Here is a 57,671-nt window from a genome sequence, read left to right on the forward strand (position 1 = left end):
GCCTGGTACTCGCCGATGGGATGGCCGAAGGCCACCCGCTGCCGGGCGTAGTCGATGCCCATCTGCAGCAGCCGCTCGGCCTGTCCCACCGCCCGGGCGGGGATCAGGATCCGGCCGTTGCCGATCCACTGCATGGCCAGCTCGAAGCCGCGGCCCACTTCACCGAGGACGTTCTCTTCCGGCACCCGCACGTCGTTGAACACCAGTCGCGCCGGGCTCCACCCGCCCATGGTGGCGATGGGGTATGACTTCCACCCCATCTCCCGGTCGACCAGAAAGCAGGTGATGCCGCCGCGGGCACCCTTCTCCTTGTCGGTGACGGCGAAGACGATGGCGAAGTCCGCCTCCAAGCCCCCGGTGATGAAAATCTTCTCGCCGTTCAAGACCCACTCGCGCCCGTCCTTGACCGCCGTCATGCGGATGTTGGTGGCGTCGGACCCGGCGGTGGGCTCCGTCAGGGCGAAGCACGAGCGGCGCTCGCCGTTGATGGTGGGGATGAGGTAGCGCTGCTTCTGCTCCTCGTTGCAGGCGAAGAGGATGTTGTCGGCCGAGCCGCCGTAGGAAAAGGGGACGAAGCTCTTGGCCGTCTCCATCAGGATCAGGCAGGTGGTCACGTAGTCGAACCCGGCCCCGCCGTATTCCGGAGGGGTCATCAGGCCCCACAGGCCGATCTCCTTCGCCTTGAGCTGCAGCTGGCGGTGGGTCTCGGGGTCGGGGAACCGGCGCCCCTCCAGCTCGGCCCGCTGCATCTCCCGCTCCAGGGGCATGAGCTCGCGCCTGACGAACTCCCGCACCGTCTCGACGATCATCTTCTGCTCCGGTGTGAGGGAAAAATCCATGCGGGAGACACCTCCAGCCTCCTGATTTCCATGTTCCTCCGGGCCGTCCTGCCGGAATCCGGACGATTCAGGCCCGCAGGCCCGTGTAGGCGCTCCAAACCTCCTCCCGGGACCTGAGCTCGCGGGCCGGAGCGGACAGGACGACGCGGCCGTTTCCCAGCACGTAGGCCCGGCCGGCCACCTGCAGGGCGATATGGGCGTTCTGCTCGACCAGCAGGATGGAGACCCCCTCCCGGTGCAGGTCGCCGATGATGGTGAACACCTCCTCCACCAGGCGGGGCGAGAGGCCCATGGAGGGCTCATCCAGCAGCAGCAAGCGGGGCCGGGCCATGAGGGCCCGGCCGATGGCCAGCATCTGCTGCTCGCCGCCCGAGAGGGTGCCGCCCAGCTGGTGGCGCCGTTCCTTGAGGCGAGGAAACCGCTGGTACACGGCCTCCAGGTCCCGCCGGATCTCGGCCCGGTGGCGCCGGGTGAAGGCGCCGGTCCAGAGGTTCTCCTCACCGGCTGAACACCTGCAGCAGGGCCACCAGGGCCGCCGTGCCGAGCATGGAGCCGGGGACCGACGCCAGGCCGCCGAAGACGATCATGGCCACCAGGGCGATGGACGAGGTCAGGTTGAAGTCGAAGGGGCTGATGAAGCCCACCAGGTAGGCGTACAGGCCCCCGGCGATCCCGGCGTAGACGGCACTGAGGGTGAAGGCCAGGGTCTTGTAGGTCACCAGGTTGATGCCCAGGGACTGGGCCAGCACGTCGCTTTCCCGCAGGACCATCAGGGCCCGCCCCGGCCGGGTGCGGAGCAGGTTGCTGGCGACGGCCATCAGCACGAAGGCGGCGCCCCAGGCCAGGTAGTACACCTGCCGTTCCCCGGTCAGCTCCCAGGGACCCAGGGCCGGCCCGGGCACCAGTACCCCCGCATGGCCACCCGTCAGCGTGTCCCACTGCAGGATGATCTCCGGCACCGCCGCGCCGAAGCTGATGCTGGCCAGGGCCAGGTAGTGGCCGTGCAGGCGCAGGGCCGGGAGCCCCATGAGAAACCCCACGGCACCGGTCACCGCGGCGGCACCCAGCAGGGCCACGGGAAAGCTGGCTCCGGCCCGGGTGGCCAGCAGGGCCGTGGCATAGGAACCGATGGCCATGAACCCCGCGTGTCCCAGGGAGATCTGGCCCGCTACGCCGATCAGCAGGTTGAGGCCCAGGGCCGCGATGCCCCAGATGGCCATCAGGGCCGCCAGGTAATGAAGGTAGGTGCTGCCTGGGACCAGAAAGGGCAGAAGGAGAATCAGGACCGCGGTCGCCAGGGTGGCAGCGGTCCCGGAGTTCAGGCGGGACGCCAGCGGCCTGGCGCCCCGGCCCCGCCCGGCGGCAGGCGCCGCTCCCGCCTCCGCCGCCGGCGTGGCGGCGGGCCCGGCCTGGCGTTCCGATCCGCGGAAGACCCTGGCCATGCCTAGACCCTCCTTGCCGCGGGCTGGCCCAGGATGCCGTGGGGCCGCAGGATCAGGACCAGCAGGATCAGGGTGAAGGAGAAGACGTTCTTCAGGTCGGTGGAGATGAACCCCGCTACCGCCGTTTCCAGGACCCCCAGCACCAGCCCCCCGGCCACGGCCCCCGGCAGGCTGGTGATGCCTCCCAGGATGGCTGCCGCGAAACCCTTGATCAGGACCTCCGCCATGAAGTTGGGGTCCAGGGAGGTGGCGGGGGCGACGAGCATCCCCGCGATGCCCCCCAGCCCCGCGGCCACCGCCCAGCTGACGGCAAAGACCCGGCCCGCCGGGATGCCCATGAGCTGTGCCGCCGGCAGGTTCTGGGCCACCGCCCGCACGGCGACCCCCAGGCGCGTGTACCGGTAGAAGGCGAAGAGGGACGCCATCACCACCAGGGCCACGGCCAGGACGGCCAGATGATCGGCGCTGATGGCCACCCCACCCGCCACGATGGGCGCTCCGCCGACCGGCGCCGGAAAGGCCCGCGGTTCGTAGCCCCATTGCAGGCCGGCCAGGCCGTTGAGCATCATCCCCAGGCCGATGGTCACCATGATCTGGCTGACCGCCGACACGTGGAGCAGGGGCCGGAGGAACAAGCGCTCCAGCAGCATCCCCAGAAGGGCCGCCGCCGCCGCGCCCAAGACGAAGGCCTCCCAGTAGCCCAGGCCCAGCTGCTGCAGGCCGGCCAGGGCGAGGAAGGTGGCCACCATGGCGATCTCGCCCTGGGCGAAGTTGATGATGCCCGTCGCCTTGAACACGGTGACCAGCCCGACGGCCACCAGGGCGTAGAGGCTGCCCGTCGAAAGGCCCGCCACCAGGTTCTGCAGCACCGTGATCATGGGCCGGCCTCCCGGGTTGCAGAAGCGCCACCGGCCGTCCCCGGTTCCCTTCCTGGCGAGGGGGAGGCAGCTTCCCTCAAGGCCCGCCGCAGGATCTTGCCCACCATGGTCTTGGGCAGCTCGGCCCGGAACTCCACGGAACGCGGGACCTTGTAAGGGGCCAGGTGCTGCCGGCAGTAGGCGATCAGCTCCTCCTCCGTCACCTGGTGGCCGGGCTTGCAGGCCACGTATGCCTTGGGCACCTCCCCCTTGTAGGGGCCCGGTACGCCGATCACCGCCGCCTCCAGCACCGCCGGGTGGGTGTAGAGGACCTCCTCCACCTCCCGCGGATAGACGTTGTAACCGGAGACGATGATCATGTCCTTCTTGCGGTCGACGATGTAGAAGAACCCGTCCTCGTCCATGCGGGCGATGTCCCCGGTGTAGAGCCAGCCGTCCCGCAGCGCCTGCCGGGTCTCCTCGGGGCGGTTCCAGTAGCCCTTCATCACCTGGGGGCCGCGGATCACCAGCTCCCCCTCTTCCCCGGGTCCCAGCACCCGCTCCCCCGTGGCCGCGTCGACGATGCGGGCGTCGGTGTCGGGCAGGGGGATGCCGATGGACCCGCGGCGCTGCAGCCCCGGGGCCCAGTTGGGGTTGACGTGGGTCACCGGCGACGCTTCCGACAGCCCGTAGCCCTCGCCGATCTTGGCCCCGAACTTGCGCTCGAAGGTGTCGGCCACCTCCACGGGCAGGGCGCTGCCTCCCGAGCCGATGGTCTTGATGTTCTGGATGCCGTAGGCTTCGGCATCGGGGTAGTTCAGCACCGCCACGTACATGGTGGGGACGCCGGGGAAGGCGGTGATCTGGTGCTCCTTGATGGCCTGCATCACCTGGTCGATGTCGAAGCGGGGCAGCAGCACCAGGCGGGAGCCGTGGTAGATGCCCAGGTTCATGCAGGTGGTCATGCCGTAGGAGTGGAAGAGAGGCAGGATGGTCAGGATCCGCGTCTCCCCCGGCGCGGTGGGGTCGCCCATCTCCGCCAGCTGCAGGACGTTGGCCACCAGGTTGAAGTGGGTCAGCATGGCCCCCTTGGGTGTCCCCGTGGTGCCGCCGGTATACTGCAGAACCGCCACGTCATGGGCGTTCACGGCCACGCCCGGTTCCTCCCCGGGCGCCGTGGCCAGGAGCTGGTCGAAGCGCACGGCTTCGGGGCCGGGTTCCACCAGCGCCGCCAGGGGCACCAGCACGACGTGCTCCAGGCTCGTCTGGTCGAGCACGGCCTGCACCCGCGGGTAGAACTCGCCCGCCGTGACGATCCACCGCGCCCCGGTGTCCCGGGCGACGAAGGCGATCTCCCGCTCCACGTAGAGCGGGTTCACCCCCACGGCGATGCCCCCGGCGCGGAGGACACCGTAGTAGCTGATGACGTAGGCCGGGCAGTTGGGCAGCATCAGCAGGACCCGCTCCCCCGGCTCGAAGCCGCGGGCCAGCAGGGCGGCGGCCAGCCGGCGGGTCATGGCGGCCAGCTGGGCGTAGGTCAACTGCTGGTGGTAGAAGGCCAGCGCAACCAGATCGGGGTTCTGCTCCGCCCGCTGGTCCAGCAGGCGGTACAGCGGGACCTCCGGGTAGTCCAGGGACACCCGCGCCCCGGGACGGTAGAACCTGTGCCAAACCCGTTCCTCCATGCCGGTTGGGAAGGAGGCCCCCTCCTCCTTCCCGCACCCCCTCTCGCAACAACCGGCCGCTGGCGGGCCAGTTTAGAGCCGCTCGATCAGGGCGGCAATCCCCTGTCCCCCGCCGATGCAGGCGGTCACCAGACCCAGCCGCCCGCCCCGCCGCTGCAGGGCACTGAGCAGCTTGGTCACCAGGATCGCCCCCGTTGCCCCCAGGGGATGCCCCAGGGCGATGGCCCCGCCGTCGGGGTTGACCCGCTCCGGATCAAGACCCAGCTCCCGGATGCAGGCCAGCGCCTGGGCGGCGAAGGCCTCGTTCAGCTCCACCACCTCCACCGCATCCAGCCGGGTCCCCGTCCGCTCCAGCACCTGGCGGGTGGCCGGCACGGGGCCGATGCCCATGTAGTTCGGGTCGACCCCGGCCACCGCCCAGCCGGTGATCCGGCCCAGGGGACGACTTCCCCGGCGCTCCGCTTCGGCGGCGTCCATCACCACCACCGCCGCGGCGCCGTCGTTGATGCCGCAGGCGTTTCCTGCGGTGACCGTGCCCCCCGGCTTGAACACGGGGGGCAGGGCCGCCAGCTTCTCCAGGGAGGTGTCGGGACGCGGGTGCTCGTCCCGGTCGAAGGAGGCCACCTGGCCCTTGCCCGCGGGAACCGGCACCGGCACGATCTGCTCCGCGAAGTGGCCCGCTGCCTGGGCCCGGACGGCCCGCCGGTGGCTCTCCAGGGCGAAGGCGTCCTGCTCCTCCCGGGAGATGCCATAGCGTTCCGCCACATTCTCGGCGGTGATGCCCATGGGCGGGTTGCCGACGGCTTCCGGTGCCAGCTGGAACCGGAGAAAGCGGGGAGGGGTCCGCGGGAAGGGCTGGGCCGGCCGTTCCAACAGGAAGGGAGCCCGGGTCATGCTCTCGGTCCCTCCCGCCAGGTAGATCCGGCCCTCGCCGGCACGGATCAGGGACGCCGCCAGGACGATGGCCTGAAGCCCGCTCCCGCACTGGCGATCCACGGTCATGCCGGGAACGGTCACGGGCAGCCCCGCTTCCAGGGCCGTGAGGCGGGCGATGTTGCCGCCCCCCAAGAGGACGTTGCCCAGGATCACATCGTCCACCTCGGACCCGTCGAGACCGGCCCGCTCAAGGGCGGCCCGCAACACCACCGCCCCGAACTGGTGGGCTTCGAGGGCCGCCAGCCCCCCGCCCACCCGGGCCACCGCCGTCCGCACCGCGCTGACGATCACCGGTTCGCCCACGGACCCGTCCCTCCCCCAGTTCGGGGCCGGCCGGCGCCGTCACCGGCCGGCCGTTGCCATGCCCGTCATTCGGCAGGGATCCAGTCGCTGACCCGGACGAACTGCTGGCCCTGCAGCTGGCGGATGAAGCCCTGCTTATAGCCCGAATGGTCGTCCTTGGTATACGTGACGGGCCCGAGACTCTGGAAATCCTGCATGCTCTCCAGGGCCGCGATCAGGCTTTCCCGGGTCAGGTCCGGACCCGCCCGGCGCACGGGCTCGACGAACAGCCGTGCCGCCGCCCAGCCGGTCAGGTTGGTGGGGGTGATGGGCGTCTTTTCGTACTTGGGATACAGCTCCAGGAATTCCTTGACCACGGGGTGGTCGGTGTCGGTCACCGTCGCCGAGTAGGCCGCAAAGTAGGCGCCCTGGGCGGCATCTCCGGCCAGCTCGATCAGGGACGGGCTGGTCACCACGGCGCTTGCCAGCCACTTGGGCTTGTAACCGATTTTCTGAGCTTCCTGCATCAGCAGGGCCGCATGCTTGACGGTCGACCAGATCAGCACGCCCTCGGCTCCCGCTTCCTTGAGCCGCAGCGCCTGGGCGGCCACGCTGACGTCGGCCGGGGCGTAGCTGACTTCGGCCACGATCTGGGCGCCCATGGCCGCAGCCGCCGCCTTGGCCCCTTCCAGCCCGTCGCGGCCGAAGTCGTCGTTCTGGTAGAACACGCCGAGCTTGGTGATCTTGAGGGCCTCGACGGCGTACCGGACCAGCAGGTTGGCTCCCCGCTTGTAGGACATGAGACCGGCGAACAGCAGCGGGTCGACGGGCTCGGAGAACTTGGTGGCCCCATTCATGTAGGCTACCACGGGCACCCCGTGCTGCTTCAGGTAATCCCGCACCGCCGTGAGGTTGGAGGTCCCCACGGGGGCCACCAGGGCGAAGACCTGGTCCTGTTCGACCAGCTTCTTCACCGCCGCCACGCTGCGGGAGGGCTGGTACTGGTCATCCTCCACGATGAACTTGAACTTGCGGCCGTTGACGCCGCCCTGCTCGTTGACGGGCGTGAAGTAGGCGTTGAGCCCTTTGGCCAGCTCGCCCCAGGCCGCCGCCGGTCCGGAAAGGGGCATGAAGGTCCCCACCACCACCGTGTCGGCGGTCACGCCGGGCACGGCCTAGCCTGCCCCCTGGCCCGGCCCCTCCTGGGACGGCCCGCCGCCCGCACCGCCTGCCGGCTGGCCGCCTCCCCCACAACCGGCCAGCACGATCATCAGCACCGTCAGCAGCCAGGCCAGGGGAGCCCACCGCCGGGTATCGGTTCCACCCATGTCTGCCGGTACCCCCTATCGTGACGCCTTGCCACCAGGCGTGGCGCCTTCAGGCGTGACGCATCCCCAAGCGCCGGCCCATTCCCCGGGGAACCCCCGGCCGCTTCCGCAGGAAATGGCGGAAGGGCAGGCTCGGAACATACCCCCTGGTGCGCCCCGCCGCCGCACAGCGGGGCGGCCCCTGGGATGGACCTCGCGCTACCACCTGCAATGGAACACCCACAAAACGGGGCAAGAGGGATCCGACGGTTGTGCTCCGGCCCGGCAACCTCACCTCCCGGTGGAGGCCGTACCGGCACGACGGCTGCGGATCGCGGGCCGCCGCAGCGGCCCTGATGGGGCGACGACTGGGTGGGATGAACCTGCCCGCCGGGGTGCGGCCGGCTCTACGGTGGCCCGGCCGCGCCCAGCGCGCCCGGCAGGACGGCCCGGTTCTCTTGGGTCCCGTAGTTTCCACCTCCGGGTGGCCCGCTCCTCCCGGCCGATCCCGCCGTTTACCGGCCGAAAACCACGTCCCACCCCCCGCCACTGCCCACTGGCCGGCAGGAGGAGGGGTAGAAGCGCAACCACTGCACCGGGAATGGTACAGGCTTCCTCTGTACCGGGGCATCCCGCTGGCCCAACGGTCGATGGCACCCCCGGGCCCCTGGCTCGCGGGGCCCCGGGGTGCTCGCCGGGCCGTGCCGGGCGACCACACCCGCCCCTTACTCGCCCGGTTTCCCTTTCTGGCGACTCAGGTCGCCCTCCGCAGGACCAGCTTCCCGTAGGAGCGGCGTCCCGCCAGATCATCCAGTGCCTCTACCAGCCGGTCAAAGCCGTACTCCCGGAACACCACCGGCCGGATGGTACCCCGGCGGTACAGATCGAGCAGGTGCAGGTGGTCGTCCCGCACGGCGGCGGGCTGCAACCGGGCCCGGTAGCCCCAGTGAATCCCCACCACGCTGTAGTTCTTCACCAGCACGTGGTTGGCGGGCACCTGGGGAATGCCGCCCCCCGCAAAGCCGATGACCAGAATCCGCCCCTCCGGCGCCACGCACCGCCGGGACCGGTCGAACGCGTCGCCCCCCACCGGGTCGAAGATCACGTCGGCGCCCCGCCCGCCGGTGGCCTCCTTCACCGCCTCGACGAAGTCCTGCTGGCGGTAGTCGACGGCCAGCTCGGCCCCCAGCCGGCGGCACAGGTCCACCTTCTCGGCGCCGCCCGCGGTGGCCAGCACCCGGGCGCCCATGGCCACCCCCAGCTGGATCGCCGCCGACCCCACACCGCCGGCCCCCGCATGGACCAGCAGCACTTCGCCCGGCTGCAACCGGGCGCGGTGGCGTAGGGCATAATCGGCCGTATGAAAGGCGATCAGGAAGGCTGCAGCGTCCGTGGCCGGCATGCCCGGGGCCACGGGATAGACCCGGTCCTCCGGGACCACCACCCGCTCGGCCAGTCCGCCCCGGGGCAGGACGGGCAGGGCCATCACCCGCTCCCCCACCTTAAAGGTCGCACCCGGCCCCGCTTCGATCACGGTACCCGCCACCTCGGCCCCGGGGGTAAAGGGCAGGGGCGGGCGTTCCTGGTACTGGCCCAGGCAGAGCAGGATGTCGAGGAAGTTCAACGCCGCCGCTTCCACCCGGATCTTCACGGTGCCGGCTTCCACCGCCGGTTCGGGCACGTCCGCCAGGCGCAGGACCTCCGGCGGCGGCCCCAGCCGCTCGACCTGCCAAGCAAGCATGACCTGACCCCCCGGCGCCGCGGCCGTCACGGCGTCACCGGCCGGTAGAACTGGCGCTCCCTCTGCTCCAGCATGGGCACGATGGTCTCTTCGACGATGCGGCGAAAGTGGGGCGCCTGCCGGTGGGCCTCCAAAGCCGCCTCATCACGGTACACCTCGTAGAGCAGAAACTCGTTCTCCCGCTCCACCGAGCGGTTCACCTCGTACCGCAGGCAGCCCTCTTCCTGGCGGGAGAGGGTGATCATCTCCCGCAGGGCGGCCTCGACCCGGTCCGTCATGCCGGGCCGGGTGACGTAACGGGCCACCAGGACGATCATGCCGGCCACCTCCCGCCGGTTCTTTCCCTGCGGGTGGGGCAAGAACCTCCAGGCCCTGGGGCCAGCCGCTCGCTGTCCACACCGTACGGGTCCCGGCTTTCGGCGACGGGGTCGGTAGAGTTCGGCCCCAGGCCGATTCGCTGCCGGGGCTCGACCGCCTTCAGGACCGCCGGCCCCTGTCAGCGGCTCCTCCGGCACCCCGCGAGGACAGGCGGCACGGTCCGCGACAGCACATACTACGCCTGCTATGGCCAACCGCAACCTGCTGGATCGGCTCACGCACGAGATCCATACGGCCAGCAGCCGCCTTGGCGCGTACCTGGACGGCTGGGCCGCCGATCGGGCCGCGGTGGAACCCCTTCCCCACCGGCTCGATGAGGCCACCCGCCGCCTGGCTGCGCTGCTCGGCCATGCCAGCGACCTGCACATCCGCCACCTGCGGCTGCGGGGCCAGGTCCGGGTGGCCGTGGCGGTGATCGACGGGCTGGCCGTCGACGAACTGATCCATCGCTTCGTGCTGGTCCCGCTGGGAAGCATCCCGGCCGGTGTGAACACCCCGGACGAGGTGGTGCGGTGGCTCGTCCGCCGCGGGCTCCAAGGAACCCGGCTGCAGCAGGCCCGCCGCTTCGACGACGTCGTGCGGGAGCTGCACCGCGGCAGTGCCGTGGTGCTGGTGGATTCGGTCGACCGCGCCCTCATCGTCGACTTCAGCGGCTTCGAACACCGCCTGCCTGAGGAACCGGCCACGGAGGTGGTGACCCGCGGGCCGCGCGAGGGGTTCACCGAGGTGCTCCGCACCAACCTGGCCGCCGTCCGGCGCCGCCTGGCCGATCATCGCCTGCGCGTCGAGGACTTCGAGGTCGGTCGCCTGAGCCACAGCCGGGGTGCCCTCCTCTACGTGCTCGGCCGAGCCGACCCGTTGCTGGTCGAGACCTTGCGGCGGCGGCTGGCCGCCGTGGACCTCGACACCGTGGTCGACACGAGCCAGCTCGCCTCCTTCCTCTCGGGACGGCCCTGGTCCCCCTTCATGCAGTACCGCAGCACCGAACGCCCGGACGTGTGCACCGCCGCCCTCGCCGAGGGCCGGGTGGTCCTGATGCTGGACGGCACGCCCTTTGCGCTGATCGTCCCGGCGACCTTCTGGGACTTCCTGCAGAGCCCGGAAGACTACTACCTGCGCTGGCCCTTCGGCACGGCCATGCGACTGCTGCGCCTGTTCGCCGTGCTGGTCAGCGTCAGCGGCCTGGCGCTGTACGTGGCCATCGTCAACTACCACCACGAGCTGATCCCGACCAACCTGCTGGTCACGATCCTCACCAGCCGCGCCGCCGTACCCTATCCCACGGTGGTCGAGGCGATCATCCTGAACGTCGGCTTCGACCTCCTGCGGGAGGCGGGCGCCCGCATGCCCCGCGGCATCGGCGGTGCGCTCTCCGTGGTGGGCGCCCTGGTGGTGGGGGAGGCCATGGTGCGGGGCGGACTGGCCAGTGCCCCGATGGTGGTGCTGGCCGCGACGACGGCCGTCGCCACCCTCTCGCTCCCGACCTTTGCCGTGACGGTCCCCTTCAGGCTGATTTCCTACGCGTTGTTGCTCCTGGGCAGCGCCCTGGGGCTGTTCGTCATCGCCGTCGGGGTGACCGCCGTGGTCGGGCACCTGAGCTCCCTGGAGTCGGTGGGCAGGCCCTTCCTCGCCCCGCTGGCACCGTGGCGCGGCGAGGCGCTGCTGGAAGACGCCCTGGTGCGCCTGCCCTGGAGGCGGCACCGCAAGCAGGTCCCCTTCGTCCCCGTGGAGCGGACCGTCGGGCGGGCGGCGGAGCCCGAACCATGAGGTCGCAGCGGGTCGAAGCCCTGCAGGTCGCCATCAGCGCCATCATCGCGGTGACCACGGGGGCGCTGCTGTACCTGCCGCGGCCCGTGGTGGTGAGGGCGGGACGGGACGGCTGGATGGCGGTGGGCGTGGCGGCGCTGCTCGGGATGGTCCTGGCCTGGTGCTGGTGGGCCCTGTACTTCGGGCCGGAGCGGGCACCGGGCGAGCGGACGGCCGGGGACCGGCCCGGCTGGGGCGACCGCCTGCTCGCGGCGGGCTTTGCCGGGTATGTCACGTACCTGGCGGTGGTCCTCGTCGCCCAGGTCACCACCGTGTTCGCCACCGTGCTGCCGGAGATGCCGGTGGCGGTGTTCGCCGCCGGGACGGCGCTGACGGGTTGGGTCCTGGCAGCCTACGGCCTGGAGGCGGTCTACCGCAGCGGCCAGGTGCTCTTCCCCCTGATGGTGGGCGCCAGCGTGCTCAACCTTGCCGTCGTGCTGGCGGGGAACGTGGACATGCGCGAGCTGACGCCGGTCCTGGAAACGGGTGTCGGTCCGGTGACGACCGCCCTGCCGGTCGCCTTCGCCTTTTCCGGCGCGTCGGCCGTGGTGCTGGCGGCCGCCGGCCGGTTGCGGGACCCCGGACGGGTGCGCTGGGCCCTACCCCTGGCCGTGGCCCTGTCGGGCCTGCTGCTGGTCGCCTACACCGCGGCCGCCGTTGCAGTGCTCGGCGCGTCCGAGGTGGCGCGGTCGACTTTCCCGGTGCTCAGCCTGATCCGTCAGGTCCGTGCCAGCCTGTTCCTCCTGCGCCTCGAGATCCTCACGCTGTTCGCCTGGCTGACGGGGGCGTTCGTCCATCTGGGGCTCTTGCTGACCGCGGCCGGCACGGCTGTGGCCCGGGCCCTCCCCGGGAGGCCGCAATGGCACGGCGTGGTGACGGCCGTGATCGCCGCCGGGGCCGGGTGGGTGGGCGTCGTGGCGTTCGCCAGCGGCCCGGTGCTTCTCCACCACGTGGAGAGGTTCTTCCCGGCGGTGTCCATCGCGGGGACGGCCTTCCTGCTGGCCGGCGGCTGGCTGAGCCTCCAGGCACGCCGGTCCGGCCGGCCGCGACCCCCGGCCACCCCCACCGGGTCCCCCCGGATGGGCGGGATGGAGGAGCCACCGCGCGAGGGGCCGGATCCTGCTGAAACGATCCCGTCATCCAAGGCGAGCGGACCCGATGCGTCTCCGAACGAGGGTGGATCCGGCTCCCAGGTCCGGAGCGCCGAGCCTGGGTCGCGGCGCGCTGCGGCCCTGGGGATGCTCGCCCTTTCCGCCGGCCTCTTCCTCGGCGGCTGCTACGGCCGCATCGAGCCCGAGCAGGCCGCCGTGGTGACGGTGCTGGGCATCGACCGAGCCCGCGGCGACCGCCTGCTGCTCACCGTGGAGATCGTCGGCGCCCCCACCACCGGCCCCAGGGAACAACCGGGCAGCATCGCCCACCGGCTGCTCCAGGCCGAAGGCCGGTCGCTCCTCGATGCGCAGCGCCAGCTGGAGCTGCTCGCAGGACGGGAGATCCTGTGGAGCCACGTCAACGTGGTGCTGGTGGGGCGGGACCTGGCGCGATCGGGGCTTGAGCCCGTCCTTGACACCCTGTCCCGGCGGTACACCTTCCGGCGCAACGCCTTCCTGTTCGTCACCGACGGCCCCGCCGGCCGGTTCCTCCAACGCCTCCAGCCCGCCTTCGGCGCCCCGCGCTTCGTCGCCTTCCAGCGGATGATGCTTCGTCCCTCCGCCCGTCTGGGCCCGCCCATCGATCTGAACGCCTTCCTGCGCACCGTGGGCCACGGGGGTGAGGATCCGGCGGTGCCGGTGGTAGATCTCGCCGCGTCGACGCCGTCCGAACCTATGGTGCGGCGCGTGGCCCTGTTCCGCGGCCTGCGCATGGTCGCCCTGGCGGACGAACCGGCCACCCGGGGCCTCTACTGGCTGACCGGCCAGCAAGAGGTGGACCGGCTGGTGTGGCCCTGCCCCGGCGATCCGCCGGATCGCGGGTTCGGGGTCACCGCCGTGCGCAGCAGCAACCGGCGGAGTGTCCGCTGGACGCCCGCCGGGCCGGCGGCCTCCGTGCGGGTGCGGATCGAGGCGGACGTCGAAGAGTGGCAGTGTCCGGAGCCCCTGACGACGTCCGCGCTGCCGCGGGCCCAGGCCGCGGCGGCACGCGCCGTGGGCCGCGACGTGGCGGCGCTGCTGCAGCTGGCCCGCCGGGAGGGGATCGACCCCGTGGGGTTCGGCCTGGAGTTGCATCGCCGCGATCCGGCCGCGTGGAGGGGCGTCTCCCCGCAGTGGCGCAGGCGGCTCGCGAGCCTGCGCGTCGGGGTCCAGGTAGACGTCCACCTGCGCCGCACCGGCTTGACGATGGGCGCCCCTTGAGGCCGGGGACCCGGCCCCGGACCGCGCGGGCAGGAATCCACTGCCAGGGAACGTATATGGCGAACGTGGCCGGCGACGGGGCGGCAGGTTCTGCTGTCGCCAGCACAGTCCGCGCAGGAGAACGGGGGACCCGAGCCGTGGGTTTCAAGGAATACGACCGGTACGACGGTCTCGGCCTCGCCGCACTCATCCGCTCGCGGCAGGTCAAGGCGGTCGAGGTGGTCGAGGCGGCCGTCCGGCGCATCGAAGCGGTCAATCCCCGGCTGAACGCGGTGGTGGTGCCCCTCTTCGAGCAGGCACTCGAGCGCGCCCAGGCCATCGACGCGCGGCTGGACGCCGCCGGGGGCGGGGCCACGGACGCTGTCGGGGCCGCGGCCGGCGTCGAGACCGGCAGCGCCTACGGTTCTGCGCCCCCTGGCGCGGCCGGCGGCTCGTCGACCACCCCGGGCCGCACCGGAGATCACGCCGCGGGAGGGCCCTTCGCCGGCGTCCCCTTCCTGGTCAAGGACCTGGGCGAGGCCCTGGCCGGGGTGCCCCTGACCCACGGCTCCAGGGCGTATGCCGGGTTCGTCCCGGATCACGACGCCGAGACGGTGCGGCGCTACAAGGCGGCCGGGCTCGTCATCCTGGGGAAGACCAACACGCCGGAGCTGGGCCTGGTGGCCTTCACCGAGCCCGAGCTCTACGGCCCCTGCCGCAACCCCTGGGACCCCTCCCGCACGCCGGGCGGCTCCAGCGGCGGCTCCGCGGCGGCGGTGGCAGCCGGCATGGTGCCCCTGGCCTCGGGCGGCGACGGGGGCGGCTCGCTGCGCATCCCGGCCTCCCACTGCGGCCTGTTCGGCCTCAAGGCCAGCCGCGGCCGCACGCCCACCGGGCCGGATTTCGGGCAGATGTGGCACGGCGCCGCGGTCTACGGGGTCCTCACCCGCTCGGTGCGGGACAGCGCCGCCATCTTAGACCTCCTGGCCGCGCCGGAGCCCGGGGCTCCGTACGTCATCGCCCCGCCCCGCCGTTCCTATCTGGACGAACTCGGCCAGGACCCCGAGCCGCTGCGCATCGCCATGGACACCCGCTCGCCCATCGGCCGGCCCGTCGACCCGGAGTGCGTCAGGGCGGTGGAGCGGGCGGCGCGGCTCCTGGAAGAACTGGGCCACCGCGTGGAGGAGGCCCGGCCGGCCATCGACGGCCTGGCCCTGGCCCGCAGCTACCTCACCATGTACTGCGGCACCGTGGCGGCCGAGGTCCGGCGGGTGCAGGAGCTGCGCGGCCCGGAAGCGGTCAAGCAGCTGGAGCCCGCCACCCGGATGCTGGGCCTTCTGGGCGAAACGGTCAGCGCCGGCGAGTTCAGCCAGGCCCTGGACCGCTGGGACCAGGCGGCCCGGGCGCTGGGCCGGTTCTTCCAGGATTGGGACCTGTACATGACGCCCACCGTGGCGCGGCCGCCCGTGGCCATCGGGGAACTGAAGCCCTCGCCGGGCCAGGAGCGGCTGATGAGGGTGCTGAACGCCTTGGGCGTCCTGGGCTCGGGGCGGATCTACCGGGCGGCGCAGATCCTGGAGACGGTGGCCCTGGAGAACCTGGCCGCCACCCCCTTCACCCAGCTGGCCAACCTGGCCGGGGTCCCCGCCATGTCGGTGCCCCTCCACTGGACGGCGGAGGGGCTGCCCATCGGGGTCCAGTTCGTCGCCCCCTTCGGCGCGGAAGATCTGCTCTTCCGCCTGGCCGGGCAGCTGGAGCGGGCGGCGCCGTGGTTCGACCGGCGGCCGGCGCTGCCGTGATCCCGCGGTCCGGCCGGAGCAATCGGGCGCAGGAGCGCAGAAGTCCGCGGGTCCGGCAGCGGGCGCCCCGGGTTGCACTGTTTCGGGTGTTCAGTCCTCACTCCCCGGTCGCCGCGGGCGGACGCCGGATCCATGGCAATGGGCACGGCGGGCGCCTCGTAGCCGCCCTGGCCGCAGCCAGCAGGACCAGCGGCGATACGACAAGACCCGCCCCGATGTAGGCCGGCGTGTAGTACGGCAAGGCCTCCGCTTGAAGGAGGCCGAGCCAATCCTGACCGTTGAAGAGGTCCCGGTGGGCCAGGTAGGTGAGATAGGCGCCGCCCAGGATCACCATGCGCTCCATCGCAGCAGCCACCACGCCCAGGGCGGCCACCTTGGACCACGGGTATGCGGCCTGCCTGCGACGGCTGACCCAGCCGGCGAAAAGACCGCCCACCGCGTACGGGATCGTGCCCATGAGCAGGCCGCTCGCCCACACCGCCGCGGGGGGCCAGGGGGCATTGTGCCAGGCGCTGAAATCAGTCTGGCCCAGCAGGAGCATGGCGAACACGATGACCAGCCCCAGGACCTGGGGCGTCAACACGTATGCCACTCCGGTCACCGCCACCGTCAGGACGCCGTCGATGGCGAGCACGCCGGATCAACCCCCCTCAGCCTGGGGCCGGCCGAGGCAACCGGCCAGGTCCGCAGCGATCAGCACCAGATACGCCACCAGAGGCAGCAGGACGGCCAGCCGCACGGGCGACATCAAAAAGGGCACCGCCAGGATTGCCGTTCCTCCCGCCAGGGACAGGTCATAACCCAGGAGCCTGGCGGTACGGGCACGCGGGTTGAGCCGCCGTATGGCCAGCGGCGCCCAGCTCAGTGAGAGCAGGGCCGGCATGGACGCGAGCAAGATGATGCCGGTGCTGTGAAACCGGCCCCCCTGCAGGTGGTAAGGGAGCCAGAAGAGGGCCCCATAGAGGACCGCCGCGGAACCGGCCAGCCCCACGAGCAGCGCCGGCACCGCCGTGATCCGGTCGACCGTCTTCACCCCCGTCTTCACCCCATCCATCGCGTTCACCCCCTCCATGTGTCAGCAGGCTCAGTAGGCGGCCGCCATCCCGTACATCAGGAGCAGGACGAACACCGCCAGGAAGACGGGCGCCACCGCCGCCGTGGCGAGATCCGGACGGCCGCGCTGCATCGCCGCCGTTCCTCAAAACATGGGCGCTTATTGCATCCGCCCAGGACGCCGGGCGAACGGTGCTCCCGGCGATTCGCGCCGGGGGATCGCACCCCGGCCCCCACCGTCGACAAGCCGAGCAGGTCACAGTACAGCCCCATCACGCAAATGGCCGCGACGAGAAGTCATCCCGGCCGCCGCCGCACCAAGCCAAGGAGCGACGACACCACCATCGCGACCACGGCGACGAGGCCCAAGGTCAACCGGACGGTGACCGCGCAAAGGTCGACGGGTCCCTTCAATGTCGGGTCCGGTAGCTCCCGCCAAGTTTCACCGCTGCCGGCCCGGATGGGGACGGGCCGGTGTGGGCACGGCCAGTAGGCCCGGTGTTGGAGAAGGATGCGGACCAAAATCCGGCGTAGATAAGTTAGTAATCACTCAACCAGTATCCCGTTAACCGCGACATCCCGTTACCCGGCGATGGTTCGTGCCAACCCCGGGTCTCCGGGCGTCCCAGGCGAGGAGGTGGGCTCGCGATGTGCCCGCGACGAGCGAAGGTCAAGCGGTCCGAACAGATCCTGCGCACGGCCAAGGCCGTGTTCGCCCGGTCCAACTTCCGGTCCAGCACCACGTCGGCCATCGCGGCCGAGGCCGGCGTCTCGGAGCCGCTGATCTACCGCTATTACCCGTCGAAGAAGCAGCTCTTCCTGGCGGTACTTGATGACGTCACCCGGAGGATCCTGCAGCGCTGGGACGCCATCCGCCGGTCCGAGCCGTCGAGCCTGGCCTGCCTCCGGCGGATCGGGCAGGACTACCTGGATCTGGTCGACCGGAACAGCGAGGACCTGAAGGTCTTCTTCAAGGCCGTCTCCGAGGACAACGACCCGGAAATCCGCCACTTCTTGGCGGAGAGTTACCGCAAGTACGCCCGGTACCTGGAAGACGTCGCTCGGCGGGGACAGCAGCAGGGCGAGATTCGCGGCGATGTCCCGTCCCGGATCATCGCCTGGCAGATGATGAGCCTGGGCGCCGCCTTCAACCTGTTCGCCGCACTGGGACTGTCGGAATGGACCAGGGCGGACCGCGAGGCCCAACTGCTGGCATTCCTCGAGCGCATCCGTGAGGCAAGCCCGCCCGCCGGAGCGCCGGGCGGCAGGGACGACGGGGAGGCTGCGCACGGCGAGGCGCTGGCCCGTTCGCCTGCCAGGTCGCCCGCAGGCGCTTCGGACCGCGCGGCGACCGGCTCCGCCGGGAACTCGGGGCGAAGTGCGGGGGTCCGGCCGGTCACCCCGCCGGATCGAGGGGGGCAGGAAGCGTGAGATACCAGTCCTACGCCTACGGGCAGAACCACTGGGAGCTCGACCCGGACCTGCGCCACGTGCTGGCGCACTACTGGCCGGGCTTCACCGCCCACGAGGACGAGCTTCGCCGCTTCGGCGCCCTGGCGGGCAAGGAGGTCTACGAGGTCGCCTACCACGTGGACCATGACGCCCCGCCGGTGCTGGTCATGCACGACCTGGACGGCCACCGGGTGGACCGGGTGCGCCTCTCACCCGCCCAGGAGGCGTTACTCCGGGAACTTGCCCCGATGAACCGTCCCCCCTATGAGGGCGGGAGCTGGCACCACCACTACGCCTTGGGCTACTTGGTCGCCGATCCCGGGATCTACTGCATCCTGACCATCACCAACCAGACGGCCTACATCATCCACAAGTACGCAGCGGAGTTCAGCGAGTGGAAGGACAAGCTCCTCCGCGGCGAGTTCTGGGGCGCCACCTGGATGACCGAGGTCCAGGGCGGCAGCAACCTGGGCGCCAACACCCTCCAGGCCACCCGCGATGGCGACGCCTGGCGGCTCGACGGCGAGAAGTACTTCTGCAGCGGCGCCGGCCTGACCGACGTGGCCGTCGTCACCGCCCGCCCGGAGGGCGCGCCCGCCGGGCCCAAGGGACTGGCCCTGTTCCTGGTTCCTCGGATGAACCGGGCCGGCCGGCTGAACTTCCACGTCCGCCGGCTCAAGGACAAGAGCGCCACCCGGGCCGTCCCCTCGGGCGAGGTGGATTTCCGCGGCAGCGAGGCCTTCCTGGTGGGCGAGGCGGAGCAGGGGATCTACTACACCCTTGAGGTGCTGACGGTCTCCCGGCTGGCCAACGCCATCGCCGGCATGGGCATCGCCCGCAAGGCGCACCTGGAGGTGCTGGAGCGGGTGCGGCGCCGCCGGTCCTTCGGCCGCCAGCTCGTCGATCACCCGCTGATCCGCCGGGACCTGACCGACATGGCCGTGCGCATCGCCGGCGGCCTGATGTTGGGCTTCCACGCCGCCGACCGCTTCGAGAAGGCCCGGGACGAGCGGCCGCCTTACACGGCTCGCTACCACTACGCCCGGTTCCTCTCCCACCTGGCCAAGAATCGCACCGCCGACCACGCCGCCGAGGTGACGCGGCTGGCCATGGAGCTCTTCGGCGGGCTCGGGTTCCTGGAGGAGTACGCCGTGGCCCGCTGGCACCGCGAGGCGCTGATCACGCCCATCTGGGAGGGGCCGAGCAACATCCAGGCCCTCGACCTGCTGGAGGCCATGCACAAGAAGCGGGCCCACGAGGCGTTCCTGGCCGAGTTCATCCCCATGTTGGAAGAACCCGGCACGCCCGAGGCCCGGGCCGCCCGGGAGGTCCTGGAGGAGACCCTGGCCCGGCTGGCCGAGTTGGCGGCGAGCCGTCCTGCGGAAGCCCAGTGGTACGCCAAGGATGCCGCCGCCCGGCTGGCCGACGCCGCCCAGGTGGGCCTGCTGTACAGGCTGGCCGAGACCGCGGGCGAGCGTTACGCCCACCTCGCCTCCTTGTACGCGCGCCGGTTCCTCCTGGGTGAGGAGTATCCGGCCTGGGCGCTGGAGAAGCCGGAGGTGTGGTCGGCAGGTGTGACGGCCGGGTCCCGGGGGCTGGCATGAGCCGCGGCCCGCGAGGACGAGATGTCCAGGAGGGCGGTTTGCGCAGGAGGGCGGTTTGCGCCGGCCGGTCCGCCGGCGGTCACCTGTTATCACCGACCGCGCCGAGAGGGGGAGCGTCTGGTGCGCGAGCTGGTCGTCCACGAGGTGTTGCAGAGCGCGCTGCACAACGGGCCGAAGGCCGAGATCGTCTACGGGGAGCGGCGGCTTACCTACGAGCAGTTCTACGAACGGGTGCTACGGCTGGCCCACAGCCTGAAGAAGCGGGGTGTGGGTCGGGGCACCGTGCTGGGGGTCCTGGACGTCAACAGCCACCGGTACCTGGAGCTGCACTACGCCAGCTCCATGCTGGGGGCCGTGTTGCACACGGTGAACTTCCGCCTGCCGCCCGACGACCTGCTCTACGGCATCCGCCACGCGGGCGTGGAGTGGATGTTCGTCTGGGAGGGGTTCCGGGAGCCGCTGGCCGAGGCGCGGCCCCTTTTCCGGAACTGGGTTTGGCTGACCGAGGGCGACGCCTCGCCCGAGCAGGGTACGCCCACCCATGAGGAGCTTGTCCAGGGCGGCCGGCCGGAGGTTCCGGATGAAGCGGCGCGGGTGCGCGAGACCGACCCGTATTCGATCTTCTACACCACCGGCACCACGGGCCGGCCCAAGGGGATGCTCTACCGGCACCGGGACATCCTCCTGGCCTCCCTGGGAATCTTGCCCCACTTGGCCATCCATCCCACCGGGGCGGCGGCTGGCAGCCGCGACGTGTATATGCCGTGCATCCCCTTCTTCCATATCCACGGCTGGGGGACCGCCCTGTTCGTCCCCTACCTGGGCGCCAAGCTGGTCCTGCCGGGCAAGGCCACGCCCGCCGAACAGCTGCGCTTGATCCTGGACGAACAGGTCACCTGGTCCAACATGGTGCCGACCCAGGTCCACATGCTGCTGGAGGCGGCGGACCAGGCCGGTGTCCGCGAGCTCAGCGGATACAAGATCCTCACCGGCGGCAGCCCGGTGCCCGCGGGCTTGGCCCGGCGGGCCCGGGAGCGGGGCATCGCCTACAGCGTGATCTACGGCGGATCCGATCAACTGGCGGCCACCATCTCGGTGGTGCCCCGGGGCATCGCGCCGGGGACGCCCGAGGCCTGGGAGGCGCTGCGGACGAACATGCTGCCGCTGGCCATGGTCGAGATCCGGCTGGAGGACGAGGACGGCAACCCCGTGTCCGCCGACGGCAAGAGCATCGGCGAGGTGCTGGTGCGCTCTCCCTGGCTGCCCGACGGCTACTACAAGGACCCCGAGCGGAGCCGCGGGGTCTATGAAGGCGGCTGGTTCCGCAGCGGCGACTTGGGTGTGATGAACCCCGATGGCACCCTCTACGTGGTTGACCGGAAGAAGGATGCCGTCAAGAGCGGCGGGGAGTGGATCGCCACCGGCGTGCTGGAGGCGCTGATCTCCGAGCATCCCGACGTGGCGGTGGTGGCCGTCATCGCCCAGCCCGACGAGCGCTGGGGCGAACGGCCGCTGGCCGTGGTGCAGCCCCGCCGGGAGCTCTCCGGCGATGACGCCCGGGCTTGCCTGGAAGCGGCGCTCCGGAGCCATCTGGCGGCGGCGGTGGAACAGGGCCGGCTCGCCCGCTTCTGGATCCCCGACCGGTTCGTCTTCGCCGAGCAGCTGCCGCTGACCAGCGCGGGGAAGATCAACAAGGCGGCACTGCGGCGGGAGCTGGCAGGTTAGGGCGACCCGCCGCCCGGCCTGCCCCGCGGGGGCCGAGGTACCCGTTTCCCGTTACCGTACCCGGGCCCGGGCCGTCGCGCCCCCGGCCAGGACCCGCAGTCCTTGCCGGGTGCTCACGACCGCGCTCCCGCCGCCCGGCTCAGCCCGCGGCCCCACCGCGCCGACACCCAGTAGGCGAACCCTCCCACCAGGGGCAGCACCACGGCCGCCGCCACCCAGGCGACCCGGGCCCAGGGCCGCAACCTGCGCCGCCCGGTGTCCCGGCCCGTCCAGACCACCAGGGCCAGGTCGGCCACAGGGGGCAGGATCATCATCACCAGGTATCCGGCCGCCCCGGCCAGGTCGGCGGCCAGGAGCCGGCCTGCCGGGTTGTGGTTGCTGTAGATCAGGTTGTTGACGATCCGCGTCCCGTCCTGGGGGGCCAGCTTCTCCGAGTCCAGGGTGTTGGGAACGATGCCCGACATGTTGTACCGCCAGACGGAGTTCATGATGGTCAGGTTGCCGCCGGTGTTGGTCCCCGAGTAGCCGAGGGCGTTGTACTCGGCCACCACCTGGGTGATCACGGCGTGGCACGGCTTGCACTGGCCGATGTAAAAGCCCGAGTCGGGGCTGCCCGAGGCGTAGGAGTGGTCGAACTGGCCGTAGACCGAATCGTAGGCGTAGATGCCGTAATCCCCGTTGTTGTAAGCCGTCAGGTACGAGCCGCGGTAGCCGAGCACGCCCGTCCAGTAGAAGCCGTTGAGCAGGTGGTTGCGGCGGTCATGTTCTCGACGACCACGTCGTCGGCGCCCAGGACCTTGATCCCGTTGGCCCGCTTGAACTCCCCGTCGATGATCACCCGGTTGCGGTCCAGGCCGCGGAGGGTCAGGTGGGGCTTGGTCACCACCACCTCCTCCCGGTACACGCCCGGCCCCACCAGGATCAGATCGCCGGGTTCGGCGGCGTCAACGGCCGCCTGGATGGTCGGGTAATCCTCCGGCACCCGCAGGGTGTGGTAGGGTCCCACCGGTCGCGGCGGCGGCGCCGGGGGCAGGGGTTCTTCGCCCGAGCCCTGGCCTCCCGTCGATCCTGGAGCTCCGCTCGCCCCGCCGCCCGGCGTGCCGGGCGCCGCCCCACCCCTGGTGCCGGGTTCTTCCACGATGACGGCGCCCGCCATCCCGATGCCGCCGGGGGCCCCGTGGTAGACGCAGTAGTAATCGTACCGGCCGGGCCGGTCAAACCGGACGCGGTACACATCGCCGGGCATGAGGTGCCCCGAGTCCCAGGAGCCGTCGTCGGCGGTGACCGTGTGGGGGTTGCGCCCGGTCATCTTCCAGACCACCGTGGTGCCGGGAACCACGCGGACCACGGCGTCGCGGAAGAAGTCGTCGCCCCCTTCGACGTACACCTCGGGCCCCCCAGAGGGGGTGGATGGCTGCCCCGATGCGGCCTCCGCCCTTCCGGAGGCTAGGACGCCCCTGGCCTCGCCCCCGGTGCCCGCGCTCCCCGCTGCCACCGCGACCACGAGGGCAACCAGGACAAGCACCCTTGCCGGCCGCCGGCAACGCCGGCCCGCCTGTGCCCTGACCAGGGCCGGCCCCGCGGCCGGCACCCCGGCCGGCTCCACGGCCGGCCCGTCATCACCGGTCTTGCCTTCCCGCATGAGGCTTCCCTCCCGCAGCATCACCCCGCCGGCATCCCCCGGGACCGGCGGCGCCGCTGGCGCCGTGGCGGCTTGCGGGACCCCCGGTAGCCCGGTCCCCCCGAGCCGGCCCGGAACGGCGCCCGGCTGATCCCGCTGCCCCGGCTATTCGACCTGCCGGGTACCGGTTCTTGCTTCCGGAAACGTTCAGTCCCCGCAAGATCTGCGGGAGGAACCGGCCCACCTCCTGCGAACAGGACATCAGCCAGATCCTTGCGCCTGCGGAGGGATTGCCGTGGCCCGTCCCCGCATCGGCCTGACCTCGTCCGGTTCGGACGCCCTGGGCCGCCCGTCCGTCCCGAGGGCTTACCTGACGGCCGTCGCCCTGGCGGGCGGCGAACCGGTGGTGCTGGATGCCCTTGATCCCACCGCGCCCCCACCCGAGGAGGTCCTCAACGGGGTGGACGGCATCATTCTGGTGGGCGGTGGCGATGTCGACCCGGCCTACTACGGTGCGGACCTCCACCGGGAAACCCAGCCCGTGGCCCCGGCCCGGGACGCTTTCGAACTGGCCCTCGTGCAGCTGGCCATCCAGCGCCGCGTACCCCTGCTGGGCATCTGCCGCGGCGCCCAGGTGATGAACGTCGCCCTGGGCGGGGACCTGATTCAGCACATCCCCGAGTGCTATGGGGAGACCGTTCCGCACTCCCCCGCCAACCCGGCCGGACCACGGGCGCTGCATCCGGTCCGGGTGGTGGCCGGTTCCCGCCTCCACCAGATCCTGGAGAAGGAGGTCGTTGAGGTCCGGTCCCGGCATCACCAGGCGGCGAACCGCCCCGCCCCCGGCCTGCGCGTGGTAGCCACCGCGGACGACGGCGTGGTCGAAGCCGTGGAGTGGGAAGATCCCGCCCACCCCCTGGCCATCGGCGTCCAGTGGCATCCCGAGGACGGCATCGAGGACAACCCCGTGCAACAGCGGCTGTTCCAGGCGCTGGTGGCGGCAGCCCGGAAAAAGGGCAGCAAGGAATAGGAAATTGGGCAGAAGAACGGCCTTACGAGGAAATCCCCACGGGCCCGGCGGCCTGGACAGCGGGCGGATCCGTCGTCACATAGGTACCGGCGATGAGATCGTGCAGGGAGCGCTTGTCTTCCCGGGCCGCCACCAGGATTGCGCTGACGATCAGGCCGGCCCCCAGGGTGACGAAGTACACAAGCCCTCCCACCACCGAGCGCAGGAACATGGTGCCGATGCCCACAGGGGCACCGTTGAGCCGTACGATTCGTATTCCCACGATGCGCTTGCCGACCGTGTACCCGTGCCAGACCACCGGAACCACCAGCGCGTAGAGGACGTTGGCCAGCGACGTGAACCAGTTGGCATCCGCGGTGTCGGTGACCAGATAACCCAGGAAGGTGATGGGTCCGCCGACCACGACCCCGTCCAGCAGGCTGGCGGCAAACCGTTTCCAAAAGCCGGCCGGATTTTTCACGGCCATGGTGCCTCTCCTCCCCCCGCGCGGCCTTGCCGCGCCCCGTTCATTCCCCTGGGCATTGTATTCTCGGGTATTCGCGCCACAGGCCTTCCTCCCTGCGCCGGGGGCATCTTGTGCTTTCGCGCTGCCCCGTGGGCCGTCAGGGTGCCGACACCGTGAGGTCGTAACTCCGCAGGTGGAACTTCACCCGCACGGCGGGCCTCAACTGGCGCAGCTCGCGGCGCCACCCGGCCTGCAGGGCGCGCCACGCTGCGGGATCCTGCCGGTACAGGGCCGTCCCAAAGCCGGCGGGATCGGCGCCCAGGGCGGCGGCCTGCTCCAGGGCCGCCCGAATCTGCCGTTGCGCCTGCCGGGCCACCGCCCGCCGAACCGCCATGGCCCGGGTCCGGTCGACGCGGCCGCCGGGGCATTGCCACTCCAGCAGGGTTCCCTCCAGCTTGACCTCGACGGCCACCCGGGGCGGCGGGCCTGTTTCCACCACCTGGATGCGGGCTTCATTGCGGTCGATCCGCAAGGACACCACCGGCTGCACCGGCACATCCTGCGCTTCCCCGCCCGCGCCGCCCTGCGTCTCGCCGCCCGCGCTACCGCTGGCACTGCCTTGACCATCCGTTGCCTGACCGCTCGTCTCCGGGCCGGCCGTTCCTTGAGAACCCCCACCCTCACCGGCGGCCTCAGGACAGGGAACGGCCAGGGTAAAGGGGTGGGCCTCACCCCGGGCCATGAGCAGCCCCTCGTCGAGGGGCGGGGGGAGAAAGCCCACCAGCCGGTCCCGGGCGAACAGGGCCAGGCCCGCCGGCACCGGGTTGATGGTATCCCGGGTGCGGCCGGTGGCCACCACCGGCAGGAAGGGGTCGATGCCCGGCGTATCAAGCCAGCGCAGCACGGTGTTGCCGTCCACCACCCGGATGGTTCCTGGCCTGTTCTTCCGGCCCAGGGCATCGAAGGAACGGGCCAGGGAGCGATCCAGGGCGGGTTGCAACAACTCCAGCAAGCTGCCCGCCTCGCCCCGCACCACGTAAAGGGACGCCTTGCGCTCCACCCGGTAACTGCGGGAGATCATCTCCAGCAGGGGCCGTAGGCCCGACCGGGCGGCCGGCTCCCCGATGAGGATGTGGTCGGTAAAGGACCAGCGGACCTCCCGCGGCACGCTGCGGTCCAGGGACTCGGCGGCCATGCGCGGGGTCTGGCCGGGCGCCGACCGGAACAGCGTGTTGCGACTCATGCCCGGCCCTCCTGCGCCGCCCCCTCCCACCGACGCCGGCAGGACCAGCTCGGGCACGGGGATCGCCACCGTCCAGAGGTAGCGTCCTGCAGGGTTCCGGTCCAGGGCGGCCACCGTAATGAAGGCCAGGTCGTTGACCTCGTTGTAGCCCCAGCATCCACCCAGCGTCAGGGCACTCAGAATCAGGACGAACCCGGCCCGCCAGCGGCCCCCGCGGCTCATCATCACGGCATCCGCCCCCCGGCAGGCTCCCTGCCGGCGGCGGCGGCGCGTCCGGCTTCGGGAGCCTCGTCGCCCTGGGGTGCCGGGCCGGAACCCGGACGGTGCCGCCCGGCGGGCATACCCTCCGGTGCCTGTCCCAGGGATCGTTCCTCCGCCCTTCCCGCCGCCCGTCCCGCCCGGGCGGGCAGCAGGCCGGCCACCAGCCCCGCCACCAGCCCGGCCATCCCCACCAGGGGCCAGACCCGGGTAAATTGCCAGTCCCAGCGCTCGCTGTCGGGAAAGAGGATGGCCGCCACGGCGACCGCTGCCAGGGTCATCAGCCCGTGGACCGGTCCCTGCCACCGCTCGGTGAGCCCCAGGCCCGCTCGTGCCGTCACCCCCGCCGCGTAGACGAAGAGGGCCAGCTTCAGGGCGATGCCCAGCAGCCATGCTGAAATCGTGAACACCTCCGGACGGGACATCACGGGCACGGGCCGGGCCAGCCGAGCCAGAATGAAGGTGGGGGCCACCGCCCGGGCCGTTTCCCCCGGCCCCAGCACGACGATGCCGGCCAGCGCCACACCGGCCAGCAGCACCACCATGCCCGCCGCGGCAAGCATCAGAGGCCGCAGAACACCATGGCGGGAGGACAGCCCGTCGGCAAAATAGGTCAGGATCAGGGTCTCGGCCGTGGCCGCCACCATCACCGGCAACCCTCCCAGCAACGGGCGCGCTCCCCCTTCCAGCAGCGGCAAGAGCTGGGCCCACTCCGCATTGCCCGGAAGGAGAATGAGCAGGTTCGTCGCCAGGGCCAGCACCATCACCGGCAGAACCAGCAGCCCCAGCCGGGCCAGGGTTTCTCGCCCGTACGCCACCAGGACCCACGTGGTCAGGGCCATGGTGGCATGAAAAGCCCACACCGGCGTCTCCGGGAAGACCACCACCGTGAGCAGCACCGTTTCGCCCAGAATGCCGCCGGCATGGTAGGTCGCATACGCCACCAGCACAGGGAGGACCAGCCACCGCATGAGCGGGTGAAACCGCAGGCGGTCAAGGGGCGTAAGCCCCGGGCGGAAGTAGAAGGCGTACCACGCCCCGACCACCAGGGCCACCACGGGGGTGCTGGCCAGCACGGCGAGCCAGGCGTCGCGGCCGGCGACGGCCGCCAGCGACCGCGGCAGGAAGAAGACCAGGGTGGCCAGCACCACCACGATCAGCAGGACCGCGATGGAGGCGGGATCAACCTGGTCACGGCGCGGCACGGCCGGTTCCTCCCCGCCGCCCCGCATACCCTGCACCTGCCCGAGGCCCGTCCTGGCCTTGCCTTCCCTGTGGCTCCGCACGGCTCCCTGGTGCCCACGGCCGGGCACGGTCTGGCCGTCCCCGCCCCTCTACATGGGCACCCCGTTCCCCTGGCCCGGCGAAACCTGGCCATTCCTTGCGCCGTGCCCGGCCTGTTCCTCCCCGCCGCCTGCCGCGGGCTCCTGCATCCCTTTGCGCGCCGTCCAAGCCTCGCCCCCGCCTCCTCACTGACCTGCGCCGGCGCCCGTGCCCTCGCGCCCGATCAGGGGCGGCTTGCCCCGCATCATCGCCCAGGGAGCGCGGACCAGGGCATCCTCCCAGCCCTGGGGACGATACGGAGCGTATGGCGTGAGGTAGGGCACTCCCACTGAACGCAGGGACACCATATGGGCCAGCACGATGAGGAAGGCCGTGACCAGCCCGTACATGCCCAGCACGGTCGCCACCCCCAGGAACACGTAGTGCAGAACGCGGAAGGGAATAGCCGCGCCGAAGGTGGGCAGGGCGAAGGCGGCCATGGCGCTGACCCCGATGAGGATCAGGGTCGGAGCGGTGACGATGCCCGCCCGCACCGCCGTATCCCCGATGACCAGGCCGCCGACGATGGTCAGGGCTCCGCCGACCTGGCGGGGGAGACGGGTCGTCGCCTCGCGCAGGATGTCAAAGACGAAGCTCAGCCCGGCGGCCTCCAGGGCCGTGGGTAAGGGCAGGGCTTCGCGGGACGCCGCCAGGGAAAAGAGGAACTCCCGGGGGATCAGCTCCTGGTTGTAGGTCGTCACGGCCACGTAGAGCGGGAGCCCCACGGTCATCAGCAGGACGGCGAAGAACCGGACCATGCGCAGGATGCCGGCGAAAGGCCAGCGCAGGTAGTAGTCGTCGGGCGACTGGAGCAGGTCCCAGAACTGCAGGGGCACCACCACGGCGAAGGGTGTGCCGTCCAGCAGGACCGCGACCCGCCCCTCCATCAGCCCCGCCGCCACCACGTCGGGCCGCTCCGTCAACCGCGCCTGGGGGAAGAGGGAGAGGGGGCGGTCCTGCAGCAGCGCCTCGACCTGTTCTTCCGAGAACAGCATGTCCCAGGGCGCCGCCTCCAGGCGCCGCCGCACCTGAGCCACGGTGCCGGGATCGGCCCGCCCCGCCACGTAGACCACGGCCGCCCGGGTGCGGCTCAGGCGGCCCGTCTCCAGCTCTTCGATGCGCAGGTAGGGTGTGCGCAGCCGCCGGCGCAGGGCCGCGGTGTTCACCCGCAGGACCTCGACAAAGGACTCCCGCGGGCCGCCGATGGTCCCTTCCGTGGCCGGGTCGTCCACACCGCGGTGCTCGAACTCCCGGACGTCCACGAGCCACGCGGTGCCCGCCCCGCCTGCCCGCTGTCCGTCCGGGGTGGCCCCGCGGCCCGCGCGGAACGCCCCCTGTCCCGCGGCACCGGCCGCTGGTGCGCCCCCGGAATCCGCAACGGCTGGGGGTCCACCCGCAGCGTCGACGGCAATCAGGGCACACCCTTCCAGAAGCCCGTCGACCGCCTGCGCCAGGCGGGTCACGGGACGAACCCGGCCGCCGGGCAACAGGCCGCGGTCCAGCCACCGGGCCACCTGGGGCGCGGTGGCCGGCAGGCGTTCCAGCAGCGGCCGGAGGATGAACTGGTTGAGGAGGGTGTCCCCCACCAGGCCGTCCACGTACATGACCAGCAGCTCCGCGCCCCCCGGGCGCCGGAGGGGTACGGCCACCAGGTCGGCGGCGTGGCCCAGGGCATCCCGCACCAGCGACTCCAGGGACCGTACCTCCGCCGGCACAGGTTCTTCCAGCGCCAGATCGGCGACCCAGCGGTCCATCCGGCCCAGGAAGTCTTCCAGGTGCTCGCGCAACCGGGTGGCGGGGGTTTCCGCCAGGGGCGGCCGGCCCCCCAGAGGCGTGGTCGACCAGGCCGGCAGCCGGGCGTGGAGGCGATCCAGCCGCCCGGCGGCGCCTTCAAGCCCGGCCTCAGGGTGGACGGGCTGCCGGGCGGGCGCCCCGGCCGGCGGCTGCACGCCGGCCCGTGTTTGCCCCCCCGCGGGCCGGGCACCGCCCCCCAGCCCTCGCCCCACCCACCGCACTCTGCGGCTCACGCGCCCACCTCCTCCCGCCCTTCTCACCTGGATAAGGTCACCGCCAGAACCGGCACCTATGCCGCCCCAGGGCCGCGCCGCTCCGGCCCTTCCCTCAGGTTTCCGTCACGGGGCACTCAGCAGGAACTCAGGTGGCTTGTTGACGATGAAGTTGCAAGAAGGAGGTGGGTGCAATGATTCAGCGGATCCTGATTGCAGCCGACGGTCCTGCCGACGCCCTCCGCCTCAGCCGGGCCGTCCGGGAGCTGTTCCCCCAGGGCGGGGGCGCCACGGCTACCATCCTGCAGGTCCTGCCGCCGCCGGTTCCACCCGCGTTGTCCAGCCCGCTGGTGCCGCCCCTGACGGCCGGTGACGACGTCCTGGTCCTTGGGGAGGCCAACGCCCGGCGGGATCTGGCACCGGCCCGGGACGAACTGGCCTCCGCCGGCTTCCAGGCCGAGGTCGACGTGGCCACGGGCGCCGCTGGCGAGGAGATCTGCCGTTATGCGCGGGCCGGCAACTACCAGCTCATCGTCGTGGGCCGGCGAGGCCTGGGACGGCTGCAGGAGGTCCTGCTGGGCAGCGTCAGCGAGTACGTCCTGCGCCACACCCGCCTGCCCGTGCTGGTGATCCAGCAGGAGCATCCGGCGAGGAACGGATGAAGGATCCCGGCAAGACGCCCCCGGCCGTCCGCGGCCCGAGGGCCGGGCGACCGGGGGCGTCGCGCTTGGGATGCCCTGGTGGGGTACTCACGGTCTGTGCGCAAGTAAGGGCGGGCCCGAAGGTCCTAGCCCCACGCCGCGCAGGTGGGGCGAGGGCAGACCGTCAGGGCAGGAAGACCAGCCCCAGGGCCATGACGGCGAAGGCCACCATCATGACCACCGCGGTGTAGCCCAGGATCTGGCCGGCCCGCAGCCCGGTCATGCCGAGCAGCGGCAGCGCCCAGAAGGGCTGGATCATGTTGGTCAGCTCGTCTCCGAAGGCCACCGCCATGACCGCCTTGCCCAGGTCCAGGTGGAGTGCTTGGGCGGCCTGGATCACGATGGGCCCCTGCACCGCCCACTGCCCCCCGCCCGACGGCACCGCCAGGTTGACCAGGCACGCGCTGACGAAAGTCCAGAAGGGGAAGGTGACAGGCGTCGAGATGGCCACGAACCAGTTGGCGATGATGGCCACCAGTCCCGACCCCGTCATGATGCCCATGATGCCCGCGTAGAAGGGGAACTGCAGGATGACCCCGCTGGCCGACCGCACCCCGTCGGCGATGGCCTGGGCGTAGCGGATGGGGGTTCCGTGCAGCAGCATGCCCAGGATCAGGAAAATGAAGACCACCATGTTGATGTCCAGGGCCGCAATCCCCTTCTGGACGAAGGCACTGGTGATGTAGACCACGCCCGCCAGGACGATGAGCCCCGTCAGGATGCGGCTGCGCTCGAGGCGCTCCGCCGGGGTGATCTCCACGCCCGGGCCTCCCGCGCCGGGCGCCAGGGGCGGCTCGGCCGTCGCAGCGGTCCCCTCCCCGGACGCACCGGCCAGCGCTGCCGGGATCTCCACCACTTCGCCACCCGCAGGGTGCATGCGGGCCATGATCCACGGCGAGAGGAAGAGCAGCACCAGCGCCACGACGACGTTGAAGGGCCGGAACAGGGTCTCCGTCAACGGAAGGAGCCCCATCTGCTTCTCCAGGAAGTGGCCCGGCGTGTTCACCGTCAGCGGGGCCGAGCCGGACAGGCCGCCGTGCCAGATCATCAGGCCGATGTACCCTGCCGCCACCAGCAAGGGGAAGTGCACCTTGATCCCCCGCCGCGAGCAGGACCGCCCCACCTCGATGGCCAGCAAGGCCCCGGCCACCAGGCTGAGCCCGTAATTGATCAGACCCAGCAGGCCGGTCATGAAGGCCACCAGGGCCACCGCCTGGCCGGCCGACCGGGGCCAGTCCGCCAGGCGCTGCAGGCCCCTGCGCACGCTTGGCGTGTTCGCCAGGGCGTACCCGGTGACCAGGATGAGCGTCATCTGCATGCCGAAGGCCAGCAGGTTCCAGAAGCCGCCGTACCAGTCCAGCACCAGCTGGTAGGGGCCGTGGTCGGTGAAGACCAGGCCCATCACGTAGACCACCAGCGTCAGCAGGATGGCAAAGATGAAGGAGTCCGGAAGGTAGCGGCGGGTGAACCGGCTGAGCGCCTCACCGATTCGCTGCAATCGTCCCACCCCCAGCTGGGAAGGAAGATGAGCCCACCGGCATCCCACAGCGCGAATGCCATTGCGATTCGGCTCGAATTCGCGGCATTCCTGCCTGCAGGCCGGCCGTCACGCCGCCCTGCGCACCGCGGCCGGGCTCATCCCGCCTCGCTCCAGTCAAACCGGGCGGTAAAATGGCGCAGTGCGGACGGTTCGTCCACGAACCGCACGCCGCGCACCTGCTCCCGCCGCCGGAAGACCCGCGCCACCACCTCCGCCACATCCTCCAGGTGGCGGTGGGTGTAGACCCGGCGAGGTGCGGCCAGCCGGTAGAACTCGAAGGGGGACGGGAGCTGCTGGCCCGTCGCCGGGTCCCGGCCCATCATCAGCGAGCCCACCTCCACACCCCGCACTCCACCCTCCAGGTAGGCTTCCAGCGCCAGGGCGTGGCCGGGGAACCGCTCCGGCGGGATGTGGGGGAGGAACTGCCGGGCGTCGACGAACACCGCATGGCCGCCGGTGGGCCACTGCACCGGAACCCCGGCCTCCCGCAGCAGCCGCCCCAGGTACTCCACCTGGCCCACCCGGCCCACCCGGTACGCCAGGTAGGCCGGGTCCAGCGCCTCCCACAGCCCCACGGCCAGGGCCTCCATGTCACGCCCCGCCATGCCGCCATAGGTGAGAAAGCCCTCGTAGGGCACCAGGCGCGCCGCCGCCCGGCGGTACAGATCCTCGTCCTTGAAGGCAGCCCGCCAATGTTGACGAGCCCGTCCTTCTTGGCGCTCATCAACATTCCGTCGCCCAGGGCGAACATCTCCCGAACAGGTTGAGCCCGGCCCGGCGAAGGGCTGCCTCCCGCTCCGGCCGGGAAATCAAACGTATGGCCTCGACCATCTTGATCCAGAAGGGTTCACCCCGGGGGATGAAGTCTGCCGCCGGGGACGGCTTCGGATTCGAGTCCGCCGAGTCCCTCACTGACCCGCCTCCTTAATTGCCGTCTGAGGAGGTGGCTGTCCACGGTCTGCCCTCCTGCCCGTGCCGGCGGTTCGGTGTCTCGTGCATGGGGTTCGACGCGAAACCTGCGCTGCCGACGACGGGCATGCCAACGATCGGCATGCCAACGATCGAGGAACGAACGGTTCAAGTGCGTACGAGGCGGCGCCGCAGCAGGGGCCATGGCAGTGCCAGGACCGTAGTGCGCTCACCGCGGTGCCATCGCCCGCCGCACGGTCCTACACGAAGCGGTCCATGAAGTAGCTGTAACGGCGCCAGATCAAGCCGTCGCGAAAATGATGAAAGTCGGCAAACCGTACGGTCACCGCTTCCCCCGTCTTCAGGACACCCCGGAACACGCCCCGGACCGCCACCTGCTCGCCCTCAACCAGGATGGCATCCAGCTGGTGCCGGCCTTCCTGAATGACCCGCTCCCCCTCGTAGAACCGGCGCAGGGCGTCAATCCCCTCAATGGGGTCCCGCCCGCCCCGCTCGTAGCGGACCTCCGGGTGGAACAGCGCCAGCAAGCCCTCAAGATCACCGGCGTCAACCCGCTGGTAGTAGCTTGCCACCACATCCCGCAAGCGCTCGCTCATTGCAACCCCTCCTCCCCGCTGCGCATCCCCCAGCAACTGGCCCACTGCACTCGCGGCAAGGCTCATGGCTGGCATCCGATGCGACGCATTAGCCTGTCCGTTGACGGCACCCCCGTCCTCGCGACCCTACAGTTGCTCATACCACCGCTTGATCCGAAGGGCCATGAGGCGCCGCCGCTCGGCCAGGAAGGAATCATAATCCGGTACGTTGCCTTCCAGCACGGACAGCGGAATGCAGTTTTCCTCCAGGTTCTTCTTCAAGACCTGCGGGTCCGTAATACCTCCATACTTCTTGGGACCACCGTTAACCTGATCCTTGAAGTAGACATGGGGTGGGGTGTCGCCAATGGCGATGTTGATCTCACTTTGGGTGACCACAAAGTTAGCAATCTGGTTGTAGCGACCACGGCTCAGACCAAGCTGCTGAAGGTACTTCCTTGGGAAGACATGATGGTGGTCGCCCTGATTGAGGAGAAGATCCCGAACCGTAATGTTGGTTGAGAGGAATCCCCTGTCGCCAAGAGACACCTGGGCTGCTTTAAAGGCAACAAAATACGGGCTTTGGACTGAAGACGTTTCCATCAGTTGCGGGAGAAGATTGGTCCAGAAACTATCAGAAAGCTCACTGGTTAGGACAGCTTCCGTGTAACGGGCGATGCCGTGACTCTCTATCTGCCGAATATCGAGGTCAAAGACCGTTTCCGGGTGGGTTGTATACCGGCCCGTCAGGATAGACATGGCATACCATCGGCGGACAATGCGCTCCAGTTCATCCGCAGCCATCCCTTCTGATCGGCCGCGTAGATATAGGATGTATGCAAAGTTCACTGCGTTATGGCTGGTAATCAATCTACTTGTAATAAAGCCCGCCGAGCGGAGGATCATCATGAATCGCTTAAAGTGGGTCTCGTTGATAAAAGCGTGAATACCATCTTTGAGCCTAGCAAACGAATTTTCGACAATGGCTTCCTCATATTGTCGAGTCTCGAAGTTCCGCCCCGACAGGAGCGCGACCAGGTCCTGCAACCTTCCCCGTCCAAATTGGGATGTGAATGCGACCCGCAGCATATCCGTGTAATCCGGGTCATAGAGGTCATCATTGAAATCCTTGAGCCACCTCATTTTGGGCCAAAATTCCGTTCGAGTGAACTCAACGTCATTTTTTTCAATTTGAACGTAAAACTCAGGATCCCGAGCCAGGTGGCAAAAGTAGTCGATGGCCTTCCGCAGAAGGTGTCCGCCGTAGGTTTCGTTCACAGCAATTTTGGACATCGCGAAGTCAGCCTGAGATAGTTCGACGCCGGCCGAGTTGACACGGATGAAGATCTCGGTCACGGTCTCAATGTCCAGTTCCTCCGCCAGCTCAATGAGGCCGATGTGGTTGTTAACGATCTTTTTGAACCGTTCCAGGATCCGGCCTATCTGCTTGCGATCAATATCCGGATTCTTGACCACATAGTCGTCAACGAAGTCTCCCAGATAGGCATCCGGCGCAAAGAGGCGACTGATGTCGTCGATCCAGGCGGGGTCTCTGGTAATGGCGGAATTTCGGACCTCGAATCGCTCTTCCTTGGGGTTGAAGGCGATTTGGATCCGTTTCCGCGCATAGTTCTCGTCCAGTACCTCCTCACCCAGAAGGGCGGCGCGGAGTGCCGTCACCCGCTGCTGGCCGTCAATCAGGATCCGCTTCCCCGCCGAGAGGGTGCCGTCCTTTAACCGGACGCTGGGATTTCGCCAGGCGATGAGGTAGCCCACGGGATAGCCCCTGTAGAGAGAATCCAGAAAGTCGCGGACCTTGGTCGCATTCCAGACAAAGGGCCGCTGGATCTCGGGAATAGCGATTTCTCCCGACTTGACCCAGGCCAGAAGCGTTTCGATGGGGTGGGGAGTCACCGAATACCGTTGCGTGGACATAGGAGGTCCTCCCTGGACAGACTGGCCTAATCGCCCTGGGCGTCTACTGCCTCCCGGGTGGATTCCCCACCCGCCGCCTGAGTCCTCCGGCGGGGCATGCATCTACCCCCACCCGCGGCTACAAGAAGCCCCCGCCCGGACGGGCGGCGGCTTGCCAACGGTCCGGAATAGCCAGGCCGGTTCGTCCCACGCGTAGCGAGCCGTCTCCTCCAGCCGACGCAGGAACTCTCGCATGAAGCTTGCCAGAGAGGGTGTCAGGCAGGACCCTCTGTTCGCGGCTTCATGGGAGAATAGGACCCAAAGGCGAGCGGGAGGGAACGATCCCATGGCAGTTGACGTTTCGCCCCAGCCCACACCCCGGGGACCCGGTATGTCCGCCGCCCCCGGACGGCCCGTTGCGCTTCTGACCGGCGCCTCATCGGGCATGGGGTTTGCGGTGGCCCGGCGCCTGGCCGGGGAAGGGTACATCCTCATCCTCTCCAGCCGGCGGCCCGAGCCCGCGGCCCAGCGCTTGCAGGCGGAGGGGGCCACGGTCCTGCCCGTAACCGGCGACCTTGCCCTGCCGGAGACGGCCGAACGCCTGGCGGCGGCGGCCGGCGAGCTGGGGCGGCTGGATGCTCTCCTTCTCAACACGCCAGGCCCGGCCGTGCGGCCCTTTGTGCAGCTGACCGATGACGACTGGGACGGGGCTTTCCGGCTACTGGTTCAGGGGCCCCTGCGCCTTTTGCGCCGCGTGGTGCCCCTCTTCGAGCGCAGCGGCGGAGGCCGGGTGGTGGCCATCACCTCCTTCACCGTCAAGCAGCCCGGGCCCGGCAGCAGCCTGTCCAACGCCCTGCGGGCCTGCCTGGTCAACGCCCTGAAGACCGCCGCCCTTGAGCTGGCACCGTCCGGCATCCTGATCAACATGGTGGCCCCGGGCTACACCTTGACCGAAAGCCTGCGGGAATGGAACGCGGCCCACGCCGCCCGCCAGGGCATCACGCCGGACCAGGTGGCCGCCGAGGCCGCCGCTCGCATTCCGCTCCGGCGCCTGGCCCGGCCGGAAGAAATCGCCGAGGTGGTGGCCTTTCTCCTCTCACCGCGCAACAGCTACATCACCGGCCAGCAGGTTGGCGCCGACGGCGGCCTGGTGGTCGCCCTATAGGTCGCGAGGTTGATGGCGACCATGGCGGAGCCCTCTGCAGCTGCCCGGTGCCCCTTGAAGCTGCTAGGGGCGCTTGAAGCCGCTGAACGCGTTTGAATCTACTGGGGCCCTTGATTGGAGGTGGATACCGGTGAACGAAAGGCACGATCCCGCCGGGAGGACGGGCTCGACAACGCCCCAGGACGGGGCTCGGGAAGACCACCGGCCGGGAACCCGGCACCTGGAGACGGCCACCCTGGGAGGCGGCTGCTTCTGGTGTCTTGAACCCATCTTCGAAGAGCTGGAGGGCGTGGTGCGGGTCGAACCCGGCTACGCCGGCGGCCACGTCCCCAACCCCACCTACGAGCAGGTCTGCAGCGGTACCACGGGCCATGCCGAAGTGGTCCAGGTGACCTTTGACCCGCAGGTCATCTCCTACCGGGATCTCCTGGAGGTGTTCTTTTCCGTTCACGATCCCACCACCCCCAACCGCCAGGGCCACGACGTGGGTCCCCAGTACCGGTCCATCATCCTGTACCACTCGCCAGAACAGAAGGCTACGGCCGAGGCGGTGATCCGGGGGCTGGAGGCCAGCGGCCGGTGGCAGGATCCCATTGTCACCCAGGTGGTGCCCTTTGAGGCGTTCTACCCGGCCGAGGACTACCACCGCCGGGTCTACCGCAAGAACCCGAACTACCCCTACTGCCAGGTGGTGATCGACCCCAAGGTGCAAAAGTTCCGCAAGGCGTTCGCCCGGCGCCTGAAGGCGGCCGGTTCGTAGTCGCGGCAGGAGTTATCCCCTTCCCGCCGAATGCCCCTTTCCAACACCTTTGTGGGGGTGACCGTCCATGGGGGGGACGGCGTCACGGGTGCGGGAGGGGGACGCTCCGTCCGTTGACCTCGCCCTGAACCTCATCCAGCGGGTCTGCGCTGGCGACATCCTGACCCGCACGGCCCAGCGGTATCCCAGCAAGACGGCCATCGTCGACATTCATGGCGGGCGGACCCTGACCTACGCCGAGCTGAACCGGTACGCCAACCGGGTGGGCCGGGCCTTGCTCGGCCTGGGCCTGGGGCACCAGGACAAGGTAGCCATCATGGCCCGCAACACCTGGCAGTTCGTGGTGACCTACTTCGCCTGCGCCAAAGCGGGCCTGATCGCCATGCCCGTCAACCTGGGCCTGCGGCCCGAGGAAATCGGCTACGTCCTGCACGACGCCGGGGCCCGGGTGGTGGTGGCCGAGGGGATCTTCCGGACGGCCCTGGAAGCCGCGGCAAGCCGCCTGCCCGCCATCCAGCGGGTCTACCTGACGGAGGTCGACCCGGCCACCGAGTTCACGGCCGGCCATGTCCAGTTCCTGGCCTTCGACCGCCTGCTGGCCGGACCGCCGGCACCGGCCAGCTCCCCCGGCGGTGGGCCACCGGGCGGGGGCGGCCCCCGGGCCGGCCTTGACCCGGACGATGCGGAGCTGGAGGTTTTCATCGCCGACCGGGACACGGTGCAGTGCCTTTACACCTCCGGCACCACCTCCCTGCCCAAGGGCGTGCTGACCAGCCACCTGGCCGTCACCATCACCGCCCTCGCGTCGGCGGTGGCGAACAAGTCCGATCCCGACGACGTCCTCCTCCTGGTGCTGCCCATCTTCCACTGCGCCGCCCTCAACGCCCTGTTGCTGCCGGCCCTGCTGGTGGGCGCCACGGCCGTGTTCCTCCGCAAGTACGACGTCCGGGACGTGATGGACGCCCTCGAGCGGCACCGCGTGACCCACGTGCTCCTTTTGCCCATGATGTGGCAGGAACTGCTGCAGCAGCCGGGCGTGCGGGAGCGGGACTTCTCCTCCGTGCGCCGCTGCCTCTATGCCATGGCGCCCATGGCGCCCGAGCGCATCGCCGAGATCCAGGCCCTCTTCCCCAACGCCGACGTGGTGCTGGGGTCCGGCCAGACGGAGTTCACCCCGCCCACGGTCTTCCAGCGCCCCCACCACCAGCACACCAAGCCCGCCTCCTGGGGCCTGCCCACGGTGATGACCGACGTGCGCATCATGGACGACCAGGGCCGGCTCCTTCCCCGGGGCCAGGTGGGGGAGATCGTCTACCGCGGGCCCCAGTGCATGACGGCATACTGGAACAACCCCGAGGCCACCGCCGAAGCCTTCCGCCACGGCTGGTTCCACAGCGGCGACGTGGGCTGGATGGATGAGGAAGGGGTCGTGTGGTTCACGGACCGCAAGAAGGACATGGTCAAGACCGGCGGCGAGAACGTGGCGTCCATCGAGGTCGAACGGGCCCTTCTGGCCCACCCGGCGGTGGCCGAGTGCGCCGTGGTCGGGCTGCCCCACGACCGCTGGGGCGAGGCGGTGACCGCCTTCGTCCTCCTGAAGCCCGGTAGCCAGGCCACCGAGGAGGAGTTGATCGCCCACTGCCGGGAACGGCTGGCGGGGTTCAAGGTGCCCAAGCGGGTGGTCTTTGCCACCGAGTTCCCGCGGACGGGTACCGGCAAGATCCAGAAGCACGTGCTGCGCCAGCAGCACCGAGACCTCTATCAGGGCTAGGGGCTCGCCGGCCGCTCCCCGGCGGCCGGCCGGGCGGCACGTGCCCTTCGCCCGGCGTGGGACCGGGGGTTCAGGCGACGCGGGGGCCCGCTTTCGCAGGAGGTGGTGCTCGTGGGCGCCATGCAGGGGGAGGCCGGGCTGCAAAAGGGGGAGGTCCGGCAACAAGACCAGCTGGTCCTGTACGAGGCCGACGGCCCCGTGGCCATCATCACCCTCAACGACCCGGAACGAAGGAACCCGCTCTCCACCGCCATGGCGGAGGCTCTGATCGCAGCCCTGCGGCGGGGGTGCCGGGACCCCCAGGTACGAGCGCTGGTCCTGACCGGAGCGGGCCAGGCCTTCTGCGCCGGGGGGGACATCCGCGAGTTTGCCGGGCTCGACCGGCTGACCGGACCCCAGGTGCTGGAGCAGGGTGAGCGGTCGACCGAGCTCTTCAAGGCCGGGCAGTGGCTGACCAAGCCGCTGATCGGCGCCGTGCAGGGGGCAGCCATGGGGGGCGGGCTGGGCCTCGTGTGCCTCTGCCACTGGGTGGTGGCCGCCGACGATGCGGTCTTCGCCACGCCGGAGATCCAGCTGGGCCTCTTCCCCCTGGTGATCCTGCCCCTGATGATGCAGGTCATGGGCCCGCGCCAGGCCCTGGCCCTGGGCCTTTCCGGCCGGCGGATCGGTGCCCAGGAAGCCAGCGCCCTCGGCCTGGTGACGGAGGTGGTGGCCCGGGACCAGGTCCTCCAGCGGGCCCGGGCCGTGGCCACCGAGCTGGCGGGCCGCAGCGGGGCCGCCATCGGCGCCGGCCTCAGGGCTTACGCTGCTGCCCTGAGCCTGCCCGCCCCGGCGGCCATCGACTTCGCCAACAGCCTGAGGGTGAGCACCTTCCTCAGCGCCGACCTCAAGGAAGGCGCCACGGCCTTCCTCGAGCGGCGAGCGCCGCAGTGGACCCACCGCTGAGGCGCGGTTTTCCTGTGGGCGGCACCGACCAACCGGTTGGTCGGGACCAACCGGCGCCGCCACCGGTCCCGGGGCTCTCGCCGGGCCTTCCCGCCAGGGCCGGTTCGATCGACGGCCGGCCGGCGGCCGGCCCCGCCGCCCGGGGAGCGGCAAGCAGCGGTGGGACCCGAGGGGCAGGGTTCTTCCCCCGGAGGTGATGAGGCATGGCAGCCAGGACCGTCCGCATCGGCGCGGGGCTGGGTTTTTACGGCGACCTCCCCTTTGCCGCGGCGGACGCCGTGCGAGCAGGCGACATCCAGTACCTCTGCTGCGACCACCTGGCCGAGCTGACCATGGCCATCCTGCACAAGGACCGGCAGCGCGACCCCGGCGCCGGTTACACCCGCGACATCGGGCTCCTGTGCCAGACGGTGCTGCCGGTGGCCATGGCCAGGGGCGTGCGGCTGATCAGCAATGCCGGCGGGCTGAATCCCTACGGAGCGGCCCGCGAGGTCCTGCAGGTGGCGGCCCGCCTGGGCTTGCAGGACCTCAAGGTGGCGGTGGTCACGGGCGACGACGTCCTGGATCGCCTGGACCTGTTCCGGCAAGAAGGGGCACCCCTGGAGCCGCTGGACGGCGGCCCGCCGTATGAAGAGGTCCGGCCGCGGCTGCTGTTCGCCAGCGCCTACCTGGGCGCCGAACCGGTGGTCCGCGCCCTGGCCACCGGCGCCCATGTGGTGATCACGGGACGGGTGGCCGACGCTTCCCTGTTCCTGGCCCCGCTGGTTTATGAGTTCGGCTGGCGGTGGGACGACTGGGACCGGCTGGCCGTGGGGGTGGTGGCCGGGCACATCAGCGAATGCTCGGCCCAGGCCACGGGCGGCAACTTCAGCGGCCGCTGGTGGGAAGTCCCCGACATGGACCGCATCGGCTACCCCATCGCCGAGGTGGATGCCGGCGGTGGGCTGGTCATCACCAAGCCGCAGGGGACCGGCGGCCTGGTCACCCCCGATACGGTGAAGGAGCAGCTCTACTACGAGGTCCACGACCCGGCCCGCTACGTGAACCCGGACGTCACCGCCGACTTCTCCCAGATCGAACTGGTCCAGGAAGGCCCCGACCGGGTCAGGGTCAGCGGGATCCGGGGCGGTCCCCGGCCCGAGGTCCTGAAGGTCACCGCCGGCTATGACGACGGCTGGCTCGGCCAGGCGGTGATCGGCTACTCCTGGCCCGACGCCCTGGAAAAGGCCCAGGCGGCGGAGCGAATCATCCGGCGGCAGATGGCCCGGGCAGGGCTGAACCCCGAAGCGATCCATGTGGAGTATCTGGGGGTCAACGCCCTCCACGGCCCTCTGGCCCCCATCCCCGACGAGCCCAACGAGGTCTACCTGCGTTTTGCCATCCGGACCCGGACCCGGGAGGAAGCCGAGCGGCTGGCCCGGCTCTTCCCGCCCCTGGCCCTCAACGGGCCCCCGTACATCGGCGGCGCGTTGCCGGGCCTGGGTCGCTCCCGCCAGCTGCTGGGCATCTGGTCCACCACCGTTCCCCGCGGGTGGGTCGAACAGGCGGTGCGGGTGGAGGTGCTGGGGCTGGATGCCCTGGAGAAGGCCGGGTAGACCGCCGTCCTCGGGGTGTTACCGGGTGGGCCCGCCGGCCTGGGGGGTGGGCCTGGGTGGGAACCCGCCGGGGCGGGGGCCCCGCCGGCAGGTCCGGCGGCCTGGGAGGTCCCGCCGGCAGGGCCACCCCAGGGAGAACGGGGCGGGCCGGTGAAGGAGGGGTTTGCATGGCACGGGTCGCCCTGCGGGGTTACTGCCAGGTCCGTTCGGGTGACAAGGGCGACACCCTGGACCTGACGGTGTTCGCCCCCAATGACGGATTTTACAGGGCGCTGGAAGAGCAACTGACACCGGCGGCGGTGCTGGAACACTTCCGGGGTCTGGCCCGGGGACCGGCGGAAGTCTACCCCCTGCCCCGGGTGCGGGGTATCAAGATCGTCCTGCGCAATGCCCTGGGGGGCGGCGGGCCGGCCTCCCTGCGCCTCGATGCCCAGGGCAAGTCCCTGGCCGCCGCCATGCTGCGGATGACCGTGGAGGTTCCCGACGAGGTGCTGGCGGCCACCCCCTTCATGCGCCCGCCCCGGGCGGTCCTGCCGGCACCCGGGGAATAGCCGGCCAGGGCGGCCGTCCCGCACGGCCGTCTCGCACCGGAACCACGCGCCGGGAACCACGCGCCACTGCACCAGATCGACACGAAAGGAGGCACCCGGGGTGCAGGCAACCCATCTCAACCTGCTCGACCTGGGAGACGAGTACCGCCAGGTGGTGGAGATCACCCGCGACCTGATCCGGCGCCTCGAACCCCAGCGCAGCGAGTTCCTCCGCCAGATCTTCGAGGAGCAGCGCTTCCCCGAGGCCATGTGGGAGCAGATGGCCGAGGCGGGCCTGCTGGGCCTGCTGATCCCCGAGGAGTACGGCGGCACGGGGCTCGGCCTGCTGGCCCTGACCCTGGTGATGGAGGAACTGGCCAGCGCCGGCTACGGCAACGCCCTGGTGGTGGTGACCAGCATGGACACCACCGCCATCCTCCGCGGGGGCAGCGAGGAGCAGAAGCAGCGGTGGCTGCCCCGCATCGCCGACGGCACCCTCAAGCTGGCCTTCGCCATCACCGAGCCCGAGAGCGGCACCAACAGCTTCCGCATGAAGACCGAGGCCCGCAAGGAGGGCGGGGTCTACCGGCTGCGGGGCGAAAAGGGCTGGATCACCGGGGCCGACGTGGCCGACATGATCCTGGTGGTGGCCCGGACCATCCCCTATGCCGTCCTGAAGGAGCAGGGCCTGCCCCGGACCTACGGCCTGGGGCTGTTCCTGGTAGATCGCCACGCCCCCGGCCTGCACCTGTATCCCATGAACACCGCCGGCATCGAGGGCTACCGCCAGTTCCGCCTGGTGTTCGATGACGTGGAGGTGCCCGCCGACCACCTGATCGGCGCCGAACACATGGGCGCCCAGGTGCTGTTCTTCGCCCTGAATCCCGAGCGCATCCTGGCCGCCGCCACGGGCATCGGGTTGACCGAGCACGTGCTGCGGCGGGCCGCCGAGTATGCCCGCCAGCGCAAGGTGTTCGGCGACCGGCCCATCGGCTCGTACCAGGCCGTCCAGCACCCCCTGGCCCGGATCCGGGTGATGCAGGAGGCGGCCAGGCTGCTCACCTACCGGGCCGCCCAGGCCTTCGACCGGCAGATCTCGCCGGAGCGGGTGGGCACCTGGGCCAACATGGCCAAGTACCTGGCCTCGGAGACCGCCATCGCAGCCGTCGACCGGGCCATCCAGACCTTCGGCGGGCAGGGCTTCGTCAAGGAGAACCAGCTGATCCACCTCTGGACCTCGGCGCGGCTGCTGCGCACGGCGCCCATCAACAACGAGATGGTGCTCAACTTCATCGCCGAGCACGAGCTGGAACTGCCGCGCTCGTATTGAGGCGGGCGTGTCGAGGCGGCCGTGCCGCGCAACAAGAGGAGGATGGGCATGAGCTTTGCCGGCAAGGTGGCCCTGGTGACCGGCGCCTCCCGGGGCATCGGAGAGGCGGTGGCCCGCACCCTGGGCGGCGAGGGAGCCACGGTGTTCGTCCACTTCAAGCAGCGGGAGGAGGACGCCCGCCAGGTGGCCGAGGCCATCGCCCGGGACGGGGGGCGCGGCATCCCGGTCCAGGCGGACCTGGAGGACCCCCAGGCGGTGGCGGCCATGATGGACCGCATCCGGGAGGAGGCCGGGGTCCTTGACATCCTGGTGGCCAATGCCGCCGCCACCGCCTTCAAGCCCCTGCTGGCCGTGGGGCCGCACAACATCCAGCGGACCTTTGCCATCACCATCCAGGCCTTCATCCAGATGGTCCAGGCGGCGGTCCCCCTCATGCAGGGGCGGGCGGGGAAGATCGTCGCCGTGTCGGGATACGACAGCATCCGGTTCATCCCCGGCCACGGCATCCTGGGGGCGGCCAAGGCGGCCATGGAATCTTTGGTCCGCTACCTGGCTGTGGAACTGGCCCCCCTGGGCATCAACGTGAACGCCGTCTGTCCCGGGCCGGTGGAGACCGACTCCGCCCGCTTTTACGCGGGGGACCGTTGGCACGAGGTGGCGGCCCGGCTGGTGGCCGCCACCCCGCGCAAGCGGGTGGCCACCCCCGAGGACGTGGCCCGCATCATCCGGTTCCTCTGCACCGACGACGCGGGCTGGCTCTGCGGCCAGACCCTGGTGTGCGACGGCGGCCTGACGCTGGACGGGGGCGCCACGCTGTTCGGCATGGCATGAGCGGAGGAGGTCACGAGGCGGTGGAACGGGAGGCCCGCATCCTTCAGGAGCTCGAACGCATCAAGCGCGGGGGTCCCGAGCGGGGCCACGAGAAGCAGCGGGAAGCGGGCAAGCTCTTCGTCCGCGACCGGCTGCGCCTGTTCTTCGACGACGGCGAGCCCTATACCGAGTTCGGCGAGTTCGCCAGGGCCGGCGATCCCGAGCTGCCGGCCGACGGGGTTGTGACCGGCACCGGGCGGATCGGCGGGCGGCTTGTGTTTTTCGCCGCCAACGATTACACGGTGAAGGCCGGCTCCATCGGCCGCTACCACGGCGAAAAGCTCATCCGCACCCAGGAGGCCGCCATGCGGGCGCGGCGGCCCATCCTCTACCTGGTCGACTCCTCGGGGGCGCGGATCGACGAGGCGGGCGGCTACCACGTGGACCGCTACAGCGGCGGCCGGCTGTTCTACTACCACAGCATCATGTCCGGTGTCGTGCCCCAGATCGGGGTGCTGTACGGGTCGTGCTTCGCCGGTACCGCCTACACCCCAGTGTTCTGCGACTTCGTCATCATGATGGCCGGCTCGGCCATGGCCATTGCGTCCCCCCGCATGGTGCAGATGGTGACGGGGGAGAAGGTATCGCCGGAAGAACTGGGCGGCGCCCGCATGCACGCCACGGTCAGCGGCTCGGCAGACTTCGTTGCCCGGTCGGAAGAAGAGGCTGCGGATCTGGTCAAGCGGCTGCTCTCCTACCTGCCCGACAACTGCGACGAGCGCCCGCCCCGGGGCGAACCGCGGCCGCCGGCCCGGGATCCTGCGGAGATCGACGCCATCATCCCCCAGGATCCCAACCAGCCCTACGATGTGCGGCGCTTGATCGAAGCCATCGTGGATGAAGGAAGCTTTCTCGAGGTCAAGGCGGCCTACGCCGGCGAGCTGGTGACGGGATTCGCCCGCATCGACGGCCGGGTGGTGGGCATCGTGGCCAACCAGCCGGCGGTGCGAGGTGGGGCCATCTTCCCCGAGTCGTCGGACAAGGGAGCCGAGTTCGTCTGGATCTGCGACGCCTATAACATCCCGCTGCTCTACCTGTGCGACACGCCGGGGTTCATGGCCGGGTCGGCGGTGGAACGGGCGGGGATCCTGCGGCGCGGGCGCAAGTTCATCTTCGCCACCTCGTCGGCCACGGTGCCCAAGGTCTGCGTGGTGGTGCGGAAGGCCTACGGAGCGGGGATCTACGCCATGGCCGGGCCTGCATACAATCCCGACGTGACCCTGGCCCTGCCCTCGGCCGAGATCGCCGTCATGGGCCCGGAAGCGGCCATCAATGCGGTCTACTTCAACCGGCTGCAGGCCATCCCCGACCCCGCCGAGCGGGCCCGGGTGGTGGCCGCCCTGCGGGCGGAGTACCGCAAGGGCTACGAGATCACCAGGCTGGCGGCGGAGATGGTGGTCGACGACCTGATCCCGCCGCGGGACCTGCGCCGGGAGGTGAGCCGGTACTTCAAGCAATTCGAGAACCGGGAGGTGCAGTTGCCCAGGCGCAAGCACGCCACCATCCTGAGTTGAGACCATGAAGGTCCTTGGATCGCATGGGGGTGCGGTCATGGGAGCGTACGTGTCGGGTGGGGTGGTCATGGAGCCGCCCCGGGTGGGCGACCTACTCGCCCGGGCGGCCCTGCTGTACCCGGACAAGGTGGCGGTGGTCGACGGGCCCCGGCGCTTCACTTACCGCGACCTGAACCGGCGGGTCAACGCCCTGGCCAACGCCCTTGCCGGCCTCGGGGTCCGGAAGGGCGACCGGGTGGCCATCCTGATGCCCAACCGCTGCGAGTTCCTGGAGGTGCTCTTTGCCGCCGCCAAGCTGGGTGCCATCGCCGTGCCCATCAACCTGCGGCTGGCGCCTCCGGAGGTCCAGTTCATCCTGTCGGACTCGGGGGCTTGCGTGCTGTTCTACGACGCCCTTCTCGAGCCGCTCGCCCGGCACGCCGCAGCGGGCACGGCGGTCCGGGCCCTGGTCGAGGCAAGGGACGGCCCCGTCGCCGGGACGAACCCGCCCGCTTCGGCCGAGAGCCGGCCGTTGCAGTATGAGGCCCTCCTGGAACCCCACTTGCCGGCCGCCCGCGAGCCTGAAGCCCAGATCAGCTTTTTTGACCCGCATCTCATGATGTACACCTCCGGCACCACCGGGCGGCCCAAGGGGGCGATCCTTACCCACAGCAACTCCGTGTGGAACGCCGTGAACATGCTCCTCAACGAGGAAGGACTGGAGACCCGGGACGTGGTGCTGACGGTGGCACCCATGTTCCACATCGGCGGGCTGAGCGTCTACACCCTGCCGGCCCTGTTCAAGGGCTGCACGGTGGTGCTAGAGCGCCAGTTCGACCCGCGGCGGACCCTGGAGCTGGTGGAACGGGAACGGATCACGGTGCTGTTCCTGGTGCCGGCCATGTGGCAGGCCGTGATGTGGCTTCCCGACTTCGATCGCTACGACCTGTCCAGCCTGCGGAGCCTGGTGTCCGGCGGTGCTCCCTGCCCGCTCACCGTGATCCAGTTCTTCCAGTCCCGCGGCTTCCGCTTCCTCGAAGGGTTCGGCATGACCGAAACGGCCCCCGACGTCGCCATCCTAAGCAGCCGCGACGCCGTGCGGAAGAACGGGTCCATCGGGCTGCCGGTGCACACCGTTCAACTGCGCATCGTGGACGACACCGGCCAGGATGTGTCACCGGGACAGGTGGGCGAGCTGGTGGTCCGCGGGCCCAACGTGTGCGCTGGGTACTGGAACAACGCCGAAGCCACCCGCGAAGCCTTCCGTGACAGCTGGTTCCATACGGGCGACCTGGCCCGCCAGGACGACGAGGGCTTTTATTACATCGTCGACCGGAAGAAGGACATGCTGATCTCCGGTGGCGAGAACGTCTACCCCGTCGAGGTCGAACAAGTGCTGGTCCAGCACCCCAAGGTCCTGGAGGTGGCGGTGACCGGCGCCCCCGACGAGCGTTGGGGTGAAGTGCCGGCAGCCTTCGTGGTTCCCAAGCCCGGAGAAACAGTCACCCTGGATGAGCTGGTCGCCTTCTGCGAAGGGAAGCTGGCCCGTTTCAAGATCCCCAAGCAGCTGCATGTGGTGGACCAGTTGCCCCGCAACGCTACGGGGAAGGTCCTGAAGCACGTTTTGCGCGCCCGGGTGGCCGGTTCATGACCGGCCACCCGGCGGGTTAGCGGGGGCGGTCGACGGCTGAGGCGCCGCTCGAAGATGCAGCAATTTCCCCGTATGCTGCCGTATCCGCCTGGGTATCTGCCTGGGTAGGAATACCCTGGGATAAACCGATCTGCTGGGCGATCTCAGCGCTGACCTCGTCTAGATTCCAGCGCCTCCGTACCGGAATCCTTAGCAAGGGTAGGCCGCCTGCCCGGCAGATCTCGTTTACCAGTTGATCCCGCTGGCGGCGGCGAGACTGGCCATGCGACGAGTCATCGAGCTCGATCGCCAGCAACGGTGCCCAGGATCCCGGATCGACCAGGACAAAGTCGACATGCTTGTTGCTGATACGGCCGAAGGCCTGCCACCAATCTTTCCCCGAGGCCTGGATGGTGAACAGGTCGGCAAATCGCACCTTGGATAGCACCCTATAACGATCCCCCACGACCTGGTCCAGCACCTGGGCAAACTGCTTTTCCGCAGGCGTGAGCAACGAGGCCACCCTTTGAAAGGGTAGCTTGCGGACTGGGGTCCCCTCCCGCAGCCGCAACAAGACCAACATCGCCACAACAAGGCCACAACAAGCATAATGGCCAAGATAAGCCAGCCGTTCACCGTCCTGCCCCCTTGGATCAGGATCCCGCCGTCCCAAGCTGCAGCTCCTTACGCGAGCTCCGGTTCGCCCCAGAGGCAATCCCAGCCCCACCAGCTCCCCACCGGATGGCCGGATTGTCATACGCCCACGCCGGATACTCCTCCGCCAGGAGGAACCGCCGCGCGTAATGACCGGCGAGGGCAATGTACCGTTGCCCGGCCGGGGAGCCGGCCCCCAGCTGGTGGCCCAGGTGGCAAAGCAGGGCGACCTGGGCCGCGTCGGCCAACTGGACCGTTACGTCCTTGGCATACTACTGGGCTTCTTCCGGCCGGCGGCAGGCCGCCTCCGCCAGCCGGGTCAGGGTCTGCTCGATGACCTGGCGGGCATGCCGGACCTCTGGGGTGCCGGGTTCGTCCAGCATGGGGATGAACTCCGCCAGAAAGGCCTCGTGGGCCCTTTTCTTGACCATGGCCTCCAGCAGACCCAGGGCCTGAATGTTGCCCGGAGGACCTCCAGTAGATACCCTCCTCCGGCTTGCCCACCAGGTAAGCCTCGCTGCCTCGAAAATCCACCTCCCCCGGGGGCCCGAGCGGGTGGCGTTCTTATCCTTACAGCCGCCGCACGAAGTAGTTCAGCTCTCCTGCATGGTGACGACTGGGAACAAGAACGAGAGCCAGCCCCAACTCCTCCTACCACTGGGCCAGCTGGGAAGCAGGCCAGGACGTGCCGCAGACCGGGGTCTACGTCCCAGTGATTCAGGCCGTAGGCGTAGGATTGGTACCGCACCCTGAGTCCCCTCGCGGCCAGCCGGTGGCCTTGCCCGGTGGGCCGTGAAGCCCCTGGGACCGGCCGGTGGCACGGCCGGCTTCGTTGTCGCTCCCTTCCACGTCCTTACGGGACTTCCTTTCACGGCCCGGCCGGGAGTGCCACAGCATGCCGGCCGGAGACCGGGGGCCTGCTACGGGGCCTGCTACGGGGCCGAGCTGAAGGAAGCGAACGGGGGAAGCCGGGGCAGAAGCCCAATTTGGCTTCAACCGGCCGGCGGTCCTGGGCCGCTGGCCATGCGAAATATTCCCGAATATTTCAGAAGATTCCCCGAAATATTCAGAAGTCTTTTTTATTAATACGCCAGGCGGCGGCCGCTGGAAATTATTTTATATATTCTTCGAATTTTATTTCTTGACAAATGCCCTCCTACGTGAACACTGCGCCAACGCCAGTATTGACATCGACCCAATGTGTGTGGTAAAATAATACCAGAACACCCGGCAGCCCCTGGCTGCCACCACGGAGGGGGATGGACGGTGCGGGAGATGCTGTTTGCCGCGACCATCGCCCGGGGCCGGCCCTACATCATCACCCACGGGACGAGCCGGGATGACGTGGCCATGAAGGCGCTGAACCTGCTGGGCCGCCTGGGCCTGGGCGGGCCCCTGCCCCTTTTCATCGGTACTCCGGCCGACATTGGCGAGCACCTTGGTGCTACCGGGCGGGTCCTGCTGCGCCGCTACCTCCGGACCCTGGCCGGTTTGCCGGTGCAACCGGACCCCGTCACCATGGACGAACGCCGCCGGCAGATCCTGGATCTGCGGGACCGTGCGGCCTGCCCGCTGCAGCCTTCTCACCTGGCGGAAGCCATTTTCTTCGACGGCGCCGACCCGGCGGATCCTGCCGTCCGGCGCCGCCTGGCCGCTTCCATCGGGTCTTCCGCCGCTCCGGCTGGAGGCGATACCTCCACCACCGCTTCCGGGGACGAACCGGCCGCGGCGGAGGACGGCCCCGGGGGCGATGAGGAACAGGACGCGCCGCAGGAACAGGAGGAAGGACTGGTCATCTTCGGCATCGGCACCGTCCGCAGCGACGACGATCCCGACGGCCAACCCCGGACCGGCGCCTTCATTGGGTTTGGAACCGGCCGCCTCTCCGGCTCCGCGCCCCGCGGCACCGGCCGGAAGCCATCGGGGGCCCGGCGGGTGACCCTGGAGGTGTGCCGGGTCCTTGGCCTTCGGCGCCCGAACCGGTGGGCACGCCAGTACGTGGAGCATGCGGTCGCCCACCTCGCCACCATCCCGGAAGATCACCCCGACACCGCCTGGCCGGGCACCGAGCTGGAAGCCCCCGAGGATTTGCAGGCGTGGCTGGCCGGTTATCCCCTGGCCCTGGATTGCATCGAGGCAGCCTGGAAGGCCTTTGGTCTGGGGGACAACGTGTGGGAAGATCTTGAACTCGGCCTGGAGTGGATGAGCAAGCAGGTCTTCGACCTGACCTACCGCTACCTGGCCCGGCTCTGCTAGTATCACCGCCAGCGGCGGTCAGGGTCAGAGCTGGGGTGGGCCCCTCTGGGGCCCACCCCCGATCGTTAGTTGAACCCTGCAACTGCCCATCAATGCTATCCTCGGACGGGTTTTGCTCCCGCGAAGGTAGGATCCGGCACCGCCCGGATCGCCGGTGGTCCCAGCGGCTTCAGGGATTCACGGTTCCGGTGTCGAATGTTCCTTTCCTCAGGTCCAGGTCATCAGCCCTGCACCTGTGCGCCTGATTCGGTCAGTAAAGGAGGTTGGTCATGAACCCGCCCTCAAGCGCAGGGCCATCCAGCCCCCTGCCGTCTCGGGAGGCCGCGGGCCCATCCCAGCCCGTCCGGTTCTTCTACAACGGGCGCATCTTCACCGCCGACCCGGACCAGCCCGAGGCCGAAGCCATGGTCGTGGCAAACGGCCGCATCCTCTGGATCGGCCGGCAGCAGGACGCCAACCCCGGCACCGGCGTGGAACGGGTTGACCTGCAAGGTTGCCGGGTCATCCCCGGCATCATCGATGCCCACATGCATCCCCTGTTCCTTGCCGAAACCGCACAGCAGATTGCCTGCCTACCTCCGGCCGCCCATTCGCTCGACGACATCATCGAGGCCGTGCGGCGAAGGCGGGCGGAGCTAGGCCGGCTGCCCCTAGCCCCGGGTGGCCCGGGGGGAGCGGGCCGGCAAGGCCGGAACCCCGGCGGAACCGGTCTGGCAAGCCGTGGCGAAGGCCCTGGTGGGAACGGAAGCGGCCATGCCCAGGCGGCCCGGAGCCCATCCGGCGGAGAGGAGGCCGGACGGTCCGTGCCCGGATCCGGCGCCGCCGGTTCGTCCGGCACCCTGCCCTGGATCCTGGGCTGGGGTTACGACGAGGGCAAGCTGGCCGAGGGCCGAGCCCCGACCCGCTGGGATCTGGACCGGGGGGCCTCCGATGTACCCGTGGTCCTGACCCGCATCTGCTACCACGTGGTGGCGGTGAACAGCAAGGCCCTTGAGCTGGCGGGGATCACCCGCGAGACGCCGGACCCGCCGGGTGGCCGGATCGACCGGGACGAACACGGCGAGCCCACGGGCATCCTGCGGGAGTCGGCCCGGTACCTGGTCCTGGACCGCATCCCCACCCCGCCCCCCGCGGCGTGGGCCCAGATGCTGGCCAACCTCAGTCCCTTCCTCTTCGCCCGGGGGATTACCGGGATCACCGACATGATGGCCCGGCGCCGGCCGGTCGACGACCTGGCCCTTTACCGGGACGCCCACGCCCGCGGCTTGCGGCAGCGGGTGGTGCTCTACTACCTGTGGGAGCACCTCCGCGATGAGCCTCCCTCCGCCCTCCGGCCCGAGGCGCTGCCAGGGCCCGGCCAGCCGGTGGCCGTCGGCGGCATCAAGGTCTTTGCCGACGGCAGCATCTCCGGCCGCACCGCGTGGGTCGACCCGCCCTTCAGCTCCCCGGGCGCCCCCTCCCCCGAGGATTCCGGCCTGGCCATGACCACCGCGGCCGAGCTTCTGGAGGCGGCAACTGCCGCCCGGCGGCTCGGGGTGCAGCTGGCCGTCCACGCCATGGGCAACCGGGCCATCGACCTGGTGGTGAACAGCCTGGCCCGCCTGCCGGGCCGGCTGGACGGCCCGGGCTGGCTGGACGGCAGCCCCTCCATCCGCTTGGAGCACGCCACCCTGGCATCCCCCGCGGCCATGGCGGAAGCCGCCCGGGCGGGCATCGCCTTCGTCCCCCAGCCCATCTTCCTGTTCGCGGAGGTCGAAAGCTACCTGAACAACCTGGGCCCGGAACGGGCGTCGCGGGCCTACGCCCTGCGGTCCATGCTGGCCGCCGGGGTGCAGGTGGCGCTGTCATCGGACGCCCCGGCCACCTCCTGGGCCGACCCGGCCAGCCCCTTTGCCAACCTCAAGATGGCCGTCACCCGGCGGGCATCCAACGGGATGGTGCTGGGTCCGGACGAGGCGATCCCCCTGGATGTGGCCCTGACCCTGTATACCCGGGAGGCGGCCCGGGTCACCCGGATGCCCGGCACCGGCCAGCTCAAAGCCGGCTTTGCGGCGGATTTCGTGGTCCTGGATCGGGACGTGCTGGCGGCCGGACCGGACACCGCGGCGGAGCTCGACGCGGTACGGGTGCTGGCCACGTATCTGGACGGAGAGCGGGTCTACGAGGCTTAGCCGGCGGCCCAGGCGGTGTTGCATCTGCGCCCGCATGAAGCCGGCAACCGGTGGGGAGGCGGGAACGGGTGACGGCGCCCGCCGTCTATCAAGAGGGGTGACGCGGAGGGTGACGCGAAGCTGGTCGCACCCGTGCCCTCCCGGGCAGGCGCCGTGCATCCCGCGCCGTGCCTTACGCGAAGTCAGCCGCAAGAAGTCACCCTGAACCCTTACAGGATTTGGAGCACTGGAAGGCGAACGGCAGAGTGGCGCGGCCGGCCGCCTGCGCCGGCGGCCAGCCAGCAACCAGCAGAGGGAAGGCCGGAGGGGGCGATGGACCTGGGGTTGAACAAGCCGAACAAGCGGGGCCAGCACGCCGGTTCCCTCCCGCGGCGGCGACGGGTCCGGGCGGTACTGGCGGTCTTGTTGGCGATGCTGACCGCGCTGCTCGTGAACGTCGCCTTTGCACTGGCGCCGGCAGGCACCGGTTCCTGGCCACCCAGGGTTGAAGCAGCCACTCCCGGCGGTCCGGCCTCGTCCGGCAACGAACCCCGGCTGGAGGTGGCCGCCGGTTACGGCCGGCAACCGGCGGGCGGCCCGTGGGTGCCCGCCCAGGTCTCCATCACCCACCCGGGTCCGGAAACCTTCCGGGGCACCCTGGAGATCGCGGGGGTGGTTGTCGCCCCTTCCTTCGGCTCGCCCGCATCGCCCGTGGCCATCCCGCCCGGCCGGGGCAGGGCCTTCGTCGATGCCATCCGCTGGCGGCAGCCCGTGGAGGTTCCCGCCGGAGCCACCCGCACGGTGATCGTCCCCGTGGCCATCGGCCCCCGGGAAACCCCCGTGATGGGTCTCGACGTCCGGCTGCGGGACGAACGCGGCCAGGTCGTGGCCCTGGCCCCCCTACCCGTGGGTCGCGGCCGGTTTTCCGACGTCCTCATCGCTCTCCTGGCCGAGCGTGACATCCCGTATCTGGGCGCCCTTCCCGCGCCCCGGGGCGGCTCGGCCAGCGTGGAGCGCCTCGACCCGCAGCTGGCCCCCCGTACCACGGTGGGCTGGGCCAATTTCGACCTGGTGGTGGTCGATGGCGCCGCGGCCCTGCGCCGGCTGGACGGGGACCAGCGGAACGCCCTGGCCACCTGGGTCCAGCTGGGCGGAACGCTGCTGGTGGGAACAGGCCCCGATGCCACCGCCGTGGCGGACCTGCTGGGCCCCCGGGTCTTTCCATGGGAGGTGGCGGGGAGCACCACCACCAGCCCCCTCGATGAGGCCGTCATGTGGGCTCGGGTGATCGACCCCAGGACCCCGGCCCCGCCGGCCGATACCCCGGTGGTGGCCGCCCGGCTCCGGCCTGCCGGGGCGGGCCATGCCGGCAGCGCGGCCAGCGCCGGCTCGGCCCCCCTGGGATCCATCGCCCGGGTGGGCTTCGGCCGGGTTTACGCCTGGTCGACCCGGCTCGACGCCGAGCCCTGGCTCAGCTGGCCGGGGACCCCGAACGCCCTGGCCAGCTGGCTGGGAAGCGACCTGACCCCGCCCTCCACCCGGCTGGCCACGTCCGTCGCGGCCCAGGTGGGCATGGGGATGATGACGCCGGGGTCATCACGGGCGCCGGCGCCGGTCGACATGCCCACCACGCTGGACGCCGGCGGGTACCGGTTCCTGGTGCAGGCGCTGCTGCGCGCCCTCGGATCCCACCAGGCTCCCTGGCAGCTGGTGGAACTCTGGCGCAGCGGCGCCCAGGATCTGCCGGGATTGCAGTTCCCCTCGACGGCGGTGCTGATCGGCGGGGTGATTGCCTACCTCCTTCTCATCGGTCCCGTCACCTTCCGGTGGCTGGGGCGGAAGCGACGCCGCCCCTGGGCCTGGGTGGTGGTCCCCGCCCTGGCCCTGCTGGTCATCGGGGCGTCGTACGCCAGCGGTGCCGTGGCAGGCCGCGGGGTCCCCCATACCGGGGCCGGGTTCCTCCTTCTGGACGAAACCGGCACCCGCGGGGTCTGGGCGGGGATGGTCTCCGCCTACCGCCCCGGCGGCAGGGCCCGGCTGATCCTGCGCAACGGGACCCTGGTCACCGCACCTGATGCCGGCATGGGGTTTGGCCCCTTCGACCGGCCGGCGGACAACCGCACCCTCGAGGCGGAGGTCACCCCACGGGGACTGGAGGTGACGTGGCCCGCCTCGGCCGGACAGGTGATCCCCGTGGCAGCCCACCTGGATCTGCAGCTCGATGCCGGAAGCCCGGCGGGAGGGCTGGTAGCCCGGTGGTTCCCCACCGGAGACGGCCGCTGGCGCGTGGAGGTCACCAACGGGCTTGGGGTGCGGCTTTCGGGGGTGCTGCTGTTGCAGGGGGGCGGGGTGGTGGCGCGCTTCGGCGACCTGGACCCGGGCGAGCAGGCGGTGCAGGAGGTCCGGGTCTTCGACCGGCCGTCCACCCCCTCGAGCAGCCTGGTGCCGGGCAGCCTCGGCAGCGGCGTGCCTGGTGGCGGCTTGGCTGGCGCGGGAACGGTTTTCAGGGCGGACATCGCCACCCTGCGCCAGCGGGCCCGCCTTGAACAGGCCCTGGAATCGCTGTTGCCTGCCGTCGCTGGCGACGCCGTGCTGGTGGCGGGTATCCAGGGGACTCCTGTGGTGGCCGGTCGCACCGGGGGCGCGGTGCCGCCCTCACCCCCCGGGACGGGGGGATCCGGGGCGGGGGGATCCGAGGCCATCCCGCCCTCCCAGTGGGATCCCAACGGCTACACGCTGCTCCTGGCACCGGTCACCGCACCCGGCCTGGACACCGAGGCACCGGCCGCGCCCCAGGCGGGTGGGCCCGGAGGACCCGGCACCAGCCCGGCCACCGAAAGACCGCTGCCGGCCTTCACCGCCAGCAACGCCATCTGGCCGGCCATGACGCGGTTGCTGCGGGCCAGCGAGGTCTTCGTGCCGGATCCCGATACCGTTCGGCTACGCTCGGGCGAGGCGGTGATGGAGTGGCGGCCACCGGCGGCCGTCACCGCGGCTGCCCGCCGGCTGGCGATCGAGCTGCAGTACCGTGGCAGGTTCTCCGCCCCGCCGGCTTCGGCGCAGGTGGCCGTGGACGTTTACGACTTCAGCGCCGGCCGGTGGGTACCAGTCAAGGCCTTTCAGGGTGGCCTGGCCCCCGACGCCCCATCCTGGGTGGCCAGCGGTGTCACGGTGACCGGCGATCAGGTGGTGGTCGAGGGTGAAGCCCTGCACCGCTTCCTCCCGCCCGGGGGCCGCCTGCTGGTTCGCTTGTCCGGCCCGCAGGGTGAGGAGATGGTCCTGGGCCGGCCGGTCCTCTCGCTGGAGGTGAGCCCGTGAGCACCCAGGAAGCGCCGCGGCGGCACGGTCCGCAGGACGTCAAGGCCGGTGGGGGCGAGACCGGTGGGAGGGATGGCCGCGGCGAGCCCGGTCCCATCGGGGCCCACAGCCACGAGGCCGGCAGCAGCGAGCCTGCCATCGTCACCCGCCGCCTGCGCCGGCTGTACGGCCGGGTCGAGGCCCTGGCGGGCATCGACATGGTGGTGCCCCAGGGGGCGATCTACGGGTTCATCGGTCCCAACGGCGCCGGCAAGACCACCTGCCTCCGCATCCTGGCCGGCCTGCTCGACCCTTCGGGCGGCGAGGCCCGGGTATGCGGGGTCGACGTGACCCGCCAGCGAAGCGAGCTGGCGGGCGTCATCGGCTACATGCCGGACTTCTTCGGGGTTTACGACGACCTCACCGTCACGGAGTACCTGGATTTCTACGCCGCCTGTTACGGCCTGCGGGGTCCGGCCGCCCGGCGCCGCCGCGATGCCCTGCTGGAGCTGGTCGACCTGGCGGGCAAGGCAGGCGAGCCCGTCAACGGCCTGTCCCGGGGCATGAAGCAGCGCCTGGGCCTGGCCCGCGCCCTGATCCACGACCCCCAGGTCCTTCTCCTGGACGAACCGGCCAGCGGCCTGGACCCGGCCGCCCGCATCGAGTTTCGCGAGCTCATGAAGGAGCTGGCGGCCATGGGCAAGACCCTGGTGGTCAGCTCCCACATCCTGAGCGAGCTGGCCGACTTCTGCACCCACATCGGCATCCTCCACCGGGGCCGGCTGCTGGTCTCGGGCACCATGGACCAGGTGCTGGCCGCCGTGCGGCGGCGGTCGGCCCGGTTCCACCTGCTGGTTCCGCCCCAGGACGAGCCCGAGGCCGTGGCCGCCCGGGCCCGCCAGGTCCTGGCCAGCCTGCCGGCGGTGACCCGGGTGGAGATGGAGCCCACCGGCGCGGAGGCCTCGCGGGTCGAAGGGGTGCTGGATTTCGCCGGCGGCCCGGCCACCCTGGCCACCGCCAACGCCCGGCTGGTGGAAGCGGGCCTGATGGTCAGCCACTTGGCCGAGCTGGGCGGCAGCCTGGAAGAGGCCTTCCTCTATGCCGTCGAAACCCTGGCGGGCAGCCCCGCCGGGTCCATTGGCCCCGGCGGTGGGGGTAAAGCCGGCCGCCCGGAGGGCGGGCGCGGGGAAGCCGGCGGCGGGGAGGCCGGCGGCGGGGAGGGGGCCGGCAGGCGGGCGGAACCCCTGGGGCCCGTGGCCTCAGGGGCGCGGAGCTGGCGGCCTTGGCGACGGCGTGGAAGGGGAGGTGGCGGCAGTGCCCGCTAAGGAGGCGGCCTGGCGAGTCAAGGAAGCGGCCTGGCGAGAGGCGCTGCGCCAGAAACTGGGCGGTCTCCTGGCACCCACCCCGCTGAACCCCATCATCGAGCTGGAGTTCCGGGCCCGGATGCGCCGCAGCCGGACGGTGGTCCTCCTGGTGGCCTACGTGGCCGTGGTGGCGGCCGTGTTCGTCCTGGGCGTGGTGCTGTCGGGCATCAACCGGGCCAGCGGGCTCCACGCCAGCCCCTATGAGGTCAGCTGGCTGCTCTTCCAGGCGATGATGCTGGCGGAACTGGTGCTCACCGGCGCCGTGGCCGGGGCTTCGGGCGCCGGCGCCATCAGCGGCGAGCGGGAGCGGCAGACCCTGGACGTGCTCCTGACGACCCGGCTGCCCGCGTGGCGCATCATGACCGGCAAGCTGGTGGCCGCCGTCGCCCTCTCCCTCTGGCTGGTGGTGGCCTCCTTTCCCGTCTTCCTGCCCTTGTTCCGGTTCAATGCGGTGGATCCCGGCACGCTGCTGAAGGTCGGCGCGGTGTTCGCCGCCAGCGGCCTGGCCTGGGCCGCCCTGGGCCTGTTCTTCTCCACCCTGTTCCGCCGGACCATCCCGGCGGTCATCGCCACGTACGCCACGGCCTCCGGCTGGGTCATCCTGACCCTGATCAGCCGGACCCTGCTCAACGCCCTGCGCCAGGGGCCGCCCTACGGCCCGCTCCCTCCCCAGCCCGTGGGCCCGCTGGCCGTGGAGGTGGCCAGCCCGGTGCTGGCGCTGCTCTACGCCATGCGCTCGCCCTTCCTCGAAGCCTGGAACTGGATTGCCGGCAGCATCGCCGTGCCGCCTTCCCCGTCGCCGGTGGCCCCCTTGACGCCGGCACACAACCGGCTGACGGTGGCCGCTCGAGTGGCGGCCCACCTGGGGGCCGATGGCTACTTCTGGCTTTATGTCGCCATTGCGCTGCTCGTGACCTTCGTCCTGACGGCGGCCGCAACCCTCTTGCTGAACCGCCGCCGGGCGGAAGGCTGAGGCCGCGGGAAGGGAAGGAAGGGGAAGGAAGGGGCAGGCAAGGCGAGGGAAGGGAAGCCGAGTCAA

The 57,671-nt window shown here is 70.4% G+C and carries 46 protein-coding genes and 1 pseudogene (1 of these 47 cut by a window edge); 23 read left to right on the forward strand and 24 right to left on the reverse strand.

What is annotated here, in order from left to right; translation table 11 throughout:
• The 10 genes and pseudogenes from DYI95_RS09115 to DYI95_RS09160 all read right to left on the reverse strand — a co-directional run.
• Positions 1 to 839: the 5' portion of an acyl-CoA dehydrogenase family protein gene (locus tag DYI95_RS09115; protein ID WP_116900104.1), read on the reverse strand. It extends 328 nt beyond the left edge of the window; only the first 839 of its 1,167 coding nucleotides appear in the window; it begins with the start codon at positions 837 to 839; its stop codon lies beyond the left edge, outside the window.
• Between the two features lie 67 nt (positions 840 to 906).
• A pseudogene (locus tag DYI95_RS09120) lies at positions 907 to 1,335 on the reverse strand (ABC transporter ATP-binding protein); the annotation flags it as partial.
• A 1-nt stretch (position 1,336) separates the two neighbouring features.
• The gene (locus tag DYI95_RS09125; RefSeq protein ID WP_116900103.1) at positions 1,337 to 2,281 is read right to left on the reverse strand and encodes a branched-chain amino acid ABC transporter permease; all 945 of its coding nucleotides are present in this window, start codon (positions 2,279 to 2,281) and stop codon (positions 1,337 to 1,339) included.
• 2 nt (positions 2,282 to 2,283) lie between these two features.
• Positions 2,284 to 3,159, reverse strand: coding sequence for a branched-chain amino acid ABC transporter permease (locus DYI95_RS09130; RefSeq protein WP_243149724.1), 876 nt, complete (start codon positions 3,157 to 3,159; stop codon positions 2,284 to 2,286).
• Positions 3,156 to 4,778: a long-chain fatty acid--CoA ligase gene (locus DYI95_RS09135; protein ID WP_371731868.1), complete on the reverse strand. Its 1,623-nt coding sequence runs from the start codon at positions 4,776 to 4,778 to the stop codon at positions 3,156 to 3,158. Before DYI95_RS09135 ends, DYI95_RS09130 begins: the two co-directional genes overlap by 4 nt.
• 117 nt (positions 4,779 to 4,895) lie before the next feature.
• Complete coding sequence (locus DYI95_RS09140) at positions 4,896 to 6,062, reverse strand: thiolase family protein (RefSeq protein WP_116900101.1); 1,167 nt, start codon at positions 6,060 to 6,062, stop codon at positions 4,896 to 4,898.
• A gap of 65 nt (positions 6,063 to 6,127) precedes the next feature.
• Positions 6,128 to 7,213, reverse strand: a complete 1,086-nt coding sequence (locus DYI95_RS09145) for an ABC transporter substrate-binding protein (protein WP_116900100.1) — start codon at positions 7,211 to 7,213, stop codon at positions 6,128 to 6,130.
• Between the two features lie 3 nt (positions 7,214 to 7,216).
• A complete protein-coding gene (locus tag DYI95_RS09150) occupies positions 7,217 to 7,369 on the reverse strand; it encodes a hypothetical protein (RefSeq protein ID WP_158556025.1) in 153 nt (50 codons plus the stop codon).
• A gap of 733 nt (positions 7,370 to 8,102) precedes the next feature.
• Entirely contained in the window at positions 8,103 to 9,089 is a 987-nt protein-coding gene (locus DYI95_RS09155; protein ID WP_116900099.1) for an NADPH:quinone oxidoreductase family protein, read from the reverse strand.
• A gap of 26 nt (positions 9,090 to 9,115) precedes the next feature.
• Complete coding sequence (locus DYI95_RS09160) at positions 9,116 to 9,406, reverse strand: putative quinol monooxygenase (RefSeq protein ID WP_116900098.1); 291 nt, start codon at positions 9,404 to 9,406, stop codon at positions 9,116 to 9,118.
• Positions 9,407 to 9,653: 247 nt separating this feature from the next.
• Here DYI95_RS09160 and DYI95_RS09165 point away from each other — a divergent pair, with 247 nt between their 5' ends.
• The 3 genes from DYI95_RS09165 (at position 9,654) to DYI95_RS09175 (ending at position 15,402) form a co-directional block, all read left to right on the forward strand.
• Positions 9,654 to 11,234 (forward strand): spore germination protein, encoded by a 1,581-nt coding sequence (locus DYI95_RS09165; RefSeq protein ID WP_116900097.1) that lies wholly within the window; start codon positions 9,654 to 9,656, stop codon positions 11,232 to 11,234.
• Positions 11,231 to 13,624 (forward strand): Ger(x)C family spore germination protein, encoded by a 2,394-nt coding sequence (locus DYI95_RS09170; RefSeq protein ID WP_116900096.1) that lies wholly within the window; start codon positions 11,231 to 11,233, stop codon positions 13,622 to 13,624. The genes DYI95_RS09165 and DYI95_RS09170 overlap by 4 nt, the downstream gene beginning before the upstream one ends.
• Positions 13,625 to 13,761: 137 nt before the next feature.
• Entirely contained in the window at positions 13,762 to 15,402 is a 1,641-nt protein-coding gene (locus DYI95_RS09175) for an amidase (protein ID WP_116900095.1), read from the forward strand.
• 97 nt (positions 15,403 to 15,499) lie between these two features.
• Here the strand turns inward: DYI95_RS09175 and DYI95_RS09180 are convergent, their stop codons facing one another.
• Positions 15,500 to 16,036 carry a hypothetical protein gene (locus DYI95_RS09180; protein ID WP_116900094.1) on the reverse strand — a complete coding sequence of 179 codons (537 nt, stop codon included), beginning with the start codon at positions 16,034 to 16,036 and terminating at the stop codon, positions 15,500 to 15,502.
• Positions 16,037 to 16,042: 6 nt separating this feature from the next.
• Complete coding sequence (locus DYI95_RS09185; protein ID WP_116900093.1) at positions 16,043 to 16,456, reverse strand: hypothetical protein; 414 nt, start codon at positions 16,454 to 16,456, stop codon at positions 16,043 to 16,045.
• A gap of 647 nt (positions 16,457 to 17,103) precedes the next feature.
• Between DYI95_RS09185 and DYI95_RS09195 the strand changes: the two genes are divergently transcribed.
• The 3 genes from DYI95_RS09195 (at position 17,104) to DYI95_RS09205 (ending at position 21,236) form a co-directional block, all read left to right on the forward strand.
• A complete protein-coding gene (locus DYI95_RS09195) occupies positions 17,104 to 17,886 on the forward strand; it encodes a TetR/AcrR family transcriptional regulator (RefSeq protein ID WP_116900092.1) in 783 nt (260 codons plus the stop codon).
• Positions 17,883 to 19,511, forward strand: a complete 1,629-nt coding sequence (locus tag DYI95_RS09200; protein WP_116900091.1) for an acyl-CoA dehydrogenase family protein — start codon at positions 17,883 to 17,885, stop codon at positions 19,509 to 19,511. Before DYI95_RS09195 ends, DYI95_RS09200 begins: the two co-directional genes overlap by 4 nt.
• A 120-nt stretch (positions 19,512 to 19,631) precedes the next feature.
• Positions 19,632 to 21,236: an AMP-binding protein gene (locus tag DYI95_RS09205; RefSeq protein WP_116900090.1), complete on the forward strand. Its 1,605-nt coding sequence runs from the start codon at positions 19,632 to 19,634 to the stop codon at positions 21,234 to 21,236.
• 113 nt (positions 21,237 to 21,349) lie between these two features.
• Here DYI95_RS09205 and DYI95_RS09210 read toward each other — a convergent pair whose 3' ends face one another.
• Together DYI95_RS09210 and DYI95_RS09215 are read right to left on the reverse strand one after the other, a co-directional pair.
• Positions 21,350 to 21,955 carry a right-handed parallel beta-helix repeat-containing protein gene (locus DYI95_RS09210; protein ID WP_158556024.1) on the reverse strand — a complete coding sequence of 202 codons (606 nt, stop codon included), beginning with the start codon at positions 21,953 to 21,955 and terminating at the stop codon, positions 21,350 to 21,352.
• A complete protein-coding gene (locus DYI95_RS09215; protein WP_164581354.1) occupies positions 21,928 to 22,878 on the reverse strand; it encodes a plastocyanin/azurin family copper-binding protein in 951 nt (316 codons plus the stop codon). The genes DYI95_RS09210 and DYI95_RS09215 overlap by 28 nt, the downstream gene beginning before the upstream one ends.
• Positions 22,879 to 23,152: 274 nt before the next feature.
• On the opposite strand from DYI95_RS09215, the gene DYI95_RS09220 reads away from it, so the two are divergent.
• On the forward strand, positions 23,153 to 23,887 hold the full coding sequence (locus DYI95_RS09220) for a gamma-glutamyl-gamma-aminobutyrate hydrolase family protein (RefSeq protein ID WP_116900087.1): 735 nt from the start codon (positions 23,153 to 23,155) through the stop codon (positions 23,885 to 23,887).
• A gap of 22 nt (positions 23,888 to 23,909) precedes the next feature.
• Here DYI95_RS09220 and DYI95_RS09225 read toward each other — a convergent pair whose 3' ends face one another.
• From DYI95_RS09225 to DYI95_RS09240, 4 genes are all read right to left on the reverse strand, one after another.
• Positions 23,910 to 24,353: an RDD family protein gene (locus DYI95_RS09225; protein WP_116900086.1), complete on the reverse strand. Its 444-nt coding sequence runs from the start codon at positions 24,351 to 24,353 to the stop codon at positions 23,910 to 23,912.
• 136 nt (positions 24,354 to 24,489) lie between these two features.
• Positions 24,490 to 25,800, reverse strand: coding sequence for a Ger(x)C family spore germination C-terminal domain-containing protein (locus tag DYI95_RS09230; protein WP_243149977.1), 1,311 nt, complete (start codon positions 25,798 to 25,800; stop codon positions 24,490 to 24,492).
• A complete protein-coding gene (locus DYI95_RS09235; RefSeq protein WP_116900149.1) occupies positions 25,800 to 27,038 on the reverse strand; it encodes a GerAB/ArcD/ProY family transporter in 1,239 nt (412 codons plus the stop codon). The genes DYI95_RS09230 and DYI95_RS09235 overlap by 1 nt, the downstream gene beginning before the upstream one ends.
• A 264-nt stretch (positions 27,039 to 27,302) precedes the next feature.
• Positions 27,303 to 29,183 carry a spore germination protein gene (locus DYI95_RS09240; RefSeq protein ID WP_116900084.1) on the reverse strand — a complete coding sequence of 627 codons (1,881 nt, stop codon included), beginning with the start codon at positions 29,181 to 29,183 and terminating at the stop codon, positions 27,303 to 27,305.
• A 173-nt stretch (positions 29,184 to 29,356) separates the two neighbouring features.
• On the opposite strand from DYI95_RS09240, the gene DYI95_RS09245 reads away from it, so the two are divergent.
• On the forward strand, positions 29,357 to 29,824 hold the full coding sequence (locus DYI95_RS09245; protein ID WP_116900083.1) for a universal stress protein: 468 nt from the start codon (positions 29,357 to 29,359) through the stop codon (positions 29,822 to 29,824).
• 163 nt (positions 29,825 to 29,987) lie between these two features.
• Here DYI95_RS09245 and DYI95_RS09250 read toward each other — a convergent pair whose 3' ends face one another.
• The 4 genes from DYI95_RS09250 to DYI95_RS09265 all read right to left on the reverse strand — a co-directional run bounded on the left by DYI95_RS09250 (position 29,988) and on the right by DYI95_RS09265 (position 34,843).
• Positions 29,988 to 31,361 (reverse strand): short-chain fatty acid transporter, encoded by a 1,374-nt coding sequence (locus DYI95_RS09250; protein ID WP_116900082.1) that lies wholly within the window; start codon positions 31,359 to 31,361, stop codon positions 29,988 to 29,990.
• A 137-nt stretch (positions 31,362 to 31,498) separates the two neighbouring features.
• The gene (locus DYI95_RS09255) at positions 31,499 to 32,041 is read right to left on the reverse strand and encodes a beta-eliminating lyase-related protein (RefSeq protein ID WP_305849859.1); all 543 of its coding nucleotides are present in this window, start codon (positions 32,039 to 32,041) and stop codon (positions 31,499 to 31,501) included.
• A 531-nt stretch (positions 32,042 to 32,572) separates the two neighbouring features.
• Complete coding sequence (locus tag DYI95_RS09260) at positions 32,573 to 32,929, reverse strand: nuclear transport factor 2 family protein (RefSeq protein WP_116900081.1); 357 nt, start codon at positions 32,927 to 32,929, stop codon at positions 32,573 to 32,575.
• A gap of 126 nt (positions 32,930 to 33,055) precedes the next feature.
• A complete protein-coding gene (locus DYI95_RS09265) occupies positions 33,056 to 34,843 on the reverse strand; it encodes a DUF262 domain-containing protein (protein WP_116900080.1) in 1,788 nt (595 codons plus the stop codon).
• Positions 34,844 to 35,168: 325 nt separating this feature from the next.
• On the opposite strand from DYI95_RS09265, the gene DYI95_RS09270 reads away from it, so the two are divergent.
• The 10 genes from DYI95_RS09270 (at position 35,169) to DYI95_RS09315 (ending at position 46,932) form a co-directional block, all read left to right on the forward strand.
• Positions 35,169 to 35,987, forward strand: coding sequence for an SDR family oxidoreductase (locus DYI95_RS09270; protein WP_116900079.1), 819 nt, complete (start codon positions 35,169 to 35,171; stop codon positions 35,985 to 35,987).
• Between the two features lie 130 nt (positions 35,988 to 36,117).
• Positions 36,118 to 36,747 (forward strand): peptide-methionine (S)-S-oxide reductase MsrA, encoded by a 630-nt coding sequence (gene msrA, locus DYI95_RS09275; RefSeq protein WP_203530630.1) that lies wholly within the window; start codon positions 36,118 to 36,120, stop codon positions 36,745 to 36,747.
• 67 nt (positions 36,748 to 36,814) lie between these two features.
• A complete protein-coding gene (locus tag DYI95_RS09280) occupies positions 36,815 to 38,518 on the forward strand; it encodes a long-chain-fatty-acid--CoA ligase (RefSeq protein ID WP_116900078.1) in 1,704 nt (567 codons plus the stop codon).
• Positions 38,519 to 38,638: 120 nt separating this feature from the next.
• Positions 38,639 to 39,463: an enoyl-CoA hydratase/isomerase family protein gene (locus DYI95_RS09285; RefSeq protein ID WP_243149978.1), complete on the forward strand. Its 825-nt coding sequence runs from the start codon at positions 38,639 to 38,641 to the stop codon at positions 39,461 to 39,463.
• Positions 39,464 to 39,666: 203 nt separating this feature from the next.
• A complete protein-coding gene (locus DYI95_RS09290) occupies positions 39,667 to 41,058 on the forward strand; it encodes an acyclic terpene utilization AtuA family protein (RefSeq protein ID WP_116900076.1) in 1,392 nt (463 codons plus the stop codon).
• Between the two features lie 167 nt (positions 41,059 to 41,225).
• Entirely contained in the window at positions 41,226 to 41,609 is a 384-nt protein-coding gene (locus DYI95_RS09295; protein ID WP_116900147.1) for a hypothetical protein, read from the forward strand.
• 100 nt (positions 41,610 to 41,709) lie between these two features.
• Positions 41,710 to 42,918 carry an acyl-CoA dehydrogenase family protein gene (locus tag DYI95_RS09300; protein ID WP_116900075.1) on the forward strand — a complete coding sequence of 403 codons (1,209 nt, stop codon included), beginning with the start codon at positions 41,710 to 41,712 and terminating at the stop codon, positions 42,916 to 42,918.
• A 48-nt stretch (positions 42,919 to 42,966) separates the two neighbouring features.
• Positions 42,967 to 43,749 carry an SDR family oxidoreductase gene (locus DYI95_RS09305; RefSeq protein ID WP_116900074.1) on the forward strand — a complete coding sequence of 261 codons (783 nt, stop codon included), beginning with the start codon at positions 42,967 to 42,969 and terminating at the stop codon, positions 43,747 to 43,749.
• Complete coding sequence (locus DYI95_RS09310; RefSeq protein WP_203530632.1) at positions 43,746 to 45,302, forward strand: acyl-CoA carboxylase subunit beta; 1,557 nt, start codon at positions 43,746 to 43,748, stop codon at positions 45,300 to 45,302. The genes DYI95_RS09305 and DYI95_RS09310 overlap by 4 nt, the downstream gene beginning before the upstream one ends.
• 37 nt (positions 45,303 to 45,339) lie before the next feature.
• Positions 45,340 to 46,932: a long-chain fatty acid--CoA ligase gene (locus DYI95_RS09315; RefSeq protein WP_203530634.1), complete on the forward strand. Its 1,593-nt coding sequence runs from the start codon at positions 45,340 to 45,342 to the stop codon at positions 46,930 to 46,932.
• Positions 46,933 to 46,948: 16 nt separating this feature from the next.
• On the opposite strand, the gene DYI95_RS09320 is transcribed toward DYI95_RS09315, so the two are convergent.
• Entirely contained in the window at positions 46,949 to 47,494 is a 546-nt protein-coding gene (locus DYI95_RS09320; protein WP_243149979.1) for a DUF2726 domain-containing protein, read from the reverse strand.
• Positions 47,495 to 47,837: 343 nt separating this feature from the next.
• A complete protein-coding gene (locus tag DYI95_RS09325; RefSeq protein ID WP_158556022.1) occupies positions 47,838 to 47,996 on the reverse strand; it encodes a hypothetical protein in 159 nt (52 codons plus the stop codon).
• 835 nt (positions 47,997 to 48,831) lie between these two features.
• Between DYI95_RS09325 and DYI95_RS09330 the strand changes: the two genes are divergently transcribed.
• The 5 genes from DYI95_RS09330 (at position 48,832) to DYI95_RS09350 (ending at position 57,605) form a co-directional block, all read left to right on the forward strand.
• Positions 48,832 to 49,821, forward strand: coding sequence for a hypothetical protein (locus tag DYI95_RS09330; RefSeq protein WP_116900070.1), 990 nt, complete (start codon positions 48,832 to 48,834; stop codon positions 49,819 to 49,821).
• Between the two features lie 269 nt (positions 49,822 to 50,090).
• Positions 50,091 to 51,992, forward strand: a complete 1,902-nt coding sequence (locus DYI95_RS09335) for an amidohydrolase (protein WP_116900069.1) — start codon at positions 50,091 to 50,093, stop codon at positions 51,990 to 51,992.
• Between the two features lie 312 nt (positions 51,993 to 52,304).
• The gene (locus tag DYI95_RS09340; RefSeq protein ID WP_116900068.1) at positions 52,305 to 55,289 is read left to right on the forward strand and encodes a hypothetical protein; all 2,985 of its coding nucleotides are present in this window, start codon (positions 52,305 to 52,307) and stop codon (positions 55,287 to 55,289) included.
• Positions 55,286 to 56,593 carry an ABC transporter ATP-binding protein gene (locus DYI95_RS09345; protein ID WP_116900067.1) on the forward strand — a complete coding sequence of 436 codons (1,308 nt, stop codon included), beginning with the start codon at positions 55,286 to 55,288 and terminating at the stop codon, positions 56,591 to 56,593. Before DYI95_RS09340 ends, DYI95_RS09345 begins: the two co-directional genes overlap by 4 nt.
• Positions 56,583 to 57,605 carry an ABC transporter permease gene (locus DYI95_RS09350; RefSeq protein ID WP_116900066.1) on the forward strand — a complete coding sequence of 341 codons (1,023 nt, stop codon included), beginning with the start codon at positions 56,583 to 56,585 and terminating at the stop codon, positions 57,603 to 57,605. Before DYI95_RS09345 ends, DYI95_RS09350 begins: the two co-directional genes overlap by 11 nt.
• Positions 57,606 to 57,671: the final 66 nt, after the last annotated feature.

This window comes from Thermaerobacter sp. PB12/4term, assembly GCF_003403315.2.
In the GTDB taxonomy this organism is placed as follows: domain Bacteria; phylum Bacillota; class Sulfobacillia; order Thermaerobacterales; family Thermaerobacteraceae; genus Thermaerobacter.

What these genes read in the sequence shown, in the direction of transcription:
- DYI95_RS09125 (WP_116900103.1), bottom strand. Translation starts at nt 2,281, where the DNA reads ATGGCCAGGGTCTTCCGCGGATCGGAACGCCAGGCCGGGCCCGCCGCC.
- DYI95_RS09130 (WP_243149724.1), bottom strand. Translation starts at nt 3,159, where the DNA reads ATGATCACGGTGCTGCAGAACCTGGTGGCGGGCCTTTCGACGGGCAGC.
- DYI95_RS09150 (WP_158556025.1), bottom strand. Translation starts at nt 7,369, where the DNA reads ATGGGTGGAACCGATACCCGGCGGTGGGCTCCCCTGGCCTGGCTGCTG.
- DYI95_RS09155 (WP_116900099.1), bottom strand. Translation starts at nt 9,089, where the DNA reads ATGCTTGCTTGGCAGGTCGAGCGGCTGGGGCCGCCGCCGGAGGTCCTG.
- DYI95_RS09160 (WP_116900098.1), bottom strand. Translation starts at nt 9,406, where the DNA reads ATGATCGTCCTGGTGGCCCGTTACGTCACCCGGCCCGGCATGACGGAC.
- DYI95_RS09165 (WP_116900097.1), top strand. Translation starts at nt 9,654, where the DNA reads ATGGCCAACCGCAACCTGCTGGATCGGCTCACGCACGAGATCCATACG.
- DYI95_RS09170 (WP_116900096.1), top strand. Translation starts at nt 11,231, where the DNA reads ATGAGGTCGCAGCGGGTCGAAGCCCTGCAGGTCGCCATCAGCGCCATC.
- DYI95_RS09185 (WP_116900093.1), bottom strand. Translation starts at nt 16,456, where the DNA reads ATGGATGGGGTGAAGACGGGGGTGAAGACGGTCGACCGGATCACGGCG.
- DYI95_RS09195 (WP_116900092.1), top strand. Translation starts at nt 17,104, where the DNA reads ATGTGCCCGCGACGAGCGAAGGTCAAGCGGTCCGAACAGATCCTGCGC.
- DYI95_RS09215 (WP_164581354.1), bottom strand. Translation starts at nt 22,878, where the DNA reads ATGCGGGAAGGCAAGACCGGTGATGACGGGCCGGCCGTGGAGCCGGCC.
- DYI95_RS09225 (WP_116900086.1), bottom strand. Translation starts at nt 24,353, where the DNA reads ATGGCCGTGAAAAATCCGGCCGGCTTTTGGAAACGGTTTGCCGCCAGC.
- DYI95_RS09230 (WP_243149977.1), bottom strand. Translation starts at nt 25,800, where the DNA reads ATGATGAGCCGCGGGGGCCGCTGGCGGGCCGGGTTCGTCCTGATTCTG.
- DYI95_RS09245 (WP_116900083.1), top strand. Translation starts at nt 29,357, where the DNA reads ATGATTCAGCGGATCCTGATTGCAGCCGACGGTCCTGCCGACGCCCTC.
- DYI95_RS09260 (WP_116900081.1), bottom strand. Translation starts at nt 32,929, where the DNA reads ATGAGCGAGCGCTTGCGGGATGTGGTGGCAAGCTACTACCAGCGGGTT.
- DYI95_RS09265 (WP_116900080.1), bottom strand. Translation starts at nt 34,843, where the DNA reads ATGTCCACGCAACGGTATTCGGTGACTCCCCACCCCATCGAAACGCTT.
- DYI95_RS09270 (WP_116900079.1), top strand. Translation starts at nt 35,169, where the DNA reads ATGGCAGTTGACGTTTCGCCCCAGCCCACACCCCGGGGACCCGGTATG.
- DYI95_RS09280 (WP_116900078.1), top strand. Translation starts at nt 36,815, where the DNA reads ATGGGGGGGACGGCGTCACGGGTGCGGGAGGGGGACGCTCCGTCCGTT.
- DYI95_RS09285 (WP_243149978.1), top strand. Translation starts at nt 38,639, where the DNA reads ATGCAGGGGGAGGCCGGGCTGCAAAAGGGGGAGGTCCGGCAACAAGAC.
- DYI95_RS09290 (WP_116900076.1), top strand. Translation starts at nt 39,667, where the DNA reads ATGGCAGCCAGGACCGTCCGCATCGGCGCGGGGCTGGGTTTTTACGGC.
- DYI95_RS09295 (WP_116900147.1), top strand. Translation starts at nt 41,226, where the DNA reads ATGGCACGGGTCGCCCTGCGGGGTTACTGCCAGGTCCGTTCGGGTGAC.
- DYI95_RS09305 (WP_116900074.1), top strand. Translation starts at nt 42,967, where the DNA reads ATGAGCTTTGCCGGCAAGGTGGCCCTGGTGACCGGCGCCTCCCGGGGC.
- DYI95_RS09310 (WP_203530632.1), top strand. Translation starts at nt 43,746, where the DNA reads ATGAGCGGAGGAGGTCACGAGGCGGTGGAACGGGAGGCCCGCATCCTT.
- DYI95_RS09315 (WP_203530634.1), top strand. Translation starts at nt 45,340, where the DNA reads ATGGGAGCGTACGTGTCGGGTGGGGTGGTCATGGAGCCGCCCCGGGTG.
- DYI95_RS09320 (WP_243149979.1), bottom strand. Translation starts at nt 47,494, where the DNA reads ATGTTGGTCTTGTTGCGGCTGCGGGAGGGGACCCCAGTCCGCAAGCTA.
- DYI95_RS09325 (WP_158556022.1), bottom strand. Translation starts at nt 47,996, where the DNA reads ATGGTCAAGAAAAGGGCCCACGAGGCCTTTCTGGCGGAGTTCATCCCC.
- DYI95_RS09335 (WP_116900069.1), top strand. Translation starts at nt 50,091, where the DNA reads ATGAACCCGCCCTCAAGCGCAGGGCCATCCAGCCCCCTGCCGTCTCGG.
- DYI95_RS09340 (WP_116900068.1), top strand. Translation starts at nt 52,305, where the DNA reads ATGGACCTGGGGTTGAACAAGCCGAACAAGCGGGGCCAGCACGCCGGT.